A 57671-nucleotide genomic window follows, 5' to 3' on the forward strand; every position below is an offset into this window, starting at 1 on the left:
AGTAATGTATTTAGCTTATCGATACTAATAGGTCGAGGACTTGACCAATAATAAAATGATGAACTTTGAGCAACGGATATAGCTGAAGCGAGAGCGAAGATATATCGTTGGCGAAATGAACGAAGTGAATTTTTCTAAATGATATACAGTTTTCAGAGTACTAACTCTAAAAATAAAGATTATGTGGTTATTATAGCAAAGAGGATACACCTGTTCCCATTCCGAACACAGAAGTTAAGCTCTTTAGCGCTGATGGTACTTGGGGGGCGACCCCCTGGGAGAGTAAGACGTAGCCACGTAATCTTTTTTTATTGCAAATTTTGATAAATATAATTTCAATCACCTTTTTCCTTTGATTAAAATATAATAAAATAAAGGAATTTGGGGTGAGCACATGCAAAAAGCATTTAATGTAGGAGAAAGATTATTCTTTGACGTATTAATTATATGCCTTATTTCATTTGTATATTTTAAAACAGTGCCTATGAATAATATAACCTTTTTTATAGGTAGTATAATGTGTTTAATATATTTTGGAATAAATTTTTATATGGGATATAAAAATAATTTAAAAGCATCAGAAGCATTAATTGTTGGAATTATGGGATGTGGAGTAGGTTTATTTCTATCCTTTTTTGCAATTTATGTGCAAGTTGTGTTAAACTGTCCAAATACTGCAGTTTGGATCTTAATGCCGTATTTTATTTCAACAATACCAATTATTGATTTTTTTAATAAAGATTTAACCATTTTATATGCATTTCAAATAATGTTAATTAATATATTGTTGGTTATATCTGGATCATTTATTAAAAATATAGTGAATAGATTAATCAATAAGTCTTAATACTTATAATATGGTATAAAACTAGGTATTAAGAATGGATTGGTGATTATATGTATGAAGTACAAATGAGATATATTGATTTTGAAATCAATAAAAGTCCTTTTAGTTTTAGATGTGAAAAATTTAATATAAGAAATAACTATTATAGATTTGAAAATGTATTTATTGATAATTTTATAATAAGTTATTTAGAAGTTAATGATGAAGATATAGCTTTGATAAAAATAAATTAAGCAGCCCCAAAGGGCTGCATTTTTGTATTAAAAAATCAATATAATCATTATGATATAATCATAATAAGGGCATCAATAAATATATAACAATTAAACTTACATATAATAATTTTATATTTATAAATATATATAAATTGAAGTAGAAAGGGTAAATATGAAAAAATTATTTAATGAAACAAATAATAAGAATAAGTTCTCTAAAGTTTTAAACTTGTATCAACAGTTATTAATAGATAATAACTTTAGATCTAAAAATATAATGCTTTTAGTACCTAATAATGCAACAAAATTAAACTATGAAAGTAAAATCGATTTTAAGTTTAGTGAAGAGTTAAATATAACTACATATGCTAGTTTTATAAAAAAAGAATTAGTGAAATTTTGGCCTATAGTTTTTGATAAGTGCAATAAAATAAAGAAAGAAGTGGTATCGCCTGCGTTTATATCAAGTAGTTTAACTGACTATATACTAAGCAATAATATAAAGCAAAAAAGAAATTTAGAAGGATATTTTGAAGATTTAACTTGTACAAACAAAAATATATCAATGAGTATAAGTACTAATATAAATAAAGCAGCTTTAAGTTTAATAGACTTCAATACAATAGGAGAAAAAATTTATTTATCAAAGAAAAATAGAGATAGTATAATGAGATTTTCCTACAGCCAAATGAATGAAATAATAAATTATTATATAAATACTTTACTACACAATGCAATGCTAGATAATTCTTTGAGTATTTATTTATATAATAAATATCTTTTACAAGATGAAGAATATAGAGAATACCTAAAATTACAAATCGAATATTTAGTGGTAGAAAGTTTAGAAAGTTGCTCAACAGCAGAAGTAGATTTTATAAATTTAGTTCAAGGTTATTCAAAAGACACTTATTTATTCTTTAACAAAACAAGAGATTATTCTGTTTTTAACAATATAGATATGGAATATATACAAGAGAATCTAATAAGTAAATATGAAGAAGATATGAACATAGTAAAAAATAATATAGAAATTGAGGATTTATACTCACTAGATGTTAAATTAGAATTAAATGATTCAAGTCAATTATATGGTGAGATGATAGATGAAGTATCAAATAAGATTATAAATCTTTATGAAAAAGGTATAAATTTGAATGATATAGCCATTATATCTCCTATAAATAACACTATATTAGATTATCAAATAACTAATAAATTAAAAGATAATAATATAAATGTGTTTAATGTGAAGAAAGATAGAAAAATAATCGATTACCCATACTCGAATGCACTTTTAGTAGCAACCTGTATTTTTTATGAATACATGCAATATATAAAGGAAGAAGAGTATATAAGTTTTATAGAAATACTTTTAAATGTAAATAGAGTAAAAGCATTTAAGATATATAAGAACAAAGAAGAAAATGAAGATCTAAAGGAACTTATAGATTATATAGAAAATAAAAGATCTAAAGGATTAAAGATAAGTGAGTTCTTAATTCAATTTTACATAGATAAAATGCTTAATTTAAAATATGGTAGAGAAAACGTAAATATATGCAAAAATATAATACATGAAAGTGATGTTTTTACCGATAATATTTCTAAATTAGGACTAGATTATGAAAAAGAGAAAGAGCAAATATTTATTGAGGCATTAAAAAGTTCAATAAATGATTATTATGCTGTAGCAGAGTTGCAACAATTAAATGATGCAAATCAAGTAGTTATATCTACTCCGTATTCATATATATCATATAATATGGATAGACCGATTCAGATTTGGGTGGATATAGGTAGTAATTCATGGAATATGAAGATTGAAAAAGATATAAGTAATGTTATAGTACTTAGGAAATCATTTAAAGAAAATAGAATATATACAGATACAATGGAAGAACAGTATAAAAAGTATTATTTATATAATATGGTCTATAATTTACTTTTAGGAGCAAAAACTGTATATGCATATAAAAGTGAATATACAGTTAACGGATATATACAAGAAAGTATCTTGTACAGTTTGATATTAAAGATGTTAGATAAAGGGGACAAGTAGTATGGCGAAAATAAACTATAGAGAAGACCAATTACCTATAATATCATATGAAAGTGGAACTATGGCAGTTCCAGCAGTTCCTGGTGCTGGTAAAACTTTTATAGTTACTAATTTAGTAGCAAAACTACTAAGAGAAAAAAAGCATGGTAATTCAAAAATATTAATACTTACCTATATGAATAGTGCTGTAAATAATTTTAAAGGACGAATAAAAAGTATATTACAAGAAGAAGGAATAAAAGAAGAAAATTCATATGAAGTTATGACTATACATAGCTTAGCAGTAAAAATAATCAAAGAAAAGCCTGAAGTAGTTATGTTAAATGAAGAGTTTAGTATTGCAGATGACTTGCAAAAAAATATTATACTAAATGAATGTATATATAAATTTAGAATGAATGGTGGAGAACGAGCTTTTCAATGGTTTTTAAAAGAGCAAAAAGATGGTGAGTGGCGAGATAGGATGGTAGATGCTTGGGAAAATGGATTCTATGATCTTATAGGAAACGCAATAGGAGATTTAAAGTATAAGGAAATTTCTCCAGAACAATTAGAAGATATTGTATCAGTAGGATATAAAGGAATATTAAAAATAGTACTACCTATCTATAAGGAATATGATAGAAAGCTTAAACAAAATGGTCTATTAGATTATGATGATATTTTGATACTTGCATATAGGGCATTAAGAGTAGATGAGAATTTAAGAGCTAAGTTTCAAAATAAATATAAATATATATTTGAAGATGAGTGCCAAGATTCAAATGAAATACAAGGTAAAATTATTAAATTGATATGTCAAGAAAGTAATAACTTAGTTAGAGTTGGCGATATAAATCAAAGTATAACAGGTACATTTTCATCATCAGATCCTAAGTTCTTTAAAGAATTTATAATGGAAGCTGATAACTGCTATAGAATGGATATGTCAAATAGAAGTTCAAAAGATATATTAGATTTAGCCAATAGGTTAGTGAGATATGTAACCAGTGAATTTAAACAAACAGAATGCAGAGATGCTTTGGAAGATATGGAAATTAGAACTGTTCCAAATGGAATGGGGTACAAAGAAAATCCAAACCCTGATGTATATAGCATAAATACAAAAAGATATCAAACGTGGTCAGATGAATTAAAGATGACTATCAGATATATAAAAGGAATAAAGAAAAAATACCCAGATAAGAGTATAGGGATCTTAGTACCGTTTAATGATCAAATAACCCAAGTAGCAAAAGAGTTAATGGAAGAAGGTATGGATTTTGAAGAACTAGGTCCAAATGCATTAAGTAAAAGGAAGATATTGAATTATTTATCTTATATAATTGATTTTTTAATAAACTGCGATGATATTGAAAAACTTATAGAGGTATTAGATAAAGTATTTATTCATAGTGATAATGAACAAGGTAAGAGTGATTTTATAGCAATACTTAGAAAATATACTGTTGAAGATTTAGTTTATGATAATGAGAAAATTAAAGATATAATAATAGATATTCATAGTGATGTTTATAAAGGTTTTTTAGAAGGTATAACTACTTTAAAAGAAATATTAGAGTTTTCTACAGTAAGATTAGATGTATTACTATTATTTATAGGTGATAAGTTGAACTTAGAAAAAGAGGATAAATCGATAGTTAACTATCTATCTTTTTATGTAAAATTTATATCAAGCGATAATATAAATACAAATCTAATTGATATATACAATTTATTATCTAATAATAAAAATAAAGTTTTTAACCATATAATTGAGGTTGCATACGAAATGAATGGCTATGAACCTGAACCAGGAAGTATAACTGTTTGTAACTATCATAAATCAAAAGGGTTAGAGTGGGATTGTGTGTTTTTATTAGGTTTAGTAGAATTTAATTTTCCAGATAATATAAATCAAAAATTCCAAAGTGATAAATGGTATTTAAAAGATAAATACAAAAACCCAGTAGCTGTGGTTAAATCAGAAATAGAAGCTATTTTTACAGGCGAGATACCTATGAATTATATGTATAAAAGCAAAATAGATTTAATAAATGAAAAAATTAGATTATTATATGTTGGAATTACTAGAGCAAAAGAAATGCTTATATTATCATGTAGTGCATATAAAGATAAAAGTGATATAGGAAAGAAAAATAAAGAACAAAGACCGTGTATATATATAAATGAGATTGAAAGATATATAAATCAAAAGAAAAAGGATGTAAATAATAATGCATAAAAATTTAGAGAAATTTAAATATAGTCAAAACTCTATAAATACATATAAATCATGTCCTTTAAAATTTAAATACAAATATATTGAAAAAATAAATTGGAAACATGATGATTTAGAAAGCAGGCAATATTATGAAAGTCTTAAAACAGGTACTGAATTTCATTTATTATGTGAAAGATATTTTAGTAATATACCATTAGGCATAAATTCAAATACTAATTTAAACTTTATAAGATGGATAGAAAAAGTTAAAAAATTAGTACCTATAATACATGAAAATATATACTTACCAGAATATGAAGTTAGATATAATTTAAATGGAAATACAATAATAGCTAAATATGATTTATTAATAATAAAAGAAAATAGTATTGAAATTTGGGATTGGAAGACTGAAAATAAAAAAATAGATTATAAAAATGTTGAAAGTAGAATACAGACTATAGTTTATATGTTTTTAGCAAAAGAAGTAGTTACTAAATTATTTAATTTAAGTATAGAGTTCAAAAATATAAAGATGAAGTATTATCAACCTGAATTTGATGAAGAAGAAATAACCATTTTATATAGTGAAGAAAAGTATAATCAAAGTAGAAATAAAATAATTTCATATATAGATACTATTAATTATACTAAGTATGATGAAAATCAAAAAAAATATAAATATGAATTAGTTAAAAACAAAAAGCATTGCACATATTGTGAATTTAATAAGTTATGTAATAACCAAGACATAGACTACAGTATTTTAGAGGAGGAAGTTTATGGGTGTTAAGTTTATATTAGGTAGAGGAGGTAGTGGAAAATCTACTTACATACTTAATGAAATAAAAAAAAGAGTACAAGATAATGAAACATCTCCTGTTATACTCCTAGTACCAGAACAGTATACATTTGAGATGGAAAAAAGAATGAGTAAACTTTTTTTAGGTGAACAAAAAGATAAATATTTAAGAGCTAGAGTTTTAAGTTTTAAAACTATGAGTAGTATAGTTTTTTCTCATGTAGGTGGGTTAACCGATGTTAATATAAACTCAAGTGGTAAGGCTATGATGACTTACAGAGCAATAGAAAAAGTAAGTGATAATTTAGATATATTCTCAAAATCTGCATCTCAATCTGGCTTTGTAAGCTCTATATCTGATATGATTTCAGAATTTAAGCAGTACAATATTAGTGCTGAAATGCTAGAACATATATCTTCTGATGTACATAGTGAGACTTTGAGTTTAAAGTTAAAGGATGTAAGTAAAATATATAAGGAATTTGAAGATCAGTTGCATGAAAATTATGTTGATTCTCAAGATATGCTAAAATCATTAGCAGATAAATTAAGTTTATGTGATTATTTTAATGATGCATATATTTATATAGATGAGTTTACAGGTTTTACACCAAATCAGTATAGAGCTTTAAATAGCATATTTCATAAAGCAAAAGAAGTAAGTATATCTTTAACCGTAGATAATCCTATGAATATAAGTTATAACAAAGCAGATGCATTTTCAAGGACAAAATTTACATATCAAAAACTAGTAAAGTTATGTAATGAAGAAGGTGTAAAATTATATCCTTCAGTAAATTTAAATAGTGATGTTATACCAAGATTTAAAGATAGTGAAGAACTTCAGCATTTAGAAAAATATTATCATTCATATCCCTATAAAGTTTATGATAAGCCAACTAAAAATATAAAAATAAAAGAATTTAATAATTTATATTCAGAAGTTGAAGAAATAGCTAAGGAGATAGTAAGTTTAGTTAGAGATAAAAATGTTAGATATAGAGATATAACTATAACCACAAGAGATTTAAATAAATATGACTTTTTAGTCCATTCTATATTTAATGAATATGAAATACCAAACTTTATAGATAAAAAAAGAGAAGCTAAAAGTAATCCAATAATAGTACTTATAATATCAGCCTTAGAGATGAGAAATAGAAGATATAGTTATGAAACTATGTTTAGATATTTAAAAAGCGGACTTATAGGCATAAGCAATGAGGATATAAGTTTATTAGAAAACTATGTTCTAGCGAATGGAATAAAGGGTAAAAAATGGTTTGAAGAAACATGGGAATACAGAATAAACCACAATATCTCAGCCGAAGAAAAAGAAGAAGAAGTCCAAATAAGAAATAGAGTAAATGAAATAAAAAATAGAGTGTTGCAACCTATAATAAAATTACAAGAAAAAATAGTTGGAAAGAATAAAGTAAAAGATATTTGCACATATATATATGAATTTTTAATAGATATAGATATGCCATCAACTATAGAAAATTTAATAATGAGCTTTAAAGATAAAGGTGAGTTAGACGTAGCAAATCAGTATTCTCAAGTATGGAATATAGTTGTAGATATATTTGATCAAATGGTTGAAATAATGGGTGAAGAAAAAGTATCCTTAGATAAATTTATTAAACTTATAAGTTTAGGATTTGATGAATATGAATTAGGACTAGTTCCTCCTAGTATCGATCAGGTACTTGTAAGTAGTGTAGATAGGGTTAAAAATCCTAATACAAAATATTTGTATTTAATAGGAACAACTGATGGAACCTTTCCACTTATAGCAAAGGACAGTGGTTTGTTAAGTGATAGCGATAGGGAAAACTTAGGCAAAAATGGTGTAGAAGTTGATATAGATAGTAAGACTAAAACATTTGAAGAACAATATTTAGTTTATAAAGCATTAACATCAACAAGTGAAAATTTAATAGTTACATACCCAATTGCTGATCATGAAGGAAAAACAGTTAGACCTTCAGTGATTATATCAAGGCTTAAAAAAATATTCCCAAATATTGATAATCAAAGTTATTTAGTAGATATAGAAGCTAAGACAGATGAAGAAATAATAAATAAGATAACTGTCAAATCTCCAACATTTAATGAATTAATAAAAGAAATAAAAGAATGCGATGATGGAAAAGAAATAAATAATATTTGGCTAGATGTATATAGATATTATTTAAATGATAATGAGTATAGTGATATAGCTAAAAAAGTAATAAGTGGATTAAATTATACTAATCAAGTTCAAAGGGTAGAGGAACAAAAAATAAGAAGTTTATATGACACTAACTTAAGTGTATCTAGATTAGAACGATATGCTCAATGTCCATTTGCATATTTTATTCAATATGGTCTAAAAGCTAAAGAAAGGAAAGAATATTCTTTTACTGCTCCAGATTTAGGGACATTTATACATAATATTTTGGATAGATTCTCAAAGCAACTAATTATAGATAGTTTAGATTGGAGAGATATAGATTATAATTACATCTCAGATAGAGTGTCACAAATAGTAGATGATATAGTAGGGAAAATACCTGGATATATATTAGAGAGTTCAGAAAGATATAAGTATTTAGCATATAGATTAAAAAATATGCTTATATCAGCGATAAGTATAATTAGTGAACAAATAAAACAGGGTGAATTTGAGCCAGTGGATTATGAAGTTGACTTTGGAGTAAATGGTAAATATCCTCCTATAAAGATAATTTTACAAAGTGGAGAAGAAATAAATCTAAGAGGACAAATTGATAGGATAGATGAGTATGATAGCGAAAATGGAAAATATATAAGAATAATAGACTATAAATCTGGAAAAAAAGATTTAAGTTTAACTGACATTTATCATGGACTTCAGTTGCAACTATTAGTATATTTAGACGCTATACTAGAAAGTGGAGCCCTAAGAGGTGAAGATGTAAATCCAGCCGCAATATTATACTCTAGAATTGATGATCCAATAGCTAAGTTTGATGAAAATAAAGATGACGAAGACATAAGAGAAGACATATTAAAAAGCTTAAAGATGCAGGGTCTTTTAATTAAGGACTCAGATATAATTAAACAAATGGACAAGTCATTAGCAACAGGTGAAAGAAGTACATCATTAATAATACCTGCAAACTTAAATAAAGATGGAACACTAGGCAGATATACTAAAGGTGTTACTAAAGAAGAATTTGATATTATAAGAAAATATGTTAAAGGTATTATAAAAGATATATGTGAAGACATGCTTGGTGGAAACATAAGTATATCACCGTACAAAAATAAAGATCAGAACTCTTGTGCCTTTTGTAATTATTCAGCTATATGCCAATTTGATACTACTTTAAAAGATAATAAATATAAAATTATAAATAAAAAAAGTGACGATGATATAATAACTCAAATGAGAGAAGAGGTGAAATAATGAGTTCTCCTAAATGGACAGATGAACAACAAGCAGTTATAGATAGTAGAAACTGCAATTTATTAGTAGCGGCAGCGGCAGGATCGGGAAAAACTGCTGTACTAGTTGAGCGTATAATACAGATGATAACAGATAAAGATGATCCTATAGATATAGATAAATTACTTGTAGTCACTTTTACAAATGCAGCAGCATCAGAAATGAGAGAAAGAGTAGGAGATGCCATAGGTAAAGCATTAGATAAGGATCCAGAAAATAAGCATCTTCAAAGTCAACTAATACTTTTAAATAAAGCAAGTATTACAACAATACACTCATTTTGTTTAGAAGTAATAAAATCAAACTTTCATAAAATAAACTTAGATCCTAACTTTAGGATAGGAGATACAACAGAGTGTACATTGCTAAAACAAGAAGCCATAGAAGATGTTTTTGAGCAATTATATGTAGATAGAGATAAGGGATTTTTAAATTTAGTAGAAAGCTATGCTGAAAAAAGAGGAGATAATAATTTACAAGAAATTATATTAAGTATATATAATTTCGCAATGGCATCACCAGATCCTAAACAATGGTTAGAATTTTCATCAGAGTTGTTTAACATAGATGATAGCTTTGAGTTTTCAAGTTCTATATGGGCAGAATCCATACTTGAAACAGTAAAAATAGAAATTAGTGGTATGGAAGTAAGTATGGCAAAAGCTTTAGAAGAATTAGAAGGTATAGAAGAGCTTGAAACGTATACAGATAAATTTAAAAGTGATTACAGTGGAATAAAAAGAATTTTAAATGGCTGTAATGAATCTTGGGATAAAGCTTTTGAGGCAATGTTATCAATGAAGTTTGAAAACTATGTAAAAGGAGTAAAAAGATTAGCAAAAGATACTCCATCTTATATAAGAGATATAAAAGATAGAGCTGATGATATTAGAAAGAAAGTAAAAAAATCAGTAGAGGACATGAAAGATTCTACATTTAGCCAAGAAACTGGTGAAATTAAGGATCAAATAAGATATTTATATCAAGTTGTTAAATCTATTTCTGAAGTGGTAATAAAATTTGAAGAAGCATATGATGCAAGAAAACGAGAAAAAGGAATAATTGACTTTAATGATATAGAACATTTTGCACTTAAAATATTGACTACAAAAGATGAAGAGGGTAAAGATATACCATCCGATATTGCATTAACTTATAGAGAGAAGTTTTATGAAATATTTATAGATGAATATCAAGATAGTAATTTAGTACAAGAAGTTTTACTTAGTACTATAGCTAAAATAAAAACACCAAATAGATTCATGGTTGGAGATGTAAAGCAAAGTATTTATAGATTTAGACAAGCAAAACCTGAAATATTCTTACAAAAATATGCTAATTATGAAACTGAAAAAGGATGTTTATATAGAAAAATAATGCTATATAAAAATTTTAGAAGTAGAGAAGAAGTTGTAGATTGTGCAAACTATATATTTGAAAATGTAATGAGTAAAAATATAGGAGAAATAGAATACACAGAAGAAGAAAGATTAAATCTAGGAGCGGTATTCAAAGATAATACTAATGAAGAAGCTATTATAGGCGGACCATCTGAAATACATATAATGCAAACTAAGGCTAAGTCAAAAGATGTAGAAAAGAGTGAAGAAAAAGAACATGATGAAAATGAAGAACAAGAGGAAATAGACAATATACAACTTGAAGCTAGAATGGTAGGAAAAATAATTAAGGATTTAAGAACTCCTAACGAAAATGGACAAGTTCAAATGATTTATGATAAAAAAATGGATGATTATAGACCTGTTCAATTTAAAGATATTGTAATATTGCTTAGAGCAACTTCTGTATGGGCGCCGGTATTTGCTGATGAGCTTATGAATATGGATATACCTACTTATGCAGATATAGGTGTAGGATATTTTGATACGATAGAAATAAAAACTATAATGAGTTTAATACAAGTTATAGATAATCCAATGCAAGATATACCTCTTTTAGCAGTATTAAAATCTCCTATATGTGGCTTTACACCAGAAGATTTAATAGATATCAGAGTAGAAGATGGTCATAAAAGTTTTTATGAGGCTTTAGAGATGTTTAGCCAATATGAAGATGAAAGAGGCAAAAAATGCTTTGAATTTATACAAAGGCTAAATGACTATAAAGAAAAATCTTTATATATGAGTACAGACGAGTTTTTATGGTATCTGTATACCAAAACAGGATATTATGCTTATGTAGGAGCTCTTCCTGGTGGATCACAAAGGCAAGCTAATTTAAAAATTTTGTTTGAAAGAGCAAAACAATTTGAAGAAACAAGTTTTAAGGGGATATTTAATTTTATTAACTTTGTAAGTAAATTGAAAAAATCTAATACAGATATGGGGAGTGCAAAAACTCTTGGAGAAAATGCTGACGTAGTTAGAATTATGAGTATACATAAAAGTAAGGGATTAGAATTCCCAGTTGTAATATGTTCTGGTATGGGAAAAAATTTCAACACTCAAGATTTTAAAAAAAATATCTTATACCATCATAATTTAGGATATGGACCTCAAATAGTTGATTATGAGAGAAAAATATCTTATCCAAGTATAGCTAAAGAAGCATTAAAGAGTAAAATAAATATAGAAAATCTATCAGAAGAAATGAGAGTTTTATATGTTGCATTTACCAGACCCAAAGAAAAGCTTATAATAACAGGTTCTACGAGAAACATAGAAAAAAGTCTAAGAACTTGGGAAAATGGTGTTGAAGGAAATAAGCCAATATCACAATATAAGGTATTAAAAGGTAAAACATTTTTAGATTGGATAATGCCATCTGTGTTAAAACATAAAGATTTAGAAAATCTAAGAGAAGCAGCTGAAATAGATTTAGATAGCATTGATAATCATAAATCAAAATGGTTAGGTAAGCTTTGGTTTAAAGAAGATGTTATACTAGAAGCAAAAGAAGAAGAGGAAAAAGAGAATATAAGTGATGTATTATTAAATATTAATCTAGAACAGCCTGATACACAGTACTACGATGTAATCAAAGATAAATTGGATTTTAAATATCCTTGTCAAGCTTGTATTACAAAACCGGCAAGTATATCAGTTACAGAAATAAAAAAAATTCAGAATGCTCATGAAGAGGATGATTCTTCAGCTAATATGTTTAATAATAATCAAATAACATTGAAAAAACCTCTATTTATGCAAGAAAGTGAAGATAAAGAAAAAATTACTGGAGCTGAAAGAGGTACGATTATTCACTTAATAATGGAAATTATTGATTTTAATAAGATAAACACAATAGATGAAATAAAAGAACAAATAAATTCATTTATTAAAAAAGAAATAATTACTGAAAAACAAGCAACAGTAGTCAATCCATTTAAAATATATAAATTTTTTAAATCTGGTTTAGGAAAGAGAATGTTAGCAGCTAAGTTTATAAAGAGAGAGCAAGCTATATATACTCAGATAAAACTAAAAGATGTATATGTTTATGAAGACTTAGTTATGGATGAGAATAGTGAAATGTATGATGATGAAAGTATTATGCTTAGAGGTATTATAGATGCATACTTTGAAGAGGATGATAAATTAGTTTTAGTTGATTACAAAACAGACTTTGTAAATGATGAAAATAAAGAAGAAGTTGTAAATAGATATAAAAAACAATTAGATTTATATTGCGATGTATTAAAAGAGCTTACAGGTAAGGAAGTAAAAGAAAAATATATTTATTTATTTGGTATAGATGAAGATATTTCAATATAATAACATATAAAGGAATTTAATATACTAAAAGCTATAAATAGCTATTGTTATTAGTTTTAATGTATATAAATTAGAGAATAAAAAAGCATGGGACTTATAAATTATCCTATGCTTTTTTATATTCAAATAAAAGATAATGCAATAAAAATATTAAAAAAATGTTAAAAATAATAATTTTATTTAATTAAAAATTACAAAATAATACAAAAACTATTAAATGCTATTACTATTTTAGATTGATTTTAAAAAAATAATAGATTAAAATTATAAATTAGACACTATATTTGTTAAATAGGGAGATGGTAAATATAAAGTTAGAGAAGAAAAGCATAACATATAAATTGTTTTTAGTATTATTTGGACTTTCAGCGTCGGTTTCTATGATATTAGGCATATGGTTTATAAACGATACTAATAGGACTATAGAAACTGAAATGTATAATATGAGCAGTCAAACGTTAAATCAAATTAGCAATAATATATCCATACTATTATCAAATGTAGAAAGTATAGCAAAAAGAATTTCTATAGATAGTAAACTCATAGAAATTTTATCTATACCTAAAGATGAACTAAAAAATTATGAATCTGAAAAGAAAAATATGAATTCGTATGCTGAAGGACTTTTAACCGATGAAGTCTGGAAATATGGAAATTTTAATATGAAACCTGAACTCTATGTGTTAGGTGAAAATGGGTTAGTTTATGATACCTACTCAAAAACTAAATACACTATGGAAGATATAAAACAAAATAATTGGTATGAGAAAATTGTTAAGGCTGATGGAAAAACTATATTAATAAACACATATAAAGATGATAATGCAGTAGGGCCTTATAAATGTGTTTTTAAGATGGGAAGATTAATCAAAGATTTGTTCACAGGAAAACCTTTGGGAGTGTTGATTATAGATATAAGTGAAACTATTTTATATGATAGATATTCAGAAGTATTAACAGAAGGAAGCTGTATCTATATTGTTGATGAAGAAGGCAATATAATATCAACAAAAGATAAAAGACTTATTGGTACAAATTATGGTTTAGGGATAAAAAATACAAATCATCTATTAAATAAAAAAAACCACAGAATTACAAGAGATAATGTGAAAAATATGCAAGTAGCCTCAAGGCTTAATGAATATGGATGGGCAATTGTAGAAGAGATACCACTTAGTATTATAAGACAACCTGTAGAAGCTTTAACAGAAAAAGCGATATTGGTTCTTCTATTAGTAAGTATAGTATCTATAATAGTGTCTTATAGATTATCCGTTGGAATAACAAAGCCAATACTAAATATCAAAAATAGTATGAATGAAGTAATGGAAGGAAATTTAAATACAAAAATTATTGATGAACGTTTCGATGAAATAGGTCAATTAGAAAAGTCATTTAATGGCATGGTAAGCTGGCTAGAAGAATCTATACAAGAAATAAAAAATCAAGAAAAGCAAAAAAGAACTGCTGAATTAAGTTTTTTACAAGCTCAGATAAATCCTCATTTTCTTTATAACACATTAAGTGGAATAAGATTTTTAGTATCTATGAACAAAACAGAAGAAGCGGAAGAAATGCTTTATAGGTTTACAAAATTACTTAGAAGCTTATTACCAAAAGCAAGTGAAATGATTAGGCTGGAAGAAGAAATAGAAAACATAAAAAATTACACAGAACTTCAAAAACTTAGATATCCAGATTGCTTTGAAGTTGTATATGATATAGATCCTGAAATTAATGATTTTGAAGTTCCATCATTCATATTACAACCAATAGTAGAAAATGCTATTTTATATAGTATGGAAAAGGAAGATAACCTAGGCGAAATAAGCGTTTCAGGATATAAGCAAAAAGGTTGTATAAAGATTGTTATAGAAGACAATGGAATTGGAATGTCAAGAAATAAATTAGAAACAGTGTTAAATAAGGAAGCTAGCATAAATAGAGTCGGTTTAATAAATGTTCAAGAAAGAATTCAATTAAATTATGGATCAAATTATGGACTAAAGATAGAAAGTGCAGAAGGAGAAGGAAGTAAAATTACATTTATACTGCCAAATTAGGGGGAATTAATATGTTAAATATATTAATAGTAGAAGATGAAGCTCCAATAAGAGATTGGGTTGTGTACACAATTTCAAATATATCAAAAGAGTTTAATGTGTTGGCAAGTGCATCTAATGGAAAAGAAGCATATGATTTAGCAATAAAGCTTAAGCCACAAGTCATAATCAGTGATATAAAAATGCCGATAATGGATGGTATAGAACTAACAAAGCAAATAAAAAAAATTATGCCTGAGACTATAGTAGTTCTGCTAACTAATTATGCAGAGTTTTCATACGCAAAACAAGCAATTAGTTGCGGCGTATACGAATACTTAGTAAAATCTGAAATCAGACCAAAAGAACTAAAAGAATTATTAGAAGGTATAAATAAAAATATTAAATTTGAAAATCAGGAACAACTATTTGTAGATAAAATAGGAGAAAAGAATATTCAAACCAATAGCAAAGTTTATTCAAAGGCTATAGAAAAAGCTATGAAATATATTGATTCAAACTATAAAGAGCATATTTCATTAGGAAGTATATCTAAATATGTATATTTGTCGCCAGAGTATTTTTCACGCCTTTTTAAGGAAGAAGTAGGAGAAAATTTTATAACATATTTAACTTTATATAGAATGAAAAAAGCTGAATATCTTATAAAGAACACTGATATGAAGATTTCTCAAATTTCAAATGAAGTAGGATATTCAAATTCAGGATATTTTTCTAAATCATATAAAAAGTATAAAGGTGTTTCTCCTGATGAAGATAGATATTAAAATCAATATATTTCACAAATGTCAAAAAATTACCTTAGAGATAACTCTTTTAAGAAATATACATCAATATTATTGAGAGAGTTATCAATATAATTCATAGAAAGAAAACGTTTTATTTAATATAATGTTAGTAAAGTAGAAAGAAAAAATTGACGAAAGCTGCTTTACTATGAAGAAACATAGGGGGCACAATATGTTGAGTCATTACAAAAAAATAGCTACGATAATTTTAATTTCGATAATAGCTGTATTTATAATAACAAGTTCTACTAAATACAATGAAGTAACGTTAAATAATTTATTTACAAATTCCACATCTGAAAATAAAAAGGTGGCTATAATCTTTAGCACACCCGGATTAGGTGATAAGTCATTTAATGATTTATGTTACGATGGTGCATTAAAGGCTCAAGAAGAGTTAGGTGTTGAATTTGATTATTCAGAACCTAAATCTGAAGATGATTATGAGAAAATCTGTAGAGAATATGCACAAAGCCAAAATTATGAATTGATAATTTCAATTGGACTAGATCATGAAGCATCTGTTAGTAAGGTTTCAAAAGAATTTCTAGATCAGAAATTTTCAATAATAGACTCTAAAATAGAATTACCAAATGTAAGCTCAATTTATACAAATTGGCCCGAGCAAACATTTTTAAATGGTGTTATGGCTGGTTTGATTACAAAATACGAAAACAATAGTTTAAATAAAAGTAATTCATTAGGTGTAATATTAGGAAGAGATATGCAGCATCTTAATGAAGGCGCAATTGGATTTGAAGCAGGAGCTAAGTATGTAAATCCAGATATAAATATAATAGTAGGTGTTGTAGATGATTTTGCAAATCCAGCAAAAGCAAAAGAGATAGCTCTTTCAATGTATAACAAAGGTGTAAGGTATATACAACACATAGCTGGAGAGTCTGGGCTTGGAGTTTTTGCTGCAGCTAAAGAAGCAGATAAATATGCATTTGGGATAGATGATAATCAAAATTTATTTGAACCAAACCATATAGTATCTACAGCAACAAGATATGCAAATGAAATTGTATACAATGAAATTAAATCTATTACTAATAAGACTTGGAAAGATGGTGTGCATAAATTTGGAATTAAGGAAAACATTATCGGATATACAACAGAGGGTTCAAATGTTGATATACCACCAAGAATAATAGAAGTAGTTGAAGACATCAAAACTCAAATAATAGAAGGAAAAATAAAAATACCTTCAAGTAAGATTGAGTTAGAAAAATGGGTCAAAGAAAATCAATATAAAAATTAAAATATAAGGGAGAGAGTATCATGAGATTATACGATATTATAGCTAAAAAAAGAGATAAAAAGGAATTATCTAAAGAAGAAATAGAATTTTTCATAGAAAAATATACTAATGGTGAAGTACCTGATTATCAAGCATCAGCATTATTAATGGCTATATACTTAAATGGATTTACTAAAGAAGAAACTGCAAATCTTACAATGGCAATGGTAAATTCAGGAGACGTTGTAGATCTTAGTATGATAGAAGGAGTAAAACTTGATAAACATAGTACTGGAGGAGTTGGAGATAAGACATCTCTTATATTAGTTCCTATGGTTGCAGCTGCAGGAGGAAAAGTAGCTAAATTATCAGGTAGAGGACTTGGTCATACAGGGGGAACTCTTGATAAGCTAGAATCAATCCCAGGATTTAATATATCAGTAGAAGAAGATAAATTTATAGATATGGTAAAAAATGCAGGACTAGTTATAGCAGGTCAAACTCAAAACTTAGTTCCAGCAGATAAAAAAATATATGCATTAAGAGATGTTACTGCAACAGTAGACAGTATACCTCTAATAGCAGCAAGTATAATGAGTAAGAAAATAGCATCAGGATCAGATGCAATAGTACTAGATGTTAAATATGGTGAAGGTGCATTTATGAAAACAGCAGAGGATGCTGAAAAATTAGCAACTGCTATGGTTAATATAGGTAAGAGTGTAGGCAGAAATACATCAGCGGCAATAACTTTAAATGGAGAACCATTAGGTTATGCAATAGGAAATGCACTTGAATTAAAAGAAGTTATAGAAGTATTAAAAGGTGAAGGACCAGAAGATTTAAGAGAGTTATGCTTACAATTAGGAGCACAAATGCTTAGATTAGGTAATATAGAAACAGATGTTGAAAAAGGAAGAGCTAAATTAGAAGCGATATTAAAAGATGGAAGTGCATTAGCTAAGTTAAGAGAATTAGTAGTACTTCAAGGTGGAGATCCAAAAGTTATAGATAACTCTGAATTATTTACAATATCACCTTTAACTCATGAAGTTAAAGCTACTAAAGAGGGATATGTATATGAGTTAAATGCTGAAGGTGTTGGAGTATCTTCATTACTTACAGGAGCTGGAAGACATACTAAAGATGATGCATTAGATTATGGAGCAGGTATAATTCTTAAGAAAAAAATGGGAGATTATGTAAAGGTTGGAGATGTATTAGCTACACTATACTCAAGTGATGAAGCTAAGTTTGAAAAAGCAGAGGAAGAATTACAAAAAGCTTATAGCATACAATCTCAAAAGCCAGAAAAGAGCCCAATAATACACAAAATAATAAGATAATAAATAAACGATACTTATAGTTTAAACATAGCTAAAAATCTAAATCATATATTTAAATGGTTATAAATAAGGAGATAGGAATTATGGATAACAAAACAATTTTAAAAGCAGTAGATCATACTTTATTAAAGCAAACAGCAACATGGAGTGATATAAAAATAATATGTGATGATGCAATTAAATATGATGTAGCATCTGTTTGTATACCACCATCATTTGTAAAGCAAGCAAAAGAATATGTAGGGGATAAAATGAAAGTTTGTACAGTAATAGGATTCCCTAATGGTTACAATACAACTAAAGTAAAAGTATTTGAAACTAAGGATGCTATACAAAATGGTGCAGATGAAATAGATATGGTTATAAACTTAAGTATGTTAAAAGATAAAAAATATAAAGAAATAACAGAAGAAATAAAAGAAATAAAAGAAGCTTGTGGTGAAAATATATTAAAGGTTATAATAGAAACTTGTCTTTTAAATGAAGATGAAAAAATCAAGATGTGCAAGTGTGTAACTGATGCAAAAGCTGATTTTATAAAAACATCTACAGGATTTAGTACAGGTGGAGCAACTGCTGAAGATATAGTTTTATTTAAAGAAAACGTAGGAGAACATGTTTCAATAAAAGCAGCTGGAGGAATAAAAGATTTAGATACAGCTAGAGACTTTATAACAAAAGGATCTTCAAGACTTGGAACAAGTTCTATAATAAAAATAATAAATAATGAAGAAGTAACGGGGTACTAAAAATGAAAAAGTTTAATAGAGTATTTTTAACTGTATTAGACTCAGTAGGTATAGGAGCGCTAGAAGATGCAAATGAGTATGGTGATTTAGGAGCTAATACTCTTTGTAATATAGCTAAATCAACAGGAGGGCTTAGCCTTCCTAACCTACAAAAAATGGGTCTAGGAAATATAGCAAGTATAGAAGGCGTTAATTCAACAAGTAGTCAAACAGCATATACAACTAAATGTAGAGAGTTATCTAAAGGAAAAGATACAATAACAGGACACTGGGAAATGGCAGGAATACTTATCAAAGAACCATTTAAAGTATTTACAGAAACAGGGTTTCCAAAGGAACTTATAGATGAACTTGAACAAAAAAGTGGGCATAAATTTATAGGAAATATTTCAGCATCAGGTACAGAAATAATAAAAAACTTAGGCGAAGAACATTTACAAACTAAAAGTTTAATACTTTATACATCTGCAGATAGCGTTTTACAAATAGCTGCTAATGAAGAGATAATACCACTTGAAGAATTATATAGAGTTTGTGAAGTAGCAAGAGAAGTCACTTTAAAGGAAGAATATAAAGTTGCTAGAATAATAGCAAGACCATTTATTGGAACTGACAAAGAAAACTTCACAAGAACTTCAAATAGAAAAGATTATGCCTTAAAACCACCTACTAAAACAATTTTAGATGAACTTCATGAAAACGATTTAGATGTAGTTGGGATTGGTAAAATAGGTGATATATATTCTTACCAAGGTATAACAAAGAGTATAAAGACAAAGAGTAATGAAGATGGAATGAATAAAACCATAGAAATTGCAAAAGATGGATCTCACAAAGGTTTAATATTCCTAAACCTAGTAGATTTTGATGCTCTATATGGTCATAGAAGAAATGCTGAAGGATATAAGGAAGCATTAGAAAAATTTGATTCTCAATTAGGAACTCTTATCGAAGAACTTAAAGATGATGATCTTTTAATAATAACTGCAGATCATGGAAATGATCCTACTTTTAAAGGGACTGATCATACTAGAGAGTATGTTCCGGTATTAGTTTACAATAAGCAAATAAAAGAATGTAATAAAATGCCTATATTAGAAAGTATGGCAGATATAGGATTAACAATATTAGATAATTTTAATGATAATGACAAGAAGTATGATTTTGAGATAGGAAAATCATTCTTACAAAATATAAAATAATTTGAGGTGGATAGTATGAATAACTTATTTGATAGAATAAATGAAAGCGCAGAATATATAAAATCTAAAATAGATGTAGTACCAACTATAGGATTAATACTAGGATCAGGATTAGGTGTTTTAGCAGATGAAATAGAAAACCCTGTAGAAATAAGCTATCATGATATACCAAACTTCCCAGTATCAACTGTAGAGGGCCATAAAGGTCAACTAGTTATAGGTAAATTACAAGGCAAAAATGTAGTAGCTATGCAAGGTAGATTCCACTATTATGAAGGATATGCAATGCAAGAAACAACATTCCCAGTAAGAGTTATGAAAGCATTAGGTGTAGAAACTGTATTCGTAACAAATGCAGCAGGTGGAGTTAATACAGAATTTAAACCAGGGGATTTAATGATAATAAAAGATCATATAAACTTCGGAGGATATAATCCATTAATAGGAAAAAATGATGATAGATTAGGTGTTAGATTCCCTGATATGTCAACAGCATATACTCCAGAATATATAGAATTAACTAGAAAGTGTGCTAAAGAATTAGGTATAGATGTAAAAGAAGGTGTTTATACATTCTTTACAGGTCCAACATATGAAACACCAGCTGAAGTAAGAATGGCAAGAATAATGGGATCAGATGCAGTAGGTATGTCTACAGTTCCAGAAGTTATAGTAGCATCACATAGTGGTCTTAAAGTAGTAGGTATATCTTGTATAACTAATATGGCATCAGGAATACTTGATCAACCATTAAATCATGAAGAAGTTATAGAAACAACTCAAAGAGTAAAACAACAATTTTTAAGCTTAGTTAAAAAAATAGTTAGTGAAATATAGTAGTTAATCTAAAAAGCAGAGGGTGATAAGATGGCAATAATATTAAACATAATAGGAATAATGATATTATTAGGTGGATTATATCTAGTATCGTCTAATAAAAAAAATGTTAAGAAAAAAATGATATTAAAAGCACTTATAATTCAGTTTGTAGTAGCATTTTTATTAGTTAAATTCCCATTAGGTAGACTAGCGTTAGAAAAAGTATCTGATGGTGTAACAAGTATTTTAAATTATGGAGCACAAGGATTAACATTTATATTTGGTTCATTAGAAAATGCAGGAGCTCCAACAGGATTTATATTTGGTATTCAGGTTTTAGGAAATATAATATTTATATCAGCATTAGTAGCTGCTTTATACTATCTTGGAGTTCTTGGTGCCATAGTTAAAGTGATTGGTGGAATAATAGGTAAAACTTTAGGAACTAGTAATGTAGAAAGTTTCGTTGCTGTTGCAAACGTATTTTTAGGTCAAACAGAATCTCCAATACTTGTATCTAAGTATTTAGATCGTATGACTGAAAGTGAAATAATGTTAGTTTTAATATCAGGTATGGGTAGTATGTCTGCAACTGTACTTATGGGATATACAGCAATGGGGATACCTATGCAAAACCTTTTAATAGCTGGAGCATTAGTTCCATTAGGTAGTATAATAGTGTCAAAACTTATACTTCCAGAAATTTCACAAGAAGTTGTCACTACTAGTGATGATTCTTTAGAATCTTCTGAATGTGCTGCAGCTGCAGTGATAGAAGAAGTAAAAATGGATAATAAAGGTGATAATGCAAACCTTATATCAGCAATATCTCAAGGTGCTAATGAAGGTCTTCAAATGGCTTTAGGTATAGGTGCATCATTAATTGCAATAATATCTTTAGTAGCTTTAGTTAATGGTATATTAGGAGTAGTTGGTTTATCTTTAGAACAAATATTATCATATATATTTGCGCCTATAGGATTATTCATGGGTATTGGTACAGAACATATGCTTACTGCAGGTCAATTACTTGGAAGTAAGTTAATATTAAATGAATTTGTTGCTTTCGGTGAATTAGGTAAAATATTAAATACTTTAGATTATAGAACAGGTTTAATGTTATCAATATCTTTAGCTGGATTTGCAAATATCTCTAGTATGGGGATATGTATATCAGGAATATCAGTATTCTGTCCAGACAAAAGAGGTATATTATCAAAACTAGCATTTAGAGGAATGATAGGTGGATTCTGTGTAAGTTTATTAAGTTCTTTAATAGTAGGTTTAATAATAGCTATATAATTAATATTTACTATAATTAATAATTTAATTAAGAACTATTTTCCCCACGTATTGATTTGGTCTAAGAAATATGTGGGGAATTTTATTTAAAAACATATATAAATTTAAAATCGAATATTAAAAGGAGAAGCCATATGTATAAAAATTTACAAAATCATGCTATAAACATAAGAAAAAATATAGTAGAGATGATAACTGAATCAAAATCAGGACATCCAGGAGGATCATTATCAGCAGTCGAAATACTTACATATTTATATTTTGAAGAAATGAATATAAATGAAGCGAATATAGATAACAAAGAAAGAGATTATTTTGTACTTAGCAAAGGTCATGCAGCGCCAGTACTATATGCAACATTAAGTGAAAAAGGATTTATACCTCAAGAAGACTTAATGACTTTAAGAAAATTAGGATCTAAATTACAAGGGCATCCAGATAGTAAAAAGATAAAAGTTGTAGATATAGCAACAGGTTCATTAGGACAAGGTATATCTAATGCAGTAGGTCTTGCAATTGGGTCTAAGATAGATAATGATAACTCTAGAGTATATACGTTGTTAGGAGATGGAGAACTACAAGAAGGTTTAGTATGGGAAGCTGCTATGAGTGCAGCTCATTATAAATTAGATAACTTAGTAGCATTTGTAGATTATAACAAACTTCAAATAGATGGAAATAATGATGATGTAATGGGAATAAAACCATTAGATAAGAAATTTGAAAGCTTTGGATGGAATGTGTTAATTATAGATGGACATGACTTTAAAGAAATAGAATGTGCATTAAATCAAGCTAAAGAAATAAAAGGAAAGCCAACTGTAATAATAGCTAATACTGTAAAAGGAAAAGGTGTTTCGTTTATGGAAAATAATGCAGGATGGCATGGAACTGCACCAAGCATAGAACAAAGAGATATGGCAATAAATGAATTAGAAGAGATGAGAAAGGGGTGCTTATAATGGGATTAGCAACAAGAGAAGCATATGGAAAGGCATTAGTTGAATTAGGAGCAGAAAACAAGGATATAGTTGTATTAGACGCAGACCTTTCAAAATCTACTAAGACAGCAGATTTTAAAAAAGCATACCCTGAGAGATTTATAAATGCAGGTATAGCGGAACAAAATTTATTAGGTATGAGTGCAGGTCTTGCTAGATATGGTAAAATTCCTTTTGCAAGTACATTTGCAGTGTTTGCATCAGGAAGAGCTTTCGAAATAATAAGAAATTCAGTATGTTATCCAAACGCTAATGTAAAAATAGCAGCAACTCATGCAGGAATAACAGTTGGGGAAGATGGAGGATCTCACCAATCTATAGAGGATATAGCAATAATGAACTCTCTTCCAAATATGAGTGTATTAGTTCCAGCAGATGCAAAAGAGACAAATGAAATAATAAAATATGCAGCTAAGCACAACGGACCTGTTTACATAAGATTAGGCAGATTAAATAGTGAAGATATATTTGGTGACGATTATAAGTTTGAATATGGTAAAGGTGTATGTGTAAAAGAAGGAAAAGACTGTACTATAATAGCTACAGGGCTTATGACAGCTATGGCAAAGTCAGCTTGTGAAACATTAAAAGAAGAAGGTATAGATGTAAGACTTATACATATGCCTACAATAAAGCCAATTGATAGGGAAATTATAGAATGCGCAGCAAAAGAAACTGATTTTATATTAACTTGTGAAGAGCATTCTGTTGTTGGAGGATTAGGACAAATAGTAGCATCTGTTACATCAGAAACAGTCCCAACTAAAGTTATTAAACTAGGCGTGAATGACGTATTTGGAGAATCAGCAACTCCAAAAGAATTATTAGAAAAGCATGGATTGACTAGTGAAAATATAGTTAGATTAATAAAAGAAAATTACAAGAAATAATTTATATTATAAATATTTGTCGCAAAGGAGAGATTTAACTTATGGATAACAAACAATTATTAGAACTAGCTGAAAAAGCTAGAGAAAATGCATATGTTCCATATTCAAAATTTCATGTAGGGGCAGCTTTAGTTACTAAATCAGGTAAAGTATATACTGGATGTAATATAGAATGTGCATCGTATGGAGGAACTAACTGCGCAGAGAGAACAGCCATATTTAAAGCTGTATCGGAAGGGCATAAAGATATAGAAAAAATAGCAATAGCAAGTGATAACTCTGAAAAAAATGAAATAACAGCACCATGCGGAATATGCAGACAAGTAATTGGAGAATTTGGATTAGATATAAAAGTAATATTAGGTTACTCTAAAGGCGACATAAAAGAATTTACAATAAAAGATTTATTACCACACTCATTTACAGGTAGTGATTTAAAATAGGGAGGATATAAAAGATGAAAATATTTATAGATACAGCAAATGTGAGCGAAATAGTAGAAGCAAATAGTTGGGGAATAATAGATGGTGTTACAACAAATCCATCTCTTATAGCTAAAGAAGGAAGAGATTTACAAGAAGTTATAAATGAAATATGTTCTATAGTAGATGGACCAATAAGTGCAGAAGTTATAAGTCTAGAAGCTGATAAAATGGTTGAAGAAGCTATGGAATTAGTAAAATTACACAAGAACATAGTTATAAAAATACCTATGTGTATAGAAGGATTAAAAGCAGTTAAAGTATTAGCGGATAAAGGAATAAAAACTAATGTGACTTTAATATTCTCATCTCAACAAGCTTTATTAGCTGCTAAATCAGGTGCTACATATGTAAGTCCTTTTGTAGGAAGAGTTGATGATATAGGTGCTAGAGGTATAGAATTAATAACTGAAATATCTAGTATATTTAAAATACATAACATATCAACTGAAATAATAGCAGCAAGTATAAGAAATCCTATACATGTATCAGAATGTGCATTAGCAGGGTCTGATATAGCTACAATACCATTTGGAGTATTAAAACAAATGGCTAAGCATCCTTTAACTGATATAGGAATAGAAAAGTTTTTAGCAGATTATAATCAAAAGTAATATAAACATTGCAAAAAAGAGCTATATAATATCTAATATAGCTCTTTTTGCATATAAAAATTTAAAATATGGTTGACAATAAATAGATGTAGGAATAATATGTAAATAGGTATTATGTTAAACATAGTACCTATTTAAAAAAGTTGCTACTATGTTTAACATAGTAATAATAGTAATGAAGGAGTAAAAATGAAAGATAAATCACAGTTATTAAAAGGGGTACTTGAAGGATGTATACTAAATATAGTGAAACATAAAAAAGAAACTTATGGATATGAGGTAGTAACAGAAATGAGGACATTTGGATTTGGTCAATGTACAGAAGGTACTATATATCCATTGTTAACAAGATTGGAAAAGAAAAATAGCTTAAAATCAGAAAAGAAACAGTCACCATTTGGTCCTCAAAGAAAATATTACTCACTTACTGATCAAGGGGAAGAAGAATTAAAAGAATTTTATGATACGTGGACAGAATTTAAGGATTTTGTAGATAGCATATTTAAAAATTATGAAGGGGTGTAAATTATGACAAGTATTAAAAAATTATTAAAAATTAATTATGAAAATATGATGAAAATAGATGATAAATACCAAGATTTAGTCACAGATATTGTTTGTTATATAAGAGGAGAGTTAACTCAAAAAGATGCAGAGGAAGCAATAAATGATATAAATGAAATATTATTAGGAGCACAAGAGAGAGGGGAAGATATTTTTACAGTTGTAGGTGATTATGAACAATTTTGTAAAGAGATAGTAGAATCATATAAAATAGTAACAAAAACATATATATTTAAAAAAGTTTTAGACTATATTCCGACTATTTTATATTCATTAATATTCTTTATAGCAATAGATATGGTATCATCAATTTTAGAATATGGTAAAAGTATATTTAATAATTTTTGGACATTAAAATATACTCTTTCATTAGCACCGATATTAAATTCAGTAATAGCTGCTATAATAGCTATTATAGTTATTGAAAATGTTTGTAAAATACCAACAACTAAGACACGTAATAAAAAATTTGATTTGTTAATTATTTTTGCTTATATAGCAATTACCGCAATCTTAGTAGTAATAGGTTTATTTGCTAGTAAAGTAGAGATAGTAACTCTAAAAAATTGCTCTATTTTAATTATTATTTCATTTATTATAGTTGCAATTCAGCTTATAAAAATGATTAAATTTGCTATATTTGATAGAAAATAAACAATCAAATTTAAACCGTTAAATTTAAGTATAAAAGGAAGATGTTTAGACCTCTTCCTTTTGTGATATAATCAAAATATACATAATATGATAAATTTACCATAAATCTTGCTTGATCTGTATTAAGCAAGATTTATTTAACTTTATTACAAAACAAATAATTTATATAAATTTATAAGGTAGATTAAAAATGGAGGTTAAAATGAGATTTATTCATACATCGGACTGGCATCTAGGCAAAAGTTTAGAGGGTCACTCTAGGATAGAAGAACAAATAAAGTTTTGTGAAGACTTTATAAACATAGTAAACGAAAATAATATTGATATGGTAATTATAGCAGGAGATATATATGATACATCAAATCCTCCAGCATTAGCTGAAAAATTATTTTATAAAACTGTATCAAAATTAGCTAATAATGGTGAAAGATGTGTTCTGGTTATAAGTGGAAATCATGATAACCCAGAAAGGTTATCTGCTGTAACACCACTAGCACATGAACAAGGAATAATTATACTTGGAAATCCTTTGAGTAAAACTGAAGTAGGGAAGTTCGATGGATTTGAAATAATAGATGCTAAAGAAGGTTGTGTAAAATTAAAAATAGATGATGAAAAAGTTTCAGTTATAACATTACCGTATCCAAGTGAAAAAAGGCTTAATGAAGTTATACTTCAAAATGATGAAGATAAAGAAAGACAAGTTACTTATTCGCAAAAAATAGGAGAAATATTTAATAAATTAGAAGACAATTTTGATAAGGACTCTATAAATCTAGCTGTGTCTCATATATTTGTAGCTGGTGGAGAAGGTACTGATTCAGAAAGACCTATAGAATTAGGTGGAAGTTTATTAGTTGAGAAAAAGCATTTACCAAGTAAAGCACAATATATAGCCTTAGGTCATTTGCATAAGCCACAGAAAGCATCACAGAGATTAAATGCATATTATTCAGGGTCGCCTTTACAATATAGTAAAGATGAAAGAGCATACACAAAAGGGGCATATATAGTTGATATACATCCTGAAACAAAACCACAAATAGAAGAAATATATTTTAGTAACTATAAGCCAATAGAAGTATTTAAATGTGATGGAATAGAAGAAGCTTTAAAGGTATGTGAGGAAAATAAGGATAGAGATATTTGGTCTTATTTTGAAATAAAAACAGAAGAGGTAATATCTCAGTCAAATATAAAAAAGATGAAAGATACATTAAAAGATATTATAGAAATAAAACCTATAATAACATCTCAAAATGAATATGAACACGTAGATATTAAAGAAAAATCTATGGCAGAGATGTTTAAAGAATTTTATACATTTAGCAGAGGGTTAGAACCAAAAGGAGAGCTTATGGATTTATTCTTAGATATAATAAATGAAGAAGGTGATATAGTAGATGAGACCAATTAAATTAGAATTAAGTGGATTAAATAGTTATATAGATAAAGCTACAGTTGATTTTGAAAAATTAACAGATAGAGGGTTATTCGGTATATTTGGAAATACTGGAAGTGGTAAATCTACAATATTAGATGCAATAACAATAGCAATGTATGGAAATATATCAAGAAATACAAAGGAATTTATAAATAGTAGCTGCGATAAAGCAATTATTTCATATGAATTTGAAATAGGAAGTAAAAATACTAAAAGAAGATATAAAGTGGATAGAACTATAGTTAGAACGAACACAGGTACAAAAACATCTTATGCAAGACTTGTAGAAATTAAAAATGATGAAACAGAAACAGTACTTGCTGATAAAGTTGGAGATGTAAACACTAAAGTAACACAAATTGTAGGATTAACGGCAAATGATTTTACAAGATCAGTAGTTCTACCACAAGGTAAGTTTAATGATTTTTTAAAGTTAACAGGATCTGAAAGAAGAGACATGTTAGAAAGAATATTTAATTTAGAAAAATATGGTAGAGGATTAATTGATAAAGTAAGAAAAAGAAAAAATATACAAAATCAAAGTTTAAGGGATATAACTTCTAAACTTAGTCAATATGATGGAGTTAATGAACAAGTTTATGATGGGATAGAAAAGGAATTAGAAGAATTAAAAGAACTAGAAAAGATTAAGAATAATGAATTTGAATCAGCCCAACAAAAGTATACAGAGAGTAATGAAATATATGAAAAACAAGTACAAAAAGAAAACTATGAAAAAAGAAAAAAAGAATTAGATTTAAAAAATCAAGAAATTAGAGACAAAGCAGTTCAATTAGAGAACGCAATAAATGCTGAAAAAATTAATCCATATATATTTGAAGTTCAAAAGCTAGATAAAAAAATTAATGAAGATAATTCACATAGCGAAATGCTAGAGAAAAAATTAGATATATTAAGTAAAGAACTTTTATTATCTAAAAATAAATATGAAGAAGCTTATCAAAATAAAAATGAAAGTATGCCTAAGTTAAGTGAAGAAAAAACAAAGCTTCAAAGGGCTTTTCAATTAGAACAAGAGTTAGTAAACTTAGATAAAGAATTAAAAGAAATAAAAGAAAAAGGCACTAGTTTAAATAAAGAAAAAGACATATTAGAAAAAGAAAAATTAGATTTAGAATCTAAAAAAGACATAATAACAAAATCAGTAAAAGATTTAGAAAGTAAGATTAGTAAATTAAAAATCGGTGCTGACTTAAAACACAAAATATTTTTAGCATATGAAAAAGAAAAAGAAAATAATACAATATCTAATGAGAAAAGTGCTAAATTAGATAGGCTAGATGAAATATCTAAAAAGTTAGATGATGTAAATCTAAAAATAAAATATGTTCAAAGAGATAAAAATCTAGTTGAAGGTAAATTAAATGAATTACAGATACACCAAGATTGTTTAAATAAAAAATCACCTGGTGAAAATGAAGATATTGTATCAAAGACGGAGTATGTAACAAGCCTAAGATTAAAAATAGATATTATAAAAGAAAATGAAGTTAAGAAAGATGAATTACAATCAGATTTAAATAAAATATTAGAGCAAAAACACCATGTAGAAAGAGAATTAGTTGTTTTAAATGATAGACTAGATAGCACAAAAAGACATGTAGATGACTTAGAAAAGGAAGTTGATAAATTACGTTATCTAAATTTGGCTTTAGAACTTAGAAAAGAACTAAAGGAAAATATGCCCTGCCCAGTTTGTGGATCTAGACATCATGAAACTTTAGATAAAGTAAACCAAGATGAACAAATAGCATTTACAAAGTCTAAATTAGAAAAATTAAAACAAGAAGAACATTTGATAAAAAACAATATAGATGATTTAAATAACAAAAATAGTGAATACGTATCAGCAGAAAAAATAAAATTAAAAGAAATGGAGGAAGTAAAATCTAAAATTGGTGAATTAAAATCTAGTGAATTATCAAGTAGATTAGATGAGGAAAGTAAAAAATTAGAAATACTTAAAATAAATGTTCAAAGATGGCAACAAGATAAAGAAGATACAGATAATAAACTTAAAAAGCTAAAAGAAGAAAAGAATTTAATAGAGAAAGAAGAACTTAAGTTACAGGAAAATATAAATACATACAAGAAGTTATCAAAAGAATTAAAAGAAGAAATTGAAGTAATTGATGTTAAGTTAAAAAAAGTAAAAGAAGAGTACATGGGATTAAAAGCAGTTGTAAAAATACAAGATTTAGGATCTAAAGTTATTGAAATAAATAAAAATGAAAAAATTACTGAGGATTTAAATAAGCAATATCAAGAAGTTGCTCAAACTAAAGATACTATAGATAATGAGATTAAAAAATATCAAGATAGCTTACATAAGACAGAGTTGGAATTAATGAAGGCTAGGGAAATATATACAGAAAAAAGAAAAGTAAGAGAAGAAAAATATAATGATATAATAGCGATAACTAAAGGCGAGTCATCTAAATATCTATTAGAAAGTTTAGAGTTATCTATAAATAAATTAATAACGCAAGAAGAATCGACTAAGAAAAAATTAGAAGAACAAAAAATAGAATATGATAAATATAGTACAGAAAAATCAAATGTAGATGGAAGACTAAAAATAGCTAAAGAACAATTTGAAAGTCAATCAGATATATTAAATCAACTGTTAATTGACTATAAGTTTGAAAGTATATACGCAGTTAAAAGAGCTTTATTAGAGCCGGATCACAAGAGAAGGCTTCATGATGAGATAGCTGAATATGATGAAGAACAAAAGATATTAACATTGAAAATAGAAGGATTAATAGAATATTTATGCGGAAGAACGGTAAAACCGGAAGTATTTGAAGAGCTTAAAAATAAAATTTATAATTTAAAAGTAGAAGTAGGAACAATTGCTAAAAACATTGGTGCTAAGCAAAATACACTTAATACTTTAAGAGAATCAATTGAAAAAGTAAAAGAATTAAATAAAGAGCTTAAAGTTGTGCAGCATAATGTAGACTTATTAGAAGATTTAGATAAAATAGTTCAAGGTAATAGGTTTGTAGAATATGTAGCTACTAATCAACTAAAGTATATTGCTTTAGAAGCGTCTAAAAGATTAGAAGGTATTACGAAGGGAAGATATGCCTTAGAAATAGATTCAACATTAAATTTTGTTATGAGGGATAACTTTAATGGTGGTCAAAGAAGAAGTGTAGATACACTTTCAGGAGGTGAGACATTCCTAACATCTTTATCTCTTGCTTTAGCATTGTCATCTCAGATCCAGCTAAAAGGAAGTGCGCCATTAGAATTCTTCTTCTTAGATGAAGGATTTGGATCATTAGATAATGAATTATTAGAAGTAGTTATGGAGTCTCTAGAAAAATTACATAGTGATAAATTAAGTGTTGGTATAATAAGTCACGTTGAAGAACTAAAAAATAGGGTTCCTATTAAATTAGTAGTTTCACCAAGTGAAGCTGGAAGTGGATCTAAAGTAAAAATAGAATATAGTTAAAAATAAGTATCTAACTTTAAAAAGTTAGATACTTATTTTTTGCAAAAAAGTGACGCCTACAAGGGGGAACATGTAGACGTCATATATATACTTATTAGGGGGAGAGATATATAATTTCCGCTCTCATATATAAGTATTTACATTTTTTCATTTAATATACACATATATATAAATAATTTATTTATATATAAAAAAAGCCACCTAAACAGGGGGGGAGAATAGGTGGCTTAAGAATATTTGGGGGGAAAAGAATTTTTTATATCCGATCATTAATTAGAATATTAACAGGAGTTTGATATTCTTTAAGAGAAACAATTATTTATATTTTGCTTCTCTTAATATAAAGTATGTTTTAGTGACGAAAAATGACACAAAAAAATGAAAAAAAAATAAAAAAATAAAAATATGTAATATTATGATTTAAATAAAAAAAAGCCACCTAAACAGGGGGGGAGAATAGGTGGCTTAAGAATATTTGGGGGAAAATTTTTTTATATCCGATCATTTAATTAGAATATTAACAGGAGTTTGATATTCTTTAAGAGAAACGCTTATTTATATTTTGTTTCTCTTAATATAACATATGAAAAAATACTAAAAAGTGACACAATATATTAAAAAAATCCAAAAAAATTATTTGATGTATTTATCTAAATCTATCATAGACTTGAATTCTTCAAATCCTATCCTATCTATATAAGAACCTAAACGCTCTTTACCATCTGCATTATTAGCATAAACTTTAACTATATCATCAACTAAGTCTAAAACTTTATCGTCAGGGATATTTATTGCTAGTCTATCTCCTAATCTAGGTTTTGTACCACCTTTTCCTCCAACAAAAACAGCCCAGCCTTTAGGCATTCCCATCAGACCTATATCTCTAGTATGATTATCAGAACAGCTATTAGCACATCCACTTACACCTATTTTTAATTTATTAGGTAAATTCATACCATGATATCTATCATCTAGTTTTAATCCAAGAGAAACTGAATCTCTAAATCCTCTTTTACAAAAAGTTGTACCTGGGCAAGTTTTTATACTACGAACACATAAGCCTATAGCAGCACCAGGAGACATACCTAAATCACTCCAAGCGCTATCTATATCTTTTTCTTTTAGTCCGACTAAAGCAATACGTTGAGCTGCAGTAATTTTTATAGCAGAAACTTTATATTTATCAGCTACATCAGCTAATTTTCTAAGCTGATCAGATGTTATAAGTCCAGCTGGAATATGAGGAGCTATAGCATAAGTTTCTTTATCTCTTTGAAGAACCGCACCTTTATCTAATAAATCATTCATAAAAATACCTCCATCGTACATTTTGTATTATTATATGGAGATATTTGAAAATTATAAATTAAATAATAATACAAAACAAAAATACATATAAATAATTAATTAAATATTTACAACATAAGATAACATATAAAGGTGTAAATATTTATTAGAACATTAGAGATACTAATATAAAATAAAACCTATTAGTTAATTGAATTATTTCCCAATAATATTTAAATATGCTATAATATATTAACATAAAAATCATAAAATTTAGGAGCGTGGTAAAGGTTGGAATCGGCCAGTATTTTGATTCAAATCGTAATTTTAGTAATCCTATTAATAGGATCAGGGTTTTTCTCAGCATCTGAAACAGCATTAATGTCGTTAAGTAAAATTAGAATAAGACATATGAAAGATGAGGGTATAAAAGGTGCTAAATTAGTAAGTAAATTAATAGAAAGTCCAAATAAGTTATTAAGTTCTATATTAGTTGGTAACAACGTAGTTAATATAGCTGCAACATCTATATCAACATCTTTATTTATAACACTATTAGGGTCAAAAGGAGTTCCTGTTGCAACAGCATTTATGACTATATTAGTATTGATATTTGGTGAAATTACGCCAAAGACAATTGCTGCAAATAGTTCTGAAAAGGTAGCTCTTTTAGTGTCAAAACCAATTAAATTTATTATATTTATATTGACACCTGTAGTATGGGTATTTGATATAATTACAAAAGTTATATTTAAAATATTTGGGATACAAACAAAAAGCTCACAACCATATATAACAGAAGAAGAGCTAAAAACTATGGTTAATGTAAGTCATGAAGAAGGAGTTCTTCAAGTAGAGGAACGAGAAATAATAAATAATGTATTTCAATTTGGAGATATGCAAGCCAAAGAAGCAATGGTACAAAGGCTTGATATGATAGCTATAAATTCAGAAGATAATTATGATGAGATTATAGAATTATTTAAGAATGAAAAATTAAGCAGAATGCCAGTTTATAATGATTCTGTAGATGATATTATAGGTATTCTTAATATAAAAGATGTAATATTTTTAAATGATGAAGAAATATCTAATTTTGATATAAACAAATATATAAGAGAACCATTCTTTACTTATGAGTTTAAAAAAATCACTCAACTTTTAGAAGAGATGAAAATAAACAAAGTTCAAATGGCCATAGTTGTAGATGAATATGGTGGAACAGCTGGGCTTATAACTATTGAAGATCTAATAGAAGTAATAGTTGGTGATATAGAAGATGAGTTTGATGAAGAGGAAGAAGAAATAATTGTAATAAAAGAAGATGAATATATAGTTGAAGGTAGTACAAAAATCTCTGATGTGAACGAACTAATAGGTGTTAAGTTAGAATCAGAGGAGTTTGATTCTATAGGTGGATTTATAATAGGTCACCTAAGAAGATTACCAGAAGAAGAAGAGGTTTTAGAAGTTGACAATATAAAGTTTTGTATAGAGAGCTTAGATAAAAATAGAATAAAGAAAATAAGAATTTTCACTTAGATAAAAACACTGTTTAAAGCAGTGTTTTATTTTTTATAATAAATGGCAATAATTATAGGATGAATATAAAATTTAAGGGGGGATCATATGGCAGTATTAGATAAACATTTTTTACACAAATTAAAATCTAATATTATTTTTGTTGTTATATATACTATGGCATTTATCTTAATGTATGAAACATTTCCATATATAGCACCTTTTTTGATAGGAGGCATGATAGCATTTGTAATTAGCCCTATTTCACAAAAATTAAAAAAGAAATTTAAAATAAATACAGGAATATCAACTTTAATTTTAAGTTTTTTAGGTGTAGCAATAGTCATAGGATTAGCAAGTGCATTTATAGTATTTGGAACAAAACATCTTGTAAATTTATTGAATAATATTAGCCAAAATTCAGACTACATAAATCAAATTGCAATGGATTTAGCAAGTAAGGCTAGTTCTTATATAGAGTATATACAAGATGCTTCAAATATAAATATAGAATCTCTAATAACTAAATATAGTGGAAGCTTAATGAATATAACTAAAAATTTATTAGCAAGTATAATTGGTCTAGCAAGTTCTATACCTTACATTGCTATATTTACTATAACACTTTTTATAGCTACATATTTTATAGCTAAAGACATAGATATAATAGAAAGATCTTTTTATAATATGTTTGCAGAAAGCACTAAGGTAAAAGTAAAAAATGTAAAGAAAGAAATATTATCATCTATTGTAGGATATATAAGAGCATATACTATTTTAATGGGAATAACTTTTTTAATTACATGGATAAGTTTTGCTATATTAAAAATTCCATATTCATCAATATTAGGATTTATAGCTGCAATACTAGATTTAATACCATTTCTGGGAATAACTGTTATTTATGTCCCTACTATAATTTATTACTGGATAATAGAAAATTATTTTTTAGTAATAACTATAAGTATAGTTTTTGTCGGATTATCACTTCTGAGACAAATATTAGAACCTAAATTAGTCTCAATAAATATAGGATTAAGTCCGTTGGCAACTTTAGCTGCAATATTTATAGGAATTCAAGTTAAAGGAATAATAGGGATCATTTTCTTTTTAGGATTAGTTATGATGCATCAAATATTAAAAAAGGTAGATATACTTTAACTAAAATATGTAATATAATGGAATTATATAAATAAACACATCATAACAAATTAATATAAAACAAATGAAGGAAGGAAAATAATAAAATGAAACAAAAAGTAGTAGAAAGATTTTTAAAATATGTTGCATTTGATACAACTGCAGACCCTAAAAATTCAAATTGTCCATCAAGCGAAGGCCAAAGAGTATTTGCAAATTATTTAGTAGAAGAGTTAAAAGGATTAGGATTAACGGATGCAAATGTAGATGAAAATAGTTATGTAATGGCAACTTTAAAAGGAAATACAGAGGGAGTAGATACAATAGGATTTATATCTCACTTAGATACAGCTCCAGATGTTACAGGAAAAGATGTTAAGGCTAGAATAGTTGAAAATTATGATGGAAAAGACATAGTTTTAAATGAAGAATTAAATATAGTAACTAAAGTATCTGATTATCCAGAGATTGCAAAGTTTGTAGGTGAAGATTTAATAGTTACAGATGGAACAACTTTACTAGGTGCAGATGATAAAGCTGGTATAGCGGAAATCGTTACTGCAATAGAATATTTAGTAAGCAATCCAGAAATAAAACATGGAGATATAAAAATAGGATTTACTCCAGATGAAGAAATAGGAAGAGGAGCAAACTTATTTGATGTAGAAAAGTTTGGAGCTAAATATGCATATACTATAGATGGAGGCATAGAAGGAGAACTTCAATATGAAAACTTCAATGCTGCTGGAGCTACAATAACTATACAAGGAAGAAATGTTCATCCAGGTGCTTCTAAAAATAAAATGATAAATGCATTACATATAGCAGCTGAGATAAGTGAAAAGTTCCCAGCTAATGAGAGACCTGAAACTACAGAAGGTTATGAAGGATTTTATCATTTAAATGATATAAATGGTAACGTTGAGAAGGCTTCTATGGTTTATATAATAAGAGATCATGACAATGAAAAATTCGAATCAAGAAAAGCTTATATGCAAGAAACTATAAGCAAGTTAAATGAAAAATATGATGGAAGAATAACATTAGATTTAAATGATCAATACTTTAATATGAAAGAAAAAGTAGAACCTGTTAAATTTATTGTAGATATAGCACAAGATGCTATGAATGAAGTAGGAATAAATCCTTTAGTACTACCTATAAGAGGAGGTACAGATGGAGCTAGATTATCATTTATGGGTCTACCTTGTCCAAATATATTTACAGGGGGACTAAATTTCCATAGTAAAAATGAATGTATACCTGTTAGATCTATGGAAAAATGTGCAGAGCTTATAGTTAAAATAGCTCAAAAATATGCTGAAAGATAATTAAAATTCAAATAAAAAGAGTGTTTATCAAGTAAACACTCTTTTTATAATTTATATAAAATTAATTTTCATCAAGATGTATTATCTGACCAGTATTTATATCAAATAAATCTAAATTCATATCAAGCTCATCTTCAGTTTGAATTATATCTATAATTGCAACAGAATGAGTTCCATCTTTCGGGATAGAAGTACTTCCTGGATTTAAAATAATTAAATTTTCATTACAGTATAATTCTTTAATATGAGTATGTCCTAATATAAGTATATCAGCCCCCATATTTTTAGCTTTTTTTATAGTATCTTCTTTAGAATCAATATATCCATGATTCATAACGATTCTAACTTCTCCAAATTGGCTCATAACATAAGGACTTTGTATAGGATGATTTATAACCATTTGATCTACATCAGCATCACAGTTCCCTCTAGCTATAAGTATATTAGTTATTTCATTTATTTTAGATATTAATCCTTTAGGATTATATCCTTCGGGAATATCATTTCTAGGACCATGATATAGAACATCACCACAATGTAATATAACATCGCATTCTTCTAGTATATTTAGTGCTTTTTCAAAATATAATAAACTTCCATGAGTATCACTCATCACACCTATTTTCATATTAATTCCTCCTGTATTATATATTATAAAAACTTTTCAGAAACCCTACTCCAAAACTCATAATTAGACATTCTAACTAGTTTAATATAGATATCAGAGGTATAAATTCTAATATCAGATATTTGATTATATCGGTGTTCAACACCATCAACAACTATAAGTATAGAATTATCAAATCTATACTCGGGCTCGATATTTATTACTGAATCTCTAGAAAAAATTATACTTGAAGTAAAACTTCTATAAGCATTTGTATTTATAGGATATAGTGGAGTAAGCTGCATAAGACTTAAACTTGAATCAACTATACTACCCCCTGCAGCATAATTGTAAGCTGTAGAACCAGTAGGTGTAGATATAATCATTCCATCTCCACTAAACTTTTCTACATGTTTATCATTTACTTTTAAATTTATATGTATAGTTCTAGATTTATCGCCTTTTACAACAACCTCATTTATTGCAAACATATCAAAACAATGCTTATCTGTACAAATACTTGCACCAAGAAGTGGTATATTTTGTACAATAAAATCTCCATTTAAATAAGCATCTATAAATGTATCTATATTATCGGGAGAAATATCTGGGAAAAAACCAAGATGTCCTGTATTAATTCCAACAACAGGTACGTCAGGAAAATCAAAATCGTGAATAGTTTTTAAGAAAGATCCATCCCCACCTATTGATATAATTAATTCCGTATCTGGATGGAAATCATATCTTACTTCAAATCCCATAGATTGCAATTTTTTGGTTAGTAGTTTTCTAGTCTCAAGAGACTTTACTACTTGGTTTGAATTTATAGTTATAATTCTTCTCATTTTTCCACCCCTTTATACTTTGTATTATAGCATAATTTTATAAAATATCGATATGTAATTGAAACGTAGGTTTTAGAATAAATAGATAGATTTAATACAAATTTGAAATAATAAACTATAAAAAATATAAAGAGATAAAAACTATTATCTATTTTTAAATAATAGTGTAAAATAGATAATGTTATTATTGCAAAAGAAGGTAGGTGCAGACTTGTTTAAAAAAGAAAGTCAAACATATAATCTTATATCATATACAAGTGATGAAGAGTCAACGCTAAAGGAAATTCTACTAGATAGGTTAAACTTCTCTGTAAGATCATTATCTAAAATGAAAAGAGATCAAACTGTATCAGTTAATGGTGAATTTAAAAAGCCTAGCACTAAAATAAAAAAAGGTGATTTAATAGAAGTAAAAATAGAAGAAGATATGGCTGGTTTTGAACCTCAAGATTTAGATTTAAAAGTATTACATGATGATTTTGATATAATAATGGTGAATAAACCGCCATTTATGGTAGTTCATCCAACTAAAAGTCATAGCGACAAAACTATAGCAAATGCAGTAAATGACTATATAATAAAGAAAAATGAAAAAGTAAAAGTTAGATTTGTAAATAGATTGGATATGAATACATCAGGTCTTGTTATTATTGCTAAAAATGCTTATGCTCATCATACATTATCAGTTGATATGAAAGAAGATAAAGTTGAAAAAAAATATATAACTGTAGTAAAAGGTATCGTAAAGGATGACTATGGAACTATAGACGAACCTATATATAGACCAACAGAAGATAGTATAAAAAGAGTAGTGGATGATAGAGGTCAAGCTTCAATTACACATTACAAAGTATTAGAAAGACTAAATGATGCTACTTTATTAGAAGTAAAACTTGAAACTGGAAGAACTCATCAAATACGTGTTCATATGAATCATATAGGGCATGGAATAATAGGCGACGAACTGTATGGATATGTTGATGAAAATCTTATAAATAGACAGGCTCTTCATGCATATAGCTTAGAATTCAATCAGCCTAGAACTAAAGAAAAGTTAAAATTTGAGGCGCAATTGCCAGAGGATATAAAAATATTAATAGAAAAATTAAAATAATTAAATTAGAGGTGAGAGTATGATAATACATAAATTTATAATACATGTACTAGATAAAAATAGTGATGTTCCGATTTTAAATGATTATGAAGGGAAGATAAATCCAGAAGTAGATAAATTTTTTCAAAAAGTAATTAAAAGAGTTACTAAAGATGATGATTTAAGAAAAGGGTACTTTAAAGATTATAATAATAATATAGTAAAAAATTGTTGTGAGCAGATGATATATGATGAAAGTACTTTTTTAGAAAATTCTAAAGAAATTGCATCATATTTATTTGACATAATGAAAATTAATGCTGAAATAGACTCTGGTGACTTAGCAATTTGTTTATATACTGTAAAGGATGAAAAGTATGTAGCCATATTAAAGTTAGATTATAAAAAATTATATACTCATTCAATTGAGTTTATAGATGACAAATTTAATATACAAATGGTTGCAAATGAAATAGGCATACCTGAAACTGGTAGACAAAAGCAGTGTGCTATAGTTGGAATCAGTGGAATAAATGATGAATACCATTTAAGACTTTTAGATAAAGATGCAGAAAAGGAAGAATTAGAATCAAAGTTTATAAAAGAATTTTTAAATGCAGAGAGAATTGATGATGATAAATATAAAACAAAAGTATTTAAAAATTCGGCAGAAACATGGATAACTAATGCACTAAGTGATAATATTAAGCAAGCTGAAGATGTAAGAAGTTTATTAAACTATACACTAAAAGAAAAAGAATCTATAGATATACAAGAATTTGTAGAAAATACTATAAAAGAAGATGATTTAAAAGAAAGCTTTAAAGAACATATGGAAGATAAAGGACTAGATGAAGGATTTAGTATAGATAAAACTTGGGTAGAGAAAAAATTAAAAAAGAGAAGTATAAAGACTGATAATGGATTTGATTTAAAAGGAAATTTAGAAGATTTTGAAGACCCAATGAAATATAATGTAAAACAAAATCCTGATGGTTCTATAGATATAACGATTAAAAATGTAAAATTTTATGAAGAAAAATAGATCTTAAATACAAGAGTATAATGCTCTTGTATTTTTTTACTCTTAGACAGGCACTATAACGAAAATGTAATCATATAAGTAAATAAGAAGAATTTTAAATTTGTGCTACATATATTAAGGGGGGGCGTGTGTGGAACAACTAAAGGGACTTTTTAGAGGATTTGATTGTATAGATGATAATCCAATGTTGTTGTTTATAATAATAGGAGCAGTAGTATTGTTAATGCTTGGAAATGGTGGAGGTTTGGAGTGCTTTTTTGAGCAAAACAATTCATTAGTATGGATTATCTTAATTGTATTTTTATTATTTATGTTTAATAATAACAATGACTGCTGTTGCTGTGACGATGATGATTTTTGTTGTTAATCAAAAACTTAAAACCGAGCTTATATAGCTCGGTTTTTATGTGTAGATTTATTTATTTTCTTCTATAAATTTATAAATATCACCTATAGTCTTGAAGTGCTCAGCTTCTTCATCAGGTATTTCTATACCAAATTCATCTTCAAGAGCCATTATAACTTCAACAGCATCTAAAGAATCTGCTTCTAGATCATCTATTAAAGATGTGTTCATAGTTATTTTACTTTCATCATCTATGCTTAATTGATCAGCGATGATTGATTTTATTTTTTCAAACATTATTGCACCCTCCTAAAACGGTTTTATAAATTTAATTGTAGTTTAATATAATATTGAAAATTTTTCAACATTATATTAATAAAAAGTAATAAAGTTTTTTCCTATGAATATAAATTACTATATAAGTTTTTATACATAGGAGGAATTGTTATGAAATATGTAGGTTTACTAGTATCATCTATTGGAGCATTCTTAATAATATTAGCAAACTTTTACTACAATTCAGTAACACTAGATATGCAAAGGATAAAAGAGTATGTAGTTGAAAGTAATATTATATTAGAAGATGTAGTTAAAAAAGAAGATACTGTTATTGAAAATAAGGATGAATACATATCAAGATTATTGACACTAAAGAAAGGAATTAATAACACTAAAACAACTTTTTTAATAAAAGACTATAAAGAATACAAACTTAAATCTATTGATAGCTTAATAGATAACATATCAGAAGAAAATATAAATAAAATACAATTAGATGATGTAAATAAATACAATGAGTTATGTGATAAAGAAATAGACAAATTGATAATAATTAAGTAATAATATTTGTTTAGCAACTTATTAAGTTTAAAACATATATAAATATAAAAGGCATTTTAAGCTTAGGGGGGGAATGTCATGGCAAAATTAGAAGATACATTATCCCGTTTTTTTGGTGGTAATAATGGCCTTTTTAGTAATGGAATGTTGATAATAATAGCATTAGTATTTCTAGTATTATGTACAGATATATTAGATAACTTCTTAGAAAATGATAGTGCATGGATATGGATTATACTAGTAATACTTCTATTATTTAATTTTGATGATAGCTGCTGCTAATATAATCATTTTAAAGAAATCTTTTAGATTTCTTTTTTTGTTTTTTGAAATTTTATAAGTTTTATGAAGTTTTTTTAACTAAAAATCAATAAAATGTAACAATTTTACACATTATTACATAATATTTAGTAAATAGGTATTAACAGGATATACCTATAAACTAAAAAGGGGGCATAAAAATGTCAGATAACCAAACTTTATCTCGTTTATTTGGATGTGGATTTGGTGGAGGTGGAATGATAATACTTGTAATACTAGGTGCAATACTTTTATTAGGTGACGATCTTTTAGAATGGATCTTCTGTGATGATATGGCATTAATATGGATAGTATTGATTATTTTACTTTTAACTAGCTTTGATTTTGATGGATGCTGTTGTTAAAAAATAAAAAGGGGCTCCAATTAGCCCCTTTTTATAAAATATAAAATTAAAAATAAAAAAATAAAAAAAAACAATAACACTTTTTGAAAAACTACATACTATATTAAGGAGAGGGCAAAGGTCCTATATGACAGCTTAGTTCGTGCACAATAGCATATTTATATTTTAGGAGGGGATTTGTGTGAGTAGCAAATTAACTAGAATGTTTGATTGTTTTGGTGGAGGTGGATGGTGGATAATAGTACTATTCTTCCTATTCCTAGCTTTCCAAGAATGTTGGAGTGAAATATGCATAACAGATTGGATTCCATTCTTAATATTATTATTAATAGTGTGTTCATGTAATGGATTTGATGATGGGGATTGTGGATGCTTAGATAACAACTTTGACTGCGGGTGTTAATTAATTAAAAACTATTAAGCAAAAAGGGTGTAATTTACACCCTTTTTGTTTTTTTGTATTAAATATTTTTTAGATAGTTGAATAACTGAAAATACTTATATATAGCAGAATTTATTATAACTATAAAAAAATTAATATAAAATTACTATCACAATTTGAGCCTGATGCATATTATATGTTAAGAGCGAAAGCTCAATAAATTAAATATCAACAGGAGGTAGCAATATGTTAGACAGATTATTTGGTGAATGTGGATGTTTTGGTGGAGGAGCTTGGTGGATAATAATATTATTCTTCTTATTCCTAGCATTTGGAGAAAGTTGGGTAGACATAGATATAATGGCATGGATACCTTTCTTAATAGTATTATTAATACTTTGCAGTTGTGGAGCATGTTTTGAGTAACAAAATTTAAAAAAGCTCATAGTATATACTATGTAAAAAGTTAGTATTAGTAATGCTAGCTAATTGATATTATACAGCTAGCATATCAATTAATATCTTTTATTTAAAGGGAGGACTTAATTATGTTAAGTAGATTTTTCGGAGAAGGTGGATGCTTTGGTGGAGGAGCTTGGTGGATAATAGTATTGTTCTTCTTATTCTTAGCATTTGGAGACAGTTGGTGTGATATAGATATAATGGCATGGATACCTTTCTTAATACTATTATTAATAACTTGCTCTTGTGGCGGATTACTTGATGATGGAGGATGCGGTTGCTAATAAAGCGATTCATTAGTTAAAAGCATCGGTTATATAACCGATGCTTTTTATTTTGATAAAAAATCTTACATATTAAATCTAAGAATATATTTATTAATTGAATAAAAATAATAAATAAAATACATACTTAAAATAAGAAACATTTACATAATATTGAATAATCTATTTATATAATCTCAAATGTATGATAAAATTATAGTTTAATAATAGAGACGATAAATTAAAATAAATTAACTAAAATCAATATGAGGAGGGCTTTGACATGAAGAGCAATATAACTATCAAAGATGTAGCCAAACGTGCAGGAGTATCTATATCTACGGTGTCAAGAGTTATAAATGATTCAAAACCAGTGACGGACGAAGTAAAGCAAAAAGTTTTAGATGTTATAAAGGAAACAGGATATATTCCAAATCCATTAGCTAGAAGTTTAGTTACTAAGAAAAGCCAATTAATAGGTGTAATAGTTCCTGAAGTATCGGATTCATTTGTAAATGAAATATTAAATGGAGTAGAAGAAATAGCTAAAATGTATGATTATGATATACTTTTAGCAAACACTTACTCAGATAAAGAACAAGAATTAAAAAGTATCAACCTTTTAAGAGCAAAACAGGTAGAAGGTATAGTAATGATATGTTGGAAAGTAGAAGAAGATCATATAAATTACATACAAAACTGCGGAATACCAGCTACATATATAAGTAAAACTGCTAGAGATTATGATATTCATACTGTAAGTACTAGTAATAAAGAAGCTACTCATGATATGACTAAATATTTAGTTGATAAAGGTCATGAAAAAATAGCATTTGTAATGACTAGTAAAGATGATACTGTACTTGAAATGGAAAGATTATCTGGATATGAAGAAGCTTTAACAGAAAGTAACATAACTTTAGATAAAGATCTTATAAAGTACGGAGATACTACTTACGAAGCTGGATATGAAAGTATGAAAGAATTATTAGATGAAGGTATAATACCAGATGCAGCATTTGTAACTGGAGATGAGGCTGCTATAGGAGCTATAAATGCTATATGTGATGCAGGATATAAAGTACCTGAAGATATATCTGTTGCAGGTTTCAATGATGTAAAAATAGCTAAAATGTATAGACCTAAATTAACTACTGTATATCAACCATTATACGATATGGGAGCCGTAGCTATGAGAATGGTAATAAAGATGATAAATAAAGAACCATTAGAGAGTAAAAAAATAGAGCTACCATATAGAATAGTAGAAAGAGAAAGTGTTATAAGTAAAAAATAATATAATTTTTAATACATAAGTAGCATATTATCTATATAGATAATATGCTACTTTTTTTATTTTATATTAAGTATTTAACTCGTTAGAAGTCATTAAACATATATTAAAAATAATATTAAAAATTTAATACAGTACGAGAAGGATTATGGGTGTAGATAATAGAAATATAGTAGGTGAAGTTGCAATATATCATGGTTAGATTTATTTGTTTTATACAATTAAATAGATAATAGTAAGGGGGATAAGTTATGAAAAAAGTATTAATTGATGGGAATAGTTTAACTATAGAAGAGGTAGTTAATGTATCTAGAAATGGATATCAAGTTGAATTAACAGATCAAGCTTTAAGTAAAGTTAAGGTAGCTAGAGATCTAGTGGATAATTTAGTGGATAGTGAAAAAATATCTTATGGAATTACTACAGGTTTTGGAAAATTTTCTGATATAGCAATATCAAAAGATGATGCTAAGCAATTGCAGAGAAATTTAATTATAAGCCATGCTTGTGGAGTAGGGGAACCACTAGATGAAGATATAGTAAGGGCTATAATGTTACTTAGAGTAAATGCTCTTTCAAAAGGACATTCAGGGATTAGAATAGAGACATTACAAACATTAGTTGAAATGATAAATAAAGGAGTACATCCTATTATACCTGAAAAAGGATCTCTAGGAGCATCAGGAGATTTAGCACCACTATCACATATGGTCTTAACGATGATAGGAGAGGGAGAAGCAGTCTATGATGGTGAAAGATTAAGTTCTAAAGAAGCAATGCAAAAAGCTGGTATAAATGTGCTAGAATATTTATCTTCAAAAGAAGGTTTAGCACTTATAAATGGAACACAGGTTATGACTGCAGTTGGTTTGTTAACAGTATATGATTCAATAAATTTATTGAAAACTGCAGATATAGCATTAGGTCTTACTATGGAAGCTTTAAATGGAATAACATGTGCTATGGATGAAAAGGTTCATAGTGTTAGACCGCATAAAGGCCAAATAAATACAGCTAAAAATATATTAGATATATTAAGAGATAGTGAAATGGTAACTAAGCAAGGGGATATGAGGGTGCAAGATGCATATTCTTTAAGATGTTCTCCACAAATTCATGGAGCTAGTAAAGATGCTATAGAATATGTAAAAAATAAAATAAATATAGAAATAAACTCAGTAACAGATAATCCAATAATATTCCCAGACGTAGAGCAAGTAATATCTGGAGGTAATTTCCATGGACAACCAATGGCATTAAGTTTTGACTTTTTAGGAATTGCTTTATCAGAAATAGCAAATATATCAGAAAGAAGATTAGAAAAACTAGTTAACCCAGCATTAAGTCATGGACTGCCAGCATTTTTAGTAAATAAAGGTGGCTTAAACTCAGGATTTATGATAGTTCAGTATAGCGCAGCATCATTAGTATCAGAAAATAAAGTTTTAGCACATCCAGCAAGTGTAGATTCAATACCATCATCAGCAAATCAGGAAGATCATGTATCGATGGGTACTATAGCAGCAAGAAAGGCAAGAGAAATAATGGAAAATGCTCGTAAAGTTTTATCAATGGAAATTTTAGGAGCAGTACAAGCAATAGATTTAAGAGGGAAAAAAGCTTTAGGAGTAGGAACTGAAGCTGCTTATAAAGTTGTGAGGGAACATACTCCTTTTGTTGATAAAGATAGAGTAATGTACAAAGATATAAATATATCTGAAGATATAATAAAACAAAATTTATTAGTTACTGCAGTTGAAAAGGCTTTAGGTAGCAATTTATTGGTAGATGAAGAAGCTTTAGCAGAAAGCACAATATAATATAGCGTAGGAGGAAATAGAAATGGAAAAGGTACTAAATAATTTAAATAGAGAAATAGAAGATGCAATGAGCATAAAAATAAATAATATACCAAATGAAATACCAAGTTTTATAGAAGGAATAAGAAGAGCTCCTAAAAGAGAAGCAAAATTATCTCAAAATGATATTAAATTAGCTCTAAGAAATGCCTTAAGATATATACCGGAGCAATATCATGAAGAGTTGGCACCTGAATTTTTAAATGAATTAATGACTATGGGAAGAATTTATGGATATAGATTTAGACCAGAAGGAAATTTAAAAGGTAAATCTATAGATGAATATGAAGGAAAATGCATCGAGGGAAAAGCATTTCAAGTTATGATAGATAATAACCTTGATTTTGATATAGCATTATATCCATATGAGTTAGTAACTTATGGAGAAACAGGGCAAGTATTTCAAAACTGGATGCAATATTTAGTAGTAAAAGAATATTTAAAAGTTTTAACACAAGACCAAACTTTAGTATTACAATCAGGACATCCTGTTGGGTTATTTAAATCTAAGCCAGATGCACCAAGAGTAATATTAACTAATGGCCTTATGGTAGGATTATTTGATAATCAAGAAGAATGGAAAAGAGCAGCTGCAATAGGTGTTTCTAATTATGGTCAAATGACAGCTGGAGGATGGATGTATATTGGTCCTCAAGGAATTGTTCATGGAACATATTCAACACTTTTAAATGCAGGAAGGTTAATGCTTGGAATAGACCAACATTCAGATTTAGCAGGGAAGTTATTTGTAACTTCAGGCTTAGGAGGAATGAGTGGAGCACAAGGAAAAGCAGTGGAAATAGCTGGAGGAGTAGGTATAATTGCTGAAGTTGATTATTCTAGAATAGAAACTAGATTCACTCAAGGATGGGTTAGCAAAGTTGCTAAAACGAGCAAAGAGGCATTTGAAATAGCTAAAGAAAATATGGAAAATAAAAAAGCATGTGCAATTGCATATCATGGTAACATAGTAGATTTATTAGAATATGCAGTTGAAAATAATATACATATAGATCTACTTTCAGACCAAACATCTTGCCATGCTGTATATGATGGAGGATATTGTCCACAAGGGGTAACTTTTGAAGAAAGAACAAGATTACTAGCTGAAGATAAAGATGAGTTTGTAAAGCTAGTAGACAAAACTCTTATAAAACACTTTGAATTAATTAAAGAATTACACAACAGAGGCGTTTATTTCTTTGACTATGGAAATAGTTTTATGAAAGCTGTATATGATGCAGGTTGCATGGAAATATCAAAAAATAAAGTTGATGAAAAAGATGGATTTATATTCCCATCATATGTTGAAGATATTTTAGGACCTCAATTATTTGATTATGGATATGGACCATTTAGATGGGTTTGTTTATCAGGCAAAGAAGAAGATTTAGAGAAAACAGATAAAGCAGCAATGGATATTATAGATCCTAATAGAAGATATCAAGATAGAGATAATTGGGCTTGGATAAGAGATGCTAAGAAAAATGCACTAGTAGTAGGTACTCAAGCTAGAATACTTTACCAAGATGCTATGGGAAGAACTAATATAGCTCTTAAGTTTAATGAAATGGTAAGAAAAGGTGAAATAGGACCAGTAATGTTAGGAAGAGACCATCATGATGTATCAGGAACGGACTCTCCTTTTAGAGAAACTTCTAATATAAAAGATGGAAGTAATATAATGGCAGATATGGCTACACACTGTTTTGCAGGAAACTGTGCAAGAGGAATGAGCTTAGTAGCACTTCATAATGGTGGAGGTGTAGGTATAGGTAAATCTATAAATGGTGGATTTGGTATGGTTCTTGATGGTTCTCAAAGGGTAGATGATATATTAAGAACATCTATGCCTTGGGATGTTATGAGTGGTGTTGCTAGACGTGCATGGGCTAGAAATGAAAACTCTATAACTACTGTTATAGAATATAACAAAATGTGTGAAGGAAAAGATCATATAACTCTTCCATATATAGTAAATGATGAGTTAATAAATGAAGTAATAGAAAATAATATGATATAAAGTAGATATATTAGGTTGAATTATTTTATTAATTCAACCTAATAGTTAAATATTAAAAGCGTATAAAGTTTTATTAAACTTTTACTTATAAAATTCAACAACAAACAGTATTTGATAGGGGGGCTAAATATGGCAATAGTACAATGTGTACCTAATTTTAGTGAAGGTAGAGATTTAGAAAAGGTAGAAAAAATAGTAAGTCCTTTAAGAGGTAAAGAAGGTGTAAAACTTTTAAATTATGAACCAGATCCAAATTATAATAGACTAGTAGTAACAGTAATAGGAGAACCTCAAAAAGTTAAAAATGCAGTATTAGAAGCTATAGGTGTAGCTATGGATGTTATAGATATGAATGTTCATGAAGGACAACACTCTAGATTTGGAGCTACAGATGTATGCCCATTTATTCCTATAAAGGGAATGACAATGGATGATGCTGTTCAAATAGCAAAAGAATTAGGACAAGAAGTATCTAAAAAATATAATATACCAGTATTTTTATATGAAAAAGCAGCTAGTAAACAAGAAAGAGAAAATCTAGCAACAGTTAGAAAAGGTGAATATGAAGGACTTGATAAAAAGTTTGAAGATCCAAATTGGGCACCTGATTTCGGAGTAGCTAAGAAACATCCAACTGCTGGTGCTATAGCTATAGGAGCAAGAAGACCTCTAATAGCGTACAATATAAATTTAGATACACAAGATATAAATATAGCTAGCAATATAGCAAAGACTATACGACACTCAAGTGGAGGCTATAGATTTATAAAAGCTGGTCCTGTTGAAATTCCAGAAAGAAAAATAACTCAAGTTACTATGAATTTAACAGATTATACAAAAACAAGTATGTATAGAGCTTTTGAAGCTGTTAAGATGGAAGCTAGAAGATATGGCGTTAATGTTACAGGTAGTGAAGTTGTAGGACTTTGCCCAATGGAAGCTCTAATAGATGTAGCATCTTACTATTTAGGTCTAGAAAACTTTGATTTAGGAAAAGTTTTAGAGACTAGTTTAATGGAGTAAAATTATGAGAGTAGATCTAATTATAAAAAATATAGGGAAACTAGTTACATGTAAAGATTTAGGAAGACCTAAAATTGGAAAAGAAATGAACGAACTTGAAATAATTGAAAATGCATATATAGCTATAAGAGATGGAAAAGTTATTGAAATAGGCGTAGAGGATGGTTATAAATCAATAGCAAATAATTATACAAAAATAGAAGATGCAAAGGGGCTTTTGGTTACACCGGGACTTATAGATTCACATACTCACTTAGTGCATGGTGGGTCTAGAGAAAATGAATTCTCTAAAAAATTAGCGAGTGTTCCTTATATAGAAATCCTTAATGAAGGAGGAGGAATATTAAGTACAGTAAATGCAACTAAAAATGCTACAGAACAACAGCTTTATGACAAAGCAAAAAAAAGCTTAGATAGAATGTTAGAGTTAGGTGTAACAACAGCTGAGTCAAAAAGTGGATATGGGCTAGAATTAGAAACAGAGTTAAAACAACTTAAAGTATCTAATAAGCTAGGTAAAGAGCATCCGATTGATTTAGTACATACTTTTCTAGGTGCTCATGCAGTACCTGTAGAATATAAAACTAACCATAAGCCATTTATAGATGAAGTTGTAAATAAAATGATGCCTAAAGTTAAAGAGCTAGGTTTAGCTGAATTTTGTGATGTATTTTGTGAAGAAGGTGTGTTTACAATAGAGGAAACGGAGTATATACTTTCAAAAGCAAAACAAATGGGTTACAAATTAAAAATACATGCAGATGAAATAGTATCTTTAGGAGGAGCTGAACTAGCAGCTAAATTAAATTGTACATCAGCTGATCATTTAATGGCGGCAAGCGAAGATGGGCTAAAAATGATGGCAAAAAATAATGTTATAGCAAATATACTTCCAGGAACATCTTTCAATTTAAATAAAGCATATGCAAATGCGAGAAAAATGATAGATTTAAATGTTGGTGTTTCATTATCTAGTGATTACAATCCAGGAAGCTGCCCTAGTGAAAACCTACAATTTGTAATGCAATTAGGTTGTTTAGGATTAAAAATGACTCCATATGAAGTTTTAAATGCAGTGACAATTAATGCAGCTTACTGTATAGATAGACAAAATGAAGTAGGATCAATTGAAATTGGTAAAAAAGCTGATTTTGTAGTATTTGATGCTCCTAATGTAGAATACTTAATGTATCATTTTGGAATAAATCATGTTAATCAAGTTTATAAAAATGGAACATTAGTCGTGGATAATAAACATGTTATTTATAATAATTAAAAATTAAAGGAGGATATGATATGAAGTTGGTTGATATGAGTATAATTGAATTTTCTGATGAAGTAGATTCTAATTCACCTGCCCCAGGAGGTGGGTCAGTTGCAGCACTTGCTAGTAACATAGGTGTAGGATTAGCGAGAATGATGGCACATTTAAGTTTTGGAAAGAAAAAATATGAAGGATTAGATGAATCTATAAGACAAGAGTTTGTAAATAGATTTAATAAATTAGCAGATATAAGACAAGAGCTAGTTGTATTAATAGATAAAGATACAGAATCTTTTAATGAAGTTATGAAAGCTATGAAAATGCCTAAAGAAACTGAATTAGAAAAGAAGGCTAGAAAAAATGCTATTCAAGATGCTACATTATTTTCGATTGATGTTCCATTTAAAACAGCTAAATTATCTCTTAAAGCACTAGAGTTATTAGATTTTGTGGTTGATAATGGAAATCAAAATGCAATAACAGATATTGGAGTAGGTACTTTAATGCTATATACAGGATTAGAAGGTGCTATACTAAATGTAAAAGTTAATTTAATGGGTATTGAAAATAAAGAAGTACATGACAGCTATAGTGAAAGTTGTAAGGAAATTTTAAGTAAAGCAAAACAAATAAAAGATAACATAATTGATGAAGTACATTCTAAATTAGAAGCCTAAAATATGTAAATGCCTTAAAGTAATAGAAATTACTTTAAGGCATTTTTTTATTATAAAATAGATCAATATACCTTACGTGGTAAAAAAATTATTTATCAGAACCTCTTTTTACTTTTTTAACAACTTTTTTTACTTTTTTGCTACTATGAGGAGAGTCTTGGTGAGTTTCAGGTGAAGACGTATTATTTTTACTATGTGAAGATTTTTTAGTAGCTTTGTCCGGTTGATTTGTATCCTTTGAAGTTTTATGTGAAGATTTTTTTTGTTTAGATTTTTTATTATCTATTTTATTTTGAACTTCTGCGTCAGATATTTTGTTCATTATAACATCTAGTTTTTTTCTTTGATCATCATCTAAGAATGCTTTAAACTTAGACACAACTTCCTCTCTACCCTTTAAATTTTGGCCTATTTTTACCAACTCATCCATAAGTTCATTTTCAGATTTACCTTTATAGCTATTAGCTATATTCTCTATTTTATCTTTATCTATATTTTTCTCCTTTGCCATTTTTTCTAAAGCATCAGTGTTTAGTTTTTTCATAAAAATGCCCCTTTCTATAATATATATTGAACTTACCTCATATTATTTATATATAGGAATAATCTATAAATTGTGAAAGATATCTATTGATAAAAAATAAATTTTCTTATAGATAATGTATATGCAAATTAGATAAAAAAAAGTAACAATAATAGCAAATAAAACATACTTTATATATGAGGGAGAGTATATTTTAAGGGGTGACGAAAATTGAATAATATACTATTAATACTTGGAATGATAGCATTAAGTAACGGAAATATATCATTATCAGATTTACCGTTATTTGATAATAAAAATAAATCAAAAGCAAAGAAAGTATCACCAAAACCAAAGCGAAATTTACAACAGAAAAAGCCAAAACCTAAAATTGATGCTAATGAAAAACCTAAGGTTAAAAAGAAAGTAAAAAAGAAAAGGGAGACAAAGAGAAGTGATAACATGCTTGGATTTAATATAAATGATATAAATAAAGGTATGAAGTTAATGGAATTAAGTGATGAGGATTTAGAACGTGGAATGGAAATTATAACACGAACTAAAAAGTATATGTCAAGAGATGAAAAAAAGATTTTAGTAAAAGTAGAAAGTCTATTGGATTTAGTTAGAGGAATTAAAAAACTTAGTAGCATAGATGATATAGAAGAAGAAGAGACAAACTTTTTTAGAAGTATGGAAGAAGAAGATAAAAAAAATATGATGATAAAAGAAATTTTAGAGGTATTTCCAGAAAAAAGAAAAGAATCAATTGAAAAAGCAATTGATATGAAGAAAAAAATAGATTTATTTGCAGAGCTATTCCTGCCTGATGATTTTGGAGAAGGTGGATTTAGCATAAGTTCTTTAGCTAACATTAATAACTTAGGAAGTATGAATAATTTAAAATTATTAGGAAGTTTATTAAGAACAGAAGATGATAGTGAAGAAGATGAATATGAAGAATATGATTACGAAGATGATGAAGAATATGAAGAGTATGAAGATGAAGAATATAATGACTTTGAAGATGAATATGATTACGAAGATGATGAAAATACAGATTACATAGAAAAACATGATGATTAATGTGGAAAAAAGTCAAAAATTTATAGTAATTAGTATATAAAACCACTTTAAAAATACTTGAATTTGTTATATAATAAAAATATAAAATCCTGAAACATACGACACGGCTTATTTAAATTCAACCGACAAATGTTGTTCGGGAGACTGAGTCTAATAACAGATAACATGCCTGTACATTTTTATGGGAAGTTAAAAGCTATTAGCAGGTCACCCACCTGGGAGTATCTCGGGTCTGAATTTATTGGGCCACCGGTGTTTCGGGATTTTCATTTAAAAAAGTGTTGCTATTTTAGCAACACTTTTTTTATTTGAAAGTTTTTAATAAATCTAAAATCCTAAAAGTGCTATATCATTGGATGTTGTAAAGACAGATGTAGAATTATATACTAAGTCTTCTTTATAATTTGAAAGGAAAGTAGCTTTTATAAAGTCTTCTTTAATACTAAACTCATCTGTTGTTTGATTTGTCCATGAACTTCCTAAATCATTAGAAGAGCAAGTTTTAAGTCTATTATATTCAACCCACATTAAATAAATATTAGATTGATGTTTTATTAAATTAGGATACATGCAAGCGCAAGGAATTGATATGTTTTTAGCATTACGTATATCTAGACCATCATCCATTAAATATCCATTTATGTATTTAACTGAATAAGCATTATCTTCATTTTCGCAAAAAGTTAAGTGATAGAAATTCATAGCATCTTTTAATACTGATAAATATACTTTATTTTTTTTTGAATGAGTTATTTGCAAAGGAGTAGACCATGTTAAAGAGTTACAATTAAATCTAGATAAAAATACTTCTTCATACCCATCTACTACATTAAGGTAGAATACAATTGGAGAATTATTGACCCATGAAATACAATAGTTATTTAAAATAGAATGTGTTAAAAAATCAATTTTATTTTCAGTCCAAATATTATTTTTATTATGATGATGAAATAAAGCACATGTACCTGGTGCTTCATTATTAAAGACATAATAAAATAAATGTAGGTTATTATCAACTTTTTTTATGTAAGGAAATAGCAAATCAAATTTTTCATCATTAAAAGTAAAAATTTCATTAAATGAAAGAGTATTATCCTTTGAGATTTCAAAATACTTTATACCATTATCTTTATAAACTCCATATATAGTATCATCTATTCCTAGAGAAACCGAATAATTTGTAAAGTCTACAAATTTATTTAATATAGTAATAGAATTATAAAAATTATAATCTTTATCAAAGCAATTACAAATTAATCTCTGATCTTTTTCATTACAATAAATACTAAATATATCTTTATTAGAACGTCTAATTATTGTAGAACTGTTATTAGAAAAGCTCATATATACCTCCTTAAGAATTGTTTATAGTAAATGTATATTACCAACAAAAAATATTTATTCGAGAATATATAAACTAAAGTACAACTTAAGTAACAAATATCAATAAAAATGCATAATATTAATTAGGCTACAAAAAAGCCGAGACATTTATAATAATTATTCATTTAAGGGGAGGACTCAAATTATGCAAGACTTAAAAAGAAGTAAAAAAAGAGTAATGAACCAACAAATGGCTCAAATGCAAAACAAATTAAACGAAGATGTTAACATGATAAAAGAACAAGAAGTGAAAGAAGAGTTAAATAGAGGATGTAACAGTAAACCAAAACATGAAAATCACTGTAATAACTCTTGCAATAATTCTTGTAATAATCAAGGTAATAACAATTGTCATCATGGTTGTGGATGCAATTCAAACACTGAAGAATTTGACTGCGTATGTGTTTGTAAAAAGCCAAACCAAGAGTGTGAGCCATGTGAGCCAGAAGCGAAGGAATGTATAGACAATAAGGCTATCTGTGGGCCAGAATGTTGTAATCCTATAACATCACCAAACTTCTCACCTGCAAATAGTGTACCATTTGCAATAGAAGCTAATAGAGTTTTTGATACTATGGCATTCCAAACATTTACAGATGCAGTAGCTCCAAATGGAGAAGCTTTAATATTTGATTTTGATGTAGTAGAAGTAAATGGTCCAATACCAAGATCAAGTCAAGTAAATGTAACTATAGATAAAGTATGCTTGAACTATAGTGGTATAGTAATCGATGCAGGTGTTACAACATTAGAAGATTTTGATATACAACCTTTAGAACCAGTAGTTGGAAAACCATGTGAAACTAATTTCGAATATGCAGTTTGTGGAGAAAAAAATTCTGAATGCTGTAAAAAAGGAAAAGGTACTAGTGTAGTATATAAACAAAGAGGATTAAATGTAACTGTAGAAGATTTAGTATTAGAATTAAGAGGAAGATGTGGATGTACTACATTTGTAGCATTTGCATATCCAGCTGTAAGAGGAATGGGCGGACAAATAAAAAGATGCTGTGATGTAGAGTTTATATATAATACATTATCTGCACCAATTTGTTTACCATCAGATGGCAGAGCTGTAACTTTAAGACAAGATTATCAAACTAATTTAACAGTAGATTGTATAGGAAAAGCATTATTAAGATTTGTAGATCATGATGGATGTGAATGCTATTATGATTTATGTGTACCAAATGGAATAGACTTAATATTATGCTTACAACTTACAGTTAGCACATTAATAAATGAACAAATAGTTGTTTTAGGATCACCTAATGCTATAAGACCTAGAATAGTAGATACGTTTAATAAAGTTTGTGATTTCACTACTTGCCCAGGAACACAAGACAATAATAATAATAATAATAATAAAGGATGCGGATGCAGCCGTTAATTTAAATTTTAATTAATGGAGAAGGCTATCAATTGATAGCCTTCTTATTTTTATGCTAGACACTAAAATTTATATTTTATACTATAGCAATATTCAAATATATCATGCTCTATGCTATTGATAGGCAATTCATATGTTTCATTGCTAGAAGTATCAAGATTAGCACTACGTGAAAAGTTATTATCCAATATCCATTTGTTACAATTTGTATCAAATACTATTGCTTCGCTTAATGTACCTCTAGTAGAAGGATTAAATTTATTATATTCAAAGACTATATTTGAAGTTTCATCAATATTCAATTTATAAATATGCTCATCTTCTTTATATATATTATTGATAGGGTACTTAGAAACTTTATAGTTTGAGGGAGAAAAATTAAAATGAGAAACTTTATAAAGGCTATCTGAAATAGAATATTTCTCAACTACAAATATATTTAATATACCTTTAATTATATACAATCTCATATCTTTAATATTTTTTAAATTATTAAAAACTTTACAAATCATTTTTCTTTTCCATGATCCATTTACATTAATAAAATGAGATAGTTTTCCCTTAAGGTCTAATGCACAAATATGGATACTTTGATTATCATCAATATTTGCACAATAAGTATGGATATTATTTGCTAATTTTTCAGTTTGTTCATTTATATTTTTTATATAAAGAGAATTCTTATCTGCATATATATAAAATGGTTTTATATCTTTATTATTTTTCATTTTAGCCTCCTAATGTTTAAATTTTTTAATGTTCTAACAAGAACTATAATATGTAATAAACACGTAAAAAATGAAACTATTGTCATTGTATAAATATAAGCATAAATATTTAAATCTGGCATAGGTAGTAAAATATATAAAGCTATTAATTGTATTAACATACCAATAATTGTTATAACACTTGATGAAACCTCTTTTCTTATAGAATGTAAGATTCCAGATAAAGTCTGATTCAATGACATAAATAAAGGAACTAAAAACATAGCCTTCAAGTAAGTACCAGCTAAAATATTATCAAATATAATCAAACAAAGTTTCTCTCCGAATATATAAAAAAAGATAGATGATATAATTCCAACAAAAAATGTAAGTGATAAAGCGTAGTTTATTTTTTTTATAATGTTTTTATATTTACCCAAAGATAATTCTTGGGAGATACTAGGAATCAAATTAACAACTAAAGCAGATCCAAGAGTAAAAGGTAAGTAAACAAAAGGCATTACCATACCACTTATAATCCCATACATGCTCAAAGATTGTGAATAACTAATTCCAGATAGTACAAGTCTTGAAGGTACAATTAATGAACTTAAAGAATGTAATAATATATTTGA

The 57671-nt window shown here is 27.6% G+C and carries 51 protein-coding genes, 1 rRNA gene and 1 other RNA gene (1 of these 53 running past the window's edge); 45 read left to right on the forward strand and 8 right to left on the reverse strand.

Annotation, left to right across the window (positions count from 1 at the left end):
• Window positions 1-182 precede the first annotated feature (182 nt).
• From rrf to BLP75_RS08465, 24 genes are all read left to right on the forward strand, one after another.
• A 5S ribosomal RNA gene (gene rrf / locus BLP75_RS08350) occupies window positions 183-299 on the forward strand.
• Window positions 300-394: 95 nt separating this feature from the next.
• Window positions 395-847 (forward strand): hypothetical protein, encoded by a 453-nt coding sequence (locus BLP75_RS08355; RefSeq protein WP_092725269.1) that lies wholly within the window; start codon window positions 395-397, stop codon window positions 845-847.
• Window positions 848-897: 50 nt separating this feature from the next.
• Entirely contained in the window at window positions 898-1080 is a 183-nt protein-coding gene (locus BLP75_RS08360) for a hypothetical protein (RefSeq protein ID WP_092725270.1), read from the forward strand.
• 154 nt (window positions 1081-1234) lie between these two features.
• A complete protein-coding gene (locus tag BLP75_RS08365) occupies window positions 1235-3124 on the forward strand; it encodes a hypothetical protein (RefSeq protein WP_092725271.1) in 1890 nt (629 codons plus the stop codon).
• Between the two features lies 1 nt (window position 3125).
• Window positions 3126-5348 (forward strand): ATP-dependent helicase, encoded by a 2223-nt coding sequence (locus BLP75_RS08370; protein ID WP_092725272.1) that lies wholly within the window; start codon window positions 3126-3128, stop codon window positions 5346-5348.
• A complete protein-coding gene (locus BLP75_RS08375) occupies window positions 5341-6120 on the forward strand; it encodes a PD-(D/E)XK nuclease family protein (protein WP_092725273.1) in 780 nt (259 codons plus the stop codon). The genes BLP75_RS08370 and BLP75_RS08375 overlap by 8 nt, the downstream gene beginning before the upstream one ends.
• Window positions 6110-9562 carry a helicase-exonuclease AddAB subunit AddB gene (addB, locus tag BLP75_RS08380; protein WP_092725274.1) on the forward strand — a complete coding sequence of 1151 codons (3453 nt, stop codon included), beginning with the start codon at window positions 6110-6112 and terminating at the stop codon, window positions 9560-9562. The genes BLP75_RS08375 and addB overlap by 11 nt, the downstream gene beginning before the upstream one ends.
• Entirely contained in the window at window positions 9562-13332 is a 3771-nt protein-coding gene (gene addA / locus BLP75_RS08385; RefSeq protein ID WP_092725276.1) for a helicase-exonuclease AddAB subunit AddA, read from the forward strand. The genes addB and addA overlap by 1 nt, the downstream gene beginning before the upstream one ends.
• 299 nt (window positions 13333-13631) lie before the next feature.
• Window positions 13632-15395: a cache domain-containing sensor histidine kinase gene (locus tag BLP75_RS08390; protein ID WP_092725277.1), complete on the forward strand. Its 1764-nt coding sequence runs from the start codon at window positions 13632-13634 to the stop codon at window positions 15393-15395.
• Window positions 15396-15406: 11 nt separating this feature from the next.
• The gene (locus BLP75_RS08395) at window positions 15407-16162 is read left to right on the forward strand and encodes a response regulator transcription factor (RefSeq protein ID WP_092725280.1); all 756 of its coding nucleotides are present in this window, start codon (window positions 15407-15409) and stop codon (window positions 16160-16162) included.
• A 193-nt stretch (window positions 16163-16355) separates the two neighbouring features.
• Window positions 16356-17447 carry a BMP family lipoprotein gene (locus BLP75_RS08400; protein ID WP_170139052.1) on the forward strand — a complete coding sequence of 364 codons (1092 nt, stop codon included), beginning with the start codon at window positions 16356-16358 and terminating at the stop codon, window positions 17445-17447.
• A gap of 20 nt (window positions 17448-17467) precedes the next feature.
• Entirely contained in the window at window positions 17468-18772 is a 1305-nt protein-coding gene (locus tag BLP75_RS08405; protein ID WP_092725283.1) for a pyrimidine-nucleoside phosphorylase, read from the forward strand.
• A gap of 83 nt (window positions 18773-18855) precedes the next feature.
• The gene (gene deoC / locus BLP75_RS08410; protein WP_092725284.1) at window positions 18856-19521 is read left to right on the forward strand and encodes a deoxyribose-phosphate aldolase; all 666 of its coding nucleotides are present in this window, start codon (window positions 18856-18858) and stop codon (window positions 19519-19521) included.
• A 2-nt stretch (window positions 19522-19523) separates the two neighbouring features.
• Window positions 19524-20723: a phosphopentomutase gene (locus BLP75_RS08415; RefSeq protein ID WP_092725285.1), complete on the forward strand. Its 1200-nt coding sequence runs from the start codon at window positions 19524-19526 to the stop codon at window positions 20721-20723.
• Window positions 20724-20738: 15 nt separating this feature from the next.
• Window positions 20739-21560, forward strand: a complete 822-nt coding sequence (locus BLP75_RS08420) for a purine-nucleoside phosphorylase (protein WP_092725286.1) — start codon at window positions 20739-20741, stop codon at window positions 21558-21560.
• A 30-nt stretch (window positions 21561-21590) separates the two neighbouring features.
• Window positions 21591-22844, forward strand: coding sequence for a NupC/NupG family nucleoside CNT transporter (locus BLP75_RS08425; RefSeq protein ID WP_092725287.1), 1254 nt, complete (start codon window positions 21591-21593; stop codon window positions 22842-22844).
• 134 nt (window positions 22845-22978) lie between these two features.
• Window positions 22979-23806, forward strand: coding sequence for a transketolase (locus BLP75_RS08430; RefSeq protein WP_092725288.1), 828 nt, complete (start codon window positions 22979-22981; stop codon window positions 23804-23806).
• Window positions 23806-24735 carry a transketolase family protein gene (locus BLP75_RS08435; protein ID WP_092725290.1) on the forward strand — a complete coding sequence of 310 codons (930 nt, stop codon included), beginning with the start codon at window positions 23806-23808 and terminating at the stop codon, window positions 24733-24735. The genes BLP75_RS08430 and BLP75_RS08435 overlap by 1 nt, the downstream gene beginning before the upstream one ends.
• A 41-nt stretch (window positions 24736-24776) precedes the next feature.
• Window positions 24777-25178, forward strand: coding sequence for a cytidine deaminase (locus BLP75_RS08440; protein WP_092725291.1), 402 nt, complete (start codon window positions 24777-24779; stop codon window positions 25176-25178).
• Between the two features lie 14 nt (window positions 25179-25192).
• On the forward strand, window positions 25193-25831 hold the full coding sequence (gene fsa / locus BLP75_RS08445; protein ID WP_092725292.1) for a fructose-6-phosphate aldolase: 639 nt from the start codon (window positions 25193-25195) through the stop codon (window positions 25829-25831).
• 189 nt (window positions 25832-26020) lie between these two features.
• Entirely contained in the window at window positions 26021-26356 is a 336-nt protein-coding gene (locus BLP75_RS08450) for a PadR family transcriptional regulator (protein WP_092725293.1), read from the forward strand.
• A 3-nt stretch (window positions 26357-26359) separates the two neighbouring features.
• The gene (locus tag BLP75_RS08455; protein WP_092725294.1) at window positions 26360-27049 is read left to right on the forward strand and encodes a hypothetical protein; all 690 of its coding nucleotides are present in this window, start codon (window positions 26360-26362) and stop codon (window positions 27047-27049) included.
• 202 nt (window positions 27050-27251) lie between these two features.
• Complete coding sequence (locus BLP75_RS08460; protein ID WP_092725295.1) at window positions 27252-28466, forward strand: metallophosphoesterase family protein; 1215 nt, start codon at window positions 27252-27254, stop codon at window positions 28464-28466.
• On the forward strand, window positions 28453-31980 hold the full coding sequence (locus BLP75_RS08465; RefSeq protein ID WP_092725297.1) for an AAA family ATPase: 3528 nt from the start codon (window positions 28453-28455) through the stop codon (window positions 31978-31980). Before BLP75_RS08460 ends, BLP75_RS08465 begins: the two co-directional genes overlap by 14 nt.
• Window positions 31981-32613: 633 nt before the next feature.
• On the opposite strand, the gene BLP75_RS08470 is transcribed toward BLP75_RS08465, so the two are convergent.
• Window positions 32614-33288 carry a nitrite/sulfite reductase domain-containing protein gene (locus BLP75_RS08470; protein WP_092725299.1) on the reverse strand — a complete coding sequence of 225 codons (675 nt, stop codon included), beginning with the start codon at window positions 33286-33288 and terminating at the stop codon, window positions 32614-32616.
• A 270-nt stretch (window positions 33289-33558) separates the two neighbouring features.
• On the opposite strand from BLP75_RS08470, the gene BLP75_RS08475 reads away from it, so the two are divergent.
• The 3 genes from BLP75_RS08475 (at window position 33559) to pepT (ending at window position 37259) form a co-directional block, all read left to right on the forward strand.
• Entirely contained in the window at window positions 33559-34809 is a 1251-nt protein-coding gene (locus BLP75_RS08475; RefSeq protein ID WP_092725302.1) for an HlyC/CorC family transporter, read from the forward strand.
• Window positions 34810-34896: 87 nt separating this feature from the next.
• Window positions 34897-35949 (forward strand): sporulation integral membrane protein YtvI, encoded by a 1053-nt coding sequence (gene ytvI / locus BLP75_RS08480; RefSeq protein ID WP_092725303.1) that lies wholly within the window; start codon window positions 34897-34899, stop codon window positions 35947-35949.
• An 86-nt stretch (window positions 35950-36035) separates the two neighbouring features.
• On the forward strand, window positions 36036-37259 hold the full coding sequence (pepT, locus tag BLP75_RS08485; protein ID WP_092725304.1) for a peptidase T: 1224 nt from the start codon (window positions 36036-36038) through the stop codon (window positions 37257-37259).
• A 61-nt stretch (window positions 37260-37320) separates the two neighbouring features.
• On the opposite strand, the gene yfcE is transcribed toward pepT, so the two are convergent.
• A complete protein-coding gene (gene yfcE, locus BLP75_RS08490; RefSeq protein WP_092725306.1) occupies window positions 37321-37887 on the reverse strand; it encodes a phosphodiesterase in 567 nt (188 codons plus the stop codon).
• A 23-nt stretch (window positions 37888-37910) separates the two neighbouring features.
• Complete coding sequence (locus BLP75_RS08495; protein WP_092725307.1) at window positions 37911-38711, reverse strand: NAD(+)/NADH kinase; 801 nt, start codon at window positions 38709-38711, stop codon at window positions 37911-37913.
• Window positions 38712-38922: 211 nt separating this feature from the next.
• On the opposite strand from BLP75_RS08495, the gene BLP75_RS08500 reads away from it, so the two are divergent.
• The 3 genes from BLP75_RS08500 (at window position 38923) to BLP75_RS08510 (ending at window position 41216) form a co-directional block, all read left to right on the forward strand.
• Window positions 38923-39825, forward strand: coding sequence for an RluA family pseudouridine synthase (locus BLP75_RS08500; protein ID WP_092725908.1), 903 nt, complete (start codon window positions 38923-38925; stop codon window positions 39823-39825).
• Window positions 39826-39844: 19 nt separating this feature from the next.
• Window positions 39845-40849 (forward strand): nucleoid-associated protein, encoded by a 1005-nt coding sequence (locus BLP75_RS08505; protein ID WP_092725309.1) that lies wholly within the window; start codon window positions 39845-39847, stop codon window positions 40847-40849.
• 130 nt (window positions 40850-40979) lie between these two features.
• Window positions 40980-41216, forward strand: coding sequence for a hypothetical protein (locus tag BLP75_RS08510; protein ID WP_092725310.1), 237 nt, complete (start codon window positions 40980-40982; stop codon window positions 41214-41216).
• A gap of 48 nt (window positions 41217-41264) precedes the next feature.
• Here BLP75_RS08510 and acpP read toward each other — a convergent pair whose 3' ends face one another.
• Window positions 41265-41492: an acyl carrier protein gene (gene acpP / locus BLP75_RS08515; RefSeq protein ID WP_092725312.1), complete on the reverse strand. Its 228-nt coding sequence runs from the start codon at window positions 41490-41492 to the stop codon at window positions 41265-41267.
• Between the two features lie 150 nt (window positions 41493-41642).
• Here acpP and BLP75_RS08520 point away from each other — a divergent pair, with 150 nt between their 5' ends.
• From BLP75_RS08520 to BLP75_RS08575, 12 genes are all read left to right on the forward strand, one after another.
• Window positions 41643-42035: a hypothetical protein gene (locus BLP75_RS08520; RefSeq protein WP_092725313.1), complete on the forward strand. Its 393-nt coding sequence runs from the start codon at window positions 41643-41645 to the stop codon at window positions 42033-42035.
• A 78-nt stretch (window positions 42036-42113) separates the two neighbouring features.
• Window positions 42114-42317: a hypothetical protein gene (locus BLP75_RS08525; protein WP_092725316.1), complete on the forward strand. Its 204-nt coding sequence runs from the start codon at window positions 42114-42116 to the stop codon at window positions 42315-42317.
• Window positions 42318-42496: 179 nt separating this feature from the next.
• The gene (locus BLP75_RS08530; RefSeq protein WP_092725317.1) at window positions 42497-42700 is read left to right on the forward strand and encodes a hypothetical protein; all 204 of its coding nucleotides are present in this window, start codon (window positions 42497-42499) and stop codon (window positions 42698-42700) included.
• 202 nt (window positions 42701-42902) lie between these two features.
• Window positions 42903-43103, forward strand: a complete 201-nt coding sequence (locus tag BLP75_RS08535) for a hypothetical protein (protein WP_092725910.1) — start codon at window positions 42903-42905, stop codon at window positions 43101-43103.
• Window positions 43104-43328: 225 nt separating this feature from the next.
• The gene (locus BLP75_RS08540) at window positions 43329-43508 is read left to right on the forward strand and encodes a hypothetical protein (RefSeq protein WP_092725319.1); all 180 of its coding nucleotides are present in this window, start codon (window positions 43329-43331) and stop codon (window positions 43506-43508) included.
• A gap of 122 nt (window positions 43509-43630) precedes the next feature.
• A complete protein-coding gene (locus BLP75_RS08545) occupies window positions 43631-43828 on the forward strand; it encodes a hypothetical protein (protein ID WP_092725320.1) in 198 nt (65 codons plus the stop codon).
• Between the two features lie 262 nt (window positions 43829-44090).
• Window positions 44091-45104 (forward strand): LacI family DNA-binding transcriptional regulator, encoded by a 1014-nt coding sequence (locus BLP75_RS08550; RefSeq protein ID WP_092725322.1) that lies wholly within the window; start codon window positions 44091-44093, stop codon window positions 45102-45104.
• Between the two features lie 248 nt (window positions 45105-45352).
• The gene (gene hutH, locus BLP75_RS08555; protein ID WP_092725323.1) at window positions 45353-46921 is read left to right on the forward strand and encodes a histidine ammonia-lyase; all 1569 of its coding nucleotides are present in this window, start codon (window positions 45353-45355) and stop codon (window positions 46919-46921) included.
• Window positions 46922-46943: 22 nt separating this feature from the next.
• Window positions 46944-48983, forward strand: a complete 2040-nt coding sequence (locus tag BLP75_RS08560) for a urocanate hydratase (protein ID WP_092725325.1) — start codon at window positions 46944-46946, stop codon at window positions 48981-48983.
• A gap of 129 nt (window positions 48984-49112) precedes the next feature.
• Window positions 49113-50006, forward strand: a complete 894-nt coding sequence (gene ftcD, locus BLP75_RS08565; RefSeq protein ID WP_092725327.1) for a glutamate formimidoyltransferase — start codon at window positions 49113-49115, stop codon at window positions 50004-50006.
• A 4-nt stretch (window positions 50007-50010) separates the two neighbouring features.
• Window positions 50011-51282 carry an imidazolonepropionase gene (hutI, locus tag BLP75_RS08570; RefSeq protein WP_092725329.1) on the forward strand — a complete coding sequence of 424 codons (1272 nt, stop codon included), beginning with the start codon at window positions 50011-50013 and terminating at the stop codon, window positions 51280-51282.
• A gap of 20 nt (window positions 51283-51302) precedes the next feature.
• The gene (locus tag BLP75_RS08575; RefSeq protein WP_092725331.1) at window positions 51303-51947 is read left to right on the forward strand and encodes a cyclodeaminase/cyclohydrolase family protein; all 645 of its coding nucleotides are present in this window, start codon (window positions 51303-51305) and stop codon (window positions 51945-51947) included.
• 88 nt (window positions 51948-52035) lie between these two features.
• Here the strand turns inward: BLP75_RS08575 and BLP75_RS08580 are convergent, their stop codons facing one another.
• Window positions 52036-52491 carry a hypothetical protein gene (locus BLP75_RS08580; protein WP_092725332.1) on the reverse strand — a complete coding sequence of 152 codons (456 nt, stop codon included), beginning with the start codon at window positions 52489-52491 and terminating at the stop codon, window positions 52036-52038.
• Window positions 52492-52701: 210 nt separating this feature from the next.
• Here BLP75_RS08580 and BLP75_RS08585 point away from each other — a divergent pair, with 210 nt between their 5' ends.
• Together BLP75_RS08585 and ssrS are read left to right on the forward strand one after the other, a co-directional pair.
• Window positions 52702-53556 (forward strand): hypothetical protein, encoded by an 855-nt coding sequence (locus BLP75_RS08585; RefSeq protein ID WP_242872408.1) that lies wholly within the window; start codon window positions 52702-52704, stop codon window positions 53554-53556.
• An 83-nt stretch (window positions 53557-53639) separates the two neighbouring features.
• A non-coding RNA gene (gene ssrS, locus BLP75_RS08590) (6S RNA) lies at window positions 53640-53824 on the forward strand.
• 59 nt (window positions 53825-53883) lie between these two features.
• Here the strand turns inward: ssrS and BLP75_RS08595 are convergent.
• Window positions 53884-54900 carry a hypothetical protein gene (locus BLP75_RS08595; protein WP_092725334.1) on the reverse strand — a complete coding sequence of 339 codons (1017 nt, stop codon included), beginning with the start codon at window positions 54898-54900 and terminating at the stop codon, window positions 53884-53886.
• A 184-nt stretch (window positions 54901-55084) separates the two neighbouring features.
• On the opposite strand from BLP75_RS08595, the gene BLP75_RS08600 reads away from it, so the two are divergent.
• The gene (locus BLP75_RS08600; protein WP_242872409.1) at window positions 55085-56329 is read left to right on the forward strand and encodes an exosporium morphogenetic protein CdeC; all 1245 of its coding nucleotides are present in this window, start codon (window positions 55085-55087) and stop codon (window positions 56327-56329) included.
• Window positions 56330-56391: 62 nt separating this feature from the next.
• On the opposite strand, the gene BLP75_RS08605 is transcribed toward BLP75_RS08600, so the two are convergent.
• Window positions 56392-57057 (reverse strand): hypothetical protein, encoded by a 666-nt coding sequence (locus BLP75_RS08605; protein ID WP_092725336.1) that lies wholly within the window; start codon window positions 57055-57057, stop codon window positions 56392-56394.
• Window positions 57054-57671 carry the end of a polysaccharide biosynthesis protein gene (locus BLP75_RS08610; protein ID WP_092725338.1) on the reverse strand. The gene runs 720 nt beyond the window's last position, so 618 of the gene's 1338 nt are visible here — the last part of the coding sequence; its start codon lies beyond the right edge, outside the window; the stop codon is at window positions 57054-57056. Before BLP75_RS08610 ends, BLP75_RS08605 begins: the two co-directional genes overlap by 4 nt.

The organism is Romboutsia lituseburensis DSM 797, assembly GCF_900103615.1.
GTDB lineage: Bacteria > Bacillota > Clostridia > Peptostreptococcales > Peptostreptococcaceae > Romboutsia_F > Romboutsia_F lituseburensis.

Excerpts from the sequence above, each read along its gene's own strand:
- BLP75_RS08415 (WP_092725285.1), top strand. The coding sequence starts at position 19,524 with ATGAAAAAGTTTAATAGAGTATTTTTAACTGTATTAGACTCAGTAGGT.
- BLP75_RS08560 (WP_092725325.1), top strand. The coding sequence starts at position 46,944 with ATGGAAAAGGTACTAAATAATTTAAATAGAGAAATAGAAGATGCAATG.
- BLP75_RS08530 (WP_092725317.1), top strand. The coding sequence starts at position 42,497 with ATGTCAGATAACCAAACTTTATCTCGTTTATTTGGATGTGGATTTGGT.
- BLP75_RS08505 (WP_092725309.1), top strand. The coding sequence starts at position 39,845 with ATGATAATACATAAATTTATAATACATGTACTAGATAAAAATAGTGAT.
- BLP75_RS08430 (WP_092725288.1), top strand. The coding sequence starts at position 22,979 with ATGTATAAAAATTTACAAAATCATGCTATAAACATAAGAAAAAATATA.
- BLP75_RS08395 (WP_092725280.1), top strand. The coding sequence starts at position 15,407 with ATGTTAAATATATTAATAGTAGAAGATGAAGCTCCAATAAGAGATTGG.
- BLP75_RS08545 (WP_092725320.1), top strand. The coding sequence starts at position 43,631 with ATGTTAAGTAGATTTTTCGGAGAAGGTGGATGCTTTGGTGGAGGAGCT.
- BLP75_RS08580 (WP_092725332.1), bottom strand. The coding sequence starts at position 52,491 with ATGAAAAAACTAAACACTGATGCTTTAGAAAAAATGGCAAAGGAGAAA.
- BLP75_RS08460 (WP_092725295.1), top strand. The coding sequence starts at position 27,252 with ATGAGATTTATTCATACATCGGACTGGCATCTAGGCAAAAGTTTAGAG.
- BLP75_RS08360 (WP_092725270.1), top strand. The coding sequence starts at position 898 with ATGTATGAAGTACAAATGAGATATATTGATTTTGAAATCAATAAAAGT.
- BLP75_RS08425 (WP_092725287.1), top strand. The coding sequence starts at position 21,591 with ATGGCAATAATATTAAACATAATAGGAATAATGATATTATTAGGTGGA.
- yfcE (WP_092725306.1), bottom strand. The coding sequence starts at position 37,887 with ATGAAAATAGGTGTGATGAGTGATACTCATGGAAGTTTATTATATTTT.
- BLP75_RS08540 (WP_092725319.1), top strand. The coding sequence starts at position 43,329 with ATGTTAGACAGATTATTTGGTGAATGTGGATGTTTTGGTGGAGGAGCT.
- BLP75_RS08355 (WP_092725269.1), top strand. The coding sequence starts at position 395 with ATGCAAAAAGCATTTAATGTAGGAGAAAGATTATTCTTTGACGTATTA.
- BLP75_RS08525 (WP_092725316.1), top strand. The coding sequence starts at position 42,114 with ATGGCAAAATTAGAAGATACATTATCCCGTTTTTTTGGTGGTAATAAT.
- deoC (WP_092725284.1), top strand. The coding sequence starts at position 18,856 with ATGGATAACAAAACAATTTTAAAAGCAGTAGATCATACTTTATTAAAG.
- BLP75_RS08440 (WP_092725291.1), top strand. The coding sequence starts at position 24,777 with ATGGATAACAAACAATTATTAGAACTAGCTGAAAAAGCTAGAGAAAAT.
- BLP75_RS08370 (WP_092725272.1), top strand. The coding sequence starts at position 3,126 with ATGGCGAAAATAAACTATAGAGAAGACCAATTACCTATAATATCATAT.
- BLP75_RS08365 (WP_092725271.1), top strand. The coding sequence starts at position 1,235 with ATGAAAAAATTATTTAATGAAACAAATAATAAGAATAAGTTCTCTAAA.
- BLP75_RS08400 (WP_170139052.1), top strand. The coding sequence starts at position 16,356 with ATGTTGAGTCATTACAAAAAAATAGCTACGATAATTTTAATTTCGATA.
- acpP (WP_092725312.1), bottom strand. The coding sequence starts at position 41,492 with ATGTTTGAAAAAATAAAATCAATCATCGCTGATCAATTAAGCATAGAT.
- BLP75_RS08600 (WP_242872409.1), top strand. The coding sequence starts at position 55,085 with ATGCAAGACTTAAAAAGAAGTAAAAAAAGAGTAATGAACCAACAAATG.
- BLP75_RS08435 (WP_092725290.1), top strand. The coding sequence starts at position 23,806 with ATGGGATTAGCAACAAGAGAAGCATATGGAAAGGCATTAGTTGAATTA.
- BLP75_RS08450 (WP_092725293.1), top strand. The coding sequence starts at position 26,021 with ATGAAAGATAAATCACAGTTATTAAAAGGGGTACTTGAAGGATGTATA.
- hutI (WP_092725329.1), top strand. The coding sequence starts at position 50,011 with ATGAGAGTAGATCTAATTATAAAAAATATAGGGAAACTAGTTACATGT.
- BLP75_RS08575 (WP_092725331.1), top strand. The coding sequence starts at position 51,303 with ATGAAGTTGGTTGATATGAGTATAATTGAATTTTCTGATGAAGTAGAT.
- BLP75_RS08405 (WP_092725283.1), top strand. The coding sequence starts at position 17,468 with ATGAGATTATACGATATTATAGCTAAAAAAAGAGATAAAAAGGAATTA.
- BLP75_RS08455 (WP_092725294.1), top strand. The coding sequence starts at position 26,360 with ATGACAAGTATTAAAAAATTATTAAAAATTAATTATGAAAATATGATG.
- BLP75_RS08465 (WP_092725297.1), top strand. The coding sequence starts at position 28,453 with ATGAGACCAATTAAATTAGAATTAAGTGGATTAAATAGTTATATAGAT.
- BLP75_RS08535 (WP_092725910.1), top strand. The coding sequence starts at position 42,903 with ATGTTTGATTGTTTTGGTGGAGGTGGATGGTGGATAATAGTACTATTC.
- BLP75_RS08375 (WP_092725273.1), top strand. The coding sequence starts at position 5,341 with ATGCATAAAAATTTAGAGAAATTTAAATATAGTCAAAACTCTATAAAT.
- hutH (WP_092725323.1), top strand. The coding sequence starts at position 45,353 with ATGAAAAAAGTATTAATTGATGGGAATAGTTTAACTATAGAAGAGGTA.
- BLP75_RS08605 (WP_092725336.1), bottom strand. The coding sequence starts at position 57,057 with ATGAAAAATAATAAAGATATAAAACCATTTTATATATATGCAGATAAG.
- ftcD (WP_092725327.1), top strand. The coding sequence starts at position 49,113 with ATGGCAATAGTACAATGTGTACCTAATTTTAGTGAAGGTAGAGATTTA.
- addB (WP_092725274.1), top strand. The coding sequence starts at position 6,110 with ATGGGTGTTAAGTTTATATTAGGTAGAGGAGGTAGTGGAAAATCTACT.
- BLP75_RS08550 (WP_092725322.1), top strand. The coding sequence starts at position 44,091 with ATGAAGAGCAATATAACTATCAAAGATGTAGCCAAACGTGCAGGAGTA.
- ytvI (WP_092725303.1), top strand. The coding sequence starts at position 34,897 with ATGGCAGTATTAGATAAACATTTTTTACACAAATTAAAATCTAATATT.
- pepT (WP_092725304.1), top strand. The coding sequence starts at position 36,036 with ATGAAACAAAAAGTAGTAGAAAGATTTTTAAAATATGTTGCATTTGAT.
- addA (WP_092725276.1), top strand. The coding sequence starts at position 9,562 with ATGAGTTCTCCTAAATGGACAGATGAACAACAAGCAGTTATAGATAGT.
- BLP75_RS08520 (WP_092725313.1), top strand. The coding sequence starts at position 41,643 with ATGAAATATGTAGGTTTACTAGTATCATCTATTGGAGCATTCTTAATA.
- BLP75_RS08470 (WP_092725299.1), bottom strand. The coding sequence starts at position 33,288 with ATGAATGATTTATTAGATAAAGGTGCGGTTCTTCAAAGAGATAAAGAA.
- BLP75_RS08495 (WP_092725307.1), bottom strand. The coding sequence starts at position 38,711 with ATGAGAAGAATTATAACTATAAATTCAAACCAAGTAGTAAAGTCTCTT.
- BLP75_RS08595 (WP_092725334.1), bottom strand. The coding sequence starts at position 54,900 with ATGAGCTTTTCTAATAACAGTTCTACAATAATTAGACGTTCTAATAAA.
- BLP75_RS08390 (WP_092725277.1), top strand. The coding sequence starts at position 13,632 with ATGGTAAATATAAAGTTAGAGAAGAAAAGCATAACATATAAATTGTTT.
- fsa (WP_092725292.1), top strand. The coding sequence starts at position 25,193 with ATGAAAATATTTATAGATACAGCAAATGTGAGCGAAATAGTAGAAGCA.
- BLP75_RS08420 (WP_092725286.1), top strand. The coding sequence starts at position 20,739 with ATGAATAACTTATTTGATAGAATAAATGAAAGCGCAGAATATATAAAA.